We start from the raw sequence: 51,532 nt of genomic DNA, 5'->3' as shown, positions 1-51,532 counted from the left end.
GCTGTTTGATAAGTTCCGCTCGTTATCCCGTAATTTTTCCATTTATGGGCCGTACAGCCACCTGATCGAAAAGATGATCACCCATATGCAAAACGGCAACGGTACGCCTTTCCATGATATGTCACTGGACACAGCTTTAAAGGAGCATATTCTTAATAACAAATCAAAAAATAGCACTCGCCCAAGACTGCATGAAGTTATTAAAAAAATATTGATTGGCATAAAAAACATTACCCAGCAAAAGAAAAGGATAGATTAAAAGAAATAATCCTCGGCGGGAAACTCCCTAAATTTGACCGTTTCCAGGATGATTTTAATGGCATGGGTATCACTGCTCATGATACTGGGCAACGCGTATCACCATAAAATAACTGCATATTTATAACGATCACTTTCGCACAGTGGTGCATTACAAAGTGCAGGATCACTTTGGTCTCGACAGTGACGACATACTGAAAACAAAATTTAGCCAGTTCCATTTTTTCGTATCTTGTTCGTGCTCCAGCGATACAACCAGTTTGGCTTTAAGCCATTTATGACCAATATGGAAGCCACAATAGAAATTACGGGAAAACGCAATGAAAGTAAAAAGTAAGAAAACGCTTCGTGCCCTTCTATTGGTTGCTGTAGTAATTTTCTGCTACTGCCTCTGGTTATCGCTACGTACGGTAGAGATTGTCGCGGTACACCACAGAGGGCATGGTTCCAGTGCTGTTTTGGTAAGGAATTTCCCATTTACTGATAAAGGTAAAATAAGCTGGTGGCTGAAGAACAAGAATATGTTGAAAGAAAAATATGACGTTCCCCAACCAGAAAAAGATGGTGATTTTACTGTAGTTTTCTGGCTATTCGGCGATGGCTATAAAGAAACGGATGGCTACGACAGGTTATGCTTTGATGATATGCCGCCGCCACTAAACTGTATCGATAAAAGCAGGGTTTTCTCAGCAAATCACAGCCGAAACAGAGGGATTTCATTCATTGCCAGTGGCGGTATATATCAAATAAAAGAAAACGGACAGATCGTAAGAGACGTGGACAATTAGGTCTGCCTCTCTCGCGTAGAGACAGCAATATAACCATTCGCCCTGCCCGATTTGCACCAGCAAAGCGTAAGTAGCAAATACTCAGGAGGCTATCCAGACGGAGAAAAGCGGCAATGCCTTGCCGCCTGCCTCACTGATATCGCGCCTTTCCCCGACATGAACGCCCTGCTTTGCTATGCGCCGGGTATGATTGCATTCTCTACCATGACGACAGCCTTGAATGCCCTGTTAAATCCAGCGCCAGTAAAACCCGACAGTTTCGCTGATTCGGTCCGCCATTAAAAAAGCACGCGAAAAGGGCTTTGCGCTTATCCATCAGCCAGCTACGCTAAGGCCCGAATTACACCAGGCCTACTTTCAGCAGCGCATTCTGGCAGGATCCATTCGCCGGTAACCTACTCCAGCTGGCTGGCAATCAGGCGCAGCTGTTCGGCAAGCTGCTTTAAATTTTGCTGCTTTTGATCGGCCGCACCGGTAGAGCTGCGCACCACCAGCTTCGCCGGCAGGATTGATGACGAGCGTTGCCGATCTAGATCGCTGGCCAACAGAATACGCGCTACCGCCTCTTTTCCCTGTAGGTCAAGATCCAACGAAACCGTGGTCAGGGCCGGGTGGAAAAACGCGCTTTCATAAGTGTCATCGTAGCCAATAACGGAAATCTGTCCGGGTACCGCCATGCCGCGCTGATGGAGCGCGCTTAACACGCCGAGCGCCATCTGATCGTTGCCCACCAGCAGCGCGCTGAAGTCAGGCGCTTCGCGCAGCAGCTGCAGAATACCGTTATAGCCGCTCTGTGCGTCCCAGTTACCGTGGCGGATGCTGACCGGCTCCAGTCCGTAGCTGGCCAATGTATCCAGCCAGCTTTTCAGACGCAGCCTGGCGGAAACCGACTGTTCGGGCCCGGCCAGCAGCGCAAAATCGCGGTGCCCCTGCTCATAGAGATATTTGACGCTGGCACGGGTGCCGTCCGCCGGGTTAAACGAAACGTTAAATACCGACGTGTAGGGATCGACATCCAGAAACAGGCACAGGATATCTTCGTTCTCCAGCACGATCCGCTCGGCATCTTCGCTCTCCAGCGGCACGTTGATAATGACCTTATCGACCCGCTGCGACTTCAGCTCGTTGATACAATCCTGCAAGCTTTGATTGACGTTCTCATCAATCATGGCGATCAGCACCTGATAGTCAGCGGCATTGGCGTAGCGTTTTACCGCCGCGGCCACCTGTGAAGGCGCGTGTAGCGCCAGTGAGGTGGTTACCAGTCCCAGCGTCGTGCTTTGCTTACCGACCAGCTGCTGCGCCAGTCTGTTGGGCACGTAGCGCAGGGTTTCAATGGCGGCCTCTACCTTGTGCCGCGTTGCTTCCGAGACGTTTGCCGACTTATTCAAAACCCGCGAAACCGTCTGATACGACACGCCAGCATGGCGGGCAACATCCTCTAAGGTGGCATTTTTTGATTTCATAACTCGCATCCCTGTTAACCAATGGCGGAATAGTATCATAACGTAATCTCAGGTCAGGTTACCCTTATCACACTGCTATAAAACAACCAAAAAGTTATACCTTCACACACTCGATTAAGTGATCTGTTTCACCAATCGTTACAAAATGCGCCCTTTTGTTTGCAGTGTGTCACATCTTATTGCGATTTGAATTGTCACTCGCCAGGGGAAAGGCGTTTACTGCCGCCATATGTGAACGTATTACAATTGAAAAGAGGGTAACATGAATACCAGGCTTCGCACTGCTGCTGTGGCGCTCACTGCAGTCCTGACCTCCCCTACACTTTATGCGGCAATCGACAACATTGATTTCCATGGCTACCTGCGCGGCGGCGTAGGCGTGTCTCAGGATGGCGGCATGGAAGAGTGGCAAAAGAATAAGATTGGCCGTCTGGGCAACGAAGCGGATACCTATGGCGAGGTTGAGCTGGGCAGCGAAGTGTATAAACAGGATGACGTCAGCTTCTACGTTGACACCATGGTCAGCATGTTTTCCGACGGCTCCAACGACAACGAAACCACTTTCGGCGACGATGCGCAGTTTGGCCTGCGTCAGCTTAATTTACAGATCAAAGGGCTGGTGCCTGGCGACAAAAATGCGGTGATCTGGGGCGGTAAACGCTATTACCAGCGCCACGATTTACACATCATCGATACCAAATACTGGAATATTTCCGGTTCCGGCGCCGGTATTGAAAACTATACGCTCGGCCCCGGCGCCATCTCCTTCGCCTGGATCCGCGGCGACGCCAATGACGTGGACTACCGCGTGGATGACGATAACGACGTAAATATTAACTACCTCGATCTTCGTTATGCCGGCTGGAAACCCTGGAGCGGCGCGTGGACAGAGTTTGGTATTGATTACGCCATTCCTAACACCACCAAAAAGCAGGAAGAGTATGGCGGCCTGTACGACGCTGAAAACGGCGTGATGGTAACGGGCGAAATCAGTCAGGATCTCTGGGGCGGCTATCAGAAACTGGTGCTGCAATATGCGGATAAGGGACTGGCGCAAAACATGATTTCCCAGGGCGGCGGCTGGTATGACATGTGGAACGACACCAGCAACGCCAAAGGCTACCGCGTGATCAACACCGGCCTGCTGCCGATCACCGATAAGTTTTCGCTGAATCAGGTCTTCACCTGGGGAGCGGCCGATGACGTTACCGCCCTGACCAATAAAAGTACGCTGCTGTCGCTGGTGGGCCGTGGTCAGTACCAGTTTACGCAGTATGTGCGCGGCATCGGGGAAGTGGGCAGCTTCTGGCAGAAAGATGAGAACAAAGTCGGCGGCGACTACAAACAGGCCGGACAGAAATACACCCTGGCTTTGGGCCTGGCTGCCGGCCCGGAGTTTATGTCGCGCCCTGAACTGCGCGTGTTTGCCTCTTACCTGAATGACTCTGAAAACGGCCACAGCTTCCAGGACAACACCAGTAACGATACCTGGAACTTCGGCGTGCAGGTCGAGGCCTGGTGGTAAACGCGCACTATCCTCATTGTCATCATTATTAGCCTCTTGTTCAGAGGCTTATTTTGGATAACCGTCGCCGGTTATCCTTTTTTTATTCCGGCTGAAAGAAGCGCGCCTCCAGCAGCTGACGCAGCCGATCGGACTGCGTACCGAAAATCGCATGGACTTCATGCCCAAGAATAACCACGCCAATCGCTCCCGCCTCCTGTAACCCCGCAGAATCAACCACCGCCAGTGATTTCACCGTTACGCGCAGCCGCGTTAAACAGGCGTCTACCTGCCGGATATTGTCACGCCCGCCAAAGCAGTTCATCAGCCGATCCAGTAGAACGCTGTCGGCCGGGGCCGCCTCAGTCGGCAATGCCTGTCGACTGAAGTAGTGTTTAAACGATTTCAGACTCACCATGCTGCTCTCCTTCAGAGAAAAAAAAGGCGGGCCGCTGCCCGCCGTATCACTGACAACCCTTACCGCTCCCTCAAGCCAGCGGCGCACACAAAACGCGACAGCCCCATGGCGCCAGCGTCAGCGGCCCGGCCAGCGGCGTGCCGTCAATTAAATCCTCAAGCCCCGCCGGTAGCTGTAGATGATGCGTTTGGCCGCTAAAATTCTGCAGAAAGATAAAGGCACGTTCGCCATCGGTGCGCCGCTGAGCAGTAACGCCCGGTGGCAGATCGATCGCCAGCGCGCGCGGCAGCGCCAGCTGTTTAATCAGCGCGCCGTAAAAATCACGATGGAATGCCAGGTCGTTACGCGATGCGATATACCAGGCTTTGCCCTGACCAACGCGGTTAACGGTGACAGCAGGCGTACCGGCGTAGAAGTCGCTTTCATAGCTGGCCAGCGCCGTGGCGCCTTGCAGATGGATATGCTCGCAAAGCTCGCGCGCCTGATAAGGCCCGCTCAGGCCAAGCTCGTTGCCGCGCACGCCGCGCACGCCGTTGAACTCTTCATCCGTCAGGCTATCGATCTCTTCCGCCCAGATACCCAGCAGCGGCCGCAGCGGGCCAGGAAATCCGCCGGGATAGCAGAGATCGCTTTCATTAACGATGCCGCTCCAGTAGCTGGCAACAAAGTGGCCGCCCTGCTCCAGATGCTGCTGCACACGCCCGGCGAAGCCGTCACGCACCATATAGAGCATGGGCGCTATCACCAGCGCATAGCCGCTGAAATCGCTGTCGCCGTTAATCACATCCACCGCCACGCCCTGTTCCCAGAACGCGCGATAATGTTCGTTGACGGTGCGCTCATAGTGCAGGCCCAGATTGCGCGGCCCCTGAGCATTGTCCATTGCCCAGCGGCTTTCCCAGTCAAAGACGATCGCCACTTTGGCTTCAGTCCGGCTGCCGACTACCGGCGTCATCGCCGCCAGCATCCGGCCCAGCTCGCTGACTTCACGACCGGTGCGGGTATCGAGATGGCCGACGTGGTCGATCACCGCGCCATGAAATTTTTCAACCGAACCGCGGCTTTTTCGCCACTGAAAGTACTGCACCGAGTCTGCACCATGCGCCACCGCCTGAAGCGAGGAAAGGATATGCATACCCGGCTTTTTGAGCTTGCTGGTCGGCTGCCAGTTGGTGGCGCTCGGCGTCGACTCCATCAGCACAAAGGGTTTGCCCTGCTTCAGGGTACGCATCAGGTCGTGATACATCGCGGTATAACAGGCGAGCGCGGTTTCATCCTTATCGTTGTGCCACATGGGATAGCTGTCCCATGAGATGAAATCAAGCGCCTGCGCCAGCTTCCAGTAGTCGTAATCGTAAAAATATTCCATAAAGTTGGTGGTTGCCGGCAGCGCCGGGTTCGCCGCCTTCAGCGGTTTGATCTCTTCACGACAGAAGTCGGTGACCCGATCGGTCATAAACCGTCGCCAGTCGAGGTTCAGGCCATGAATCGAGACTTCGCCCTGCGGAGCCGGCGAGACAACCTGCGACCAGTCGCTGTAGGTGTGGCTCCAGAAATCGCTCCACCAGGCGTGATTAAGATTTTCCAGCGTTTCGTAGCGCTGCTGCAGCCAGCCGCGAAAGGCCTGCTGGCAGCGGTCGCAGTGGCATTCGCCGCCGTACTCATTGGAGATGTGCCAGCCGATCACCGCCGGATGATGCGCATAACGCGCGGCCAGCTGTTCATTCATCGCCCGCACTTTCTGGCGGTAAACCGGCGAGGTCATGCAGTGGTTATGTCGACCGCCATGCAGCGCGGGTACGCGATCGCGCCCAACACGCAGCACCTGCGGGTATTTCTGTGACATCCAGGCCGGACGCGCGCCGCTGGGCGTGGCAAGGAACACCGAAATGCCCTGCTGGTGCAGCTTGTCCAGCACGTTGTCCAGCCAGGCGAAATCGTAGCGTCCCTCTTCCGGCTCCAGCTTCGCCCAGCTGAAAATGCCGACAGACATCACATTACAGCGTGCCTGCTTCATCATCGCTATATCATCATCAATGATACCCGGCTGATGAGCCCACTGCTCCGGGTTATAGTCAGCGCCGTGCAGCAGCGCGTTGACCCTGGCGCTGAGCGGGGGAAATTTATTCATACCTGTTCCTTTGAGGTGTCAGAAATATCAGCGATAGCGCCAATGGATTAATGAAAAACCTGTAGCGAAGGCAGCGCCTTGCCATGACAGTCAAACAACGCCTGATTTTCGCGGGCGTTACCCTGTTTCCACTCGTCATGGATATACTTCATCCCGGCTGGCGTCGCCCAGGTATTGCCCGGCGCCGGGATCCAGGCCGGCTCCCAGTACACCACGCCCTTGCCGCGATGATTCGGCACCGCCAGCACCGCTTTGATCAGATCGTGCAGCCAGGCCGCCTGACCAGCCACCGTGCCGGGATAGCCGCCCGCCTGTTCCTCTTTGGCCTGGAAGCTGTTTTCGGCGCTATCGCAGTTTTCCAGCGTGTAGCCATAGGCGGCCTCCACCACCATTACGTCTTTGTTATAGCGCTGGCTGATGTCGTCCATATTGGCTTTCAGCGCGCTAATCGGGCCGTTCCAGTAGGTGTACATCGACAGGCCGATAACATCGAACGGCACCTGCCGCCTGACGATTTCATCAAACCACCAGCGGAATATGTCGTTCTTGGTGCCTTCGGCCAGATGCAGCATGATCTTCACCTGCTGCGGATCGCTGAGGTTTTCACGCAGGCCGCTAATGCCCGCTTTCAGCAGAGCCGCCAGCCGATCGAACTCGCCGCCGTTCTGCCCCCAGCTTTTCCCCTCCGGCCAGAGCATGCCGCCGTTCAGCTCGTTGCCGATCTGCACGATATCCGGCATTACGCCTTCCGCCTTAAAGCGGGCGATGGCGTCGCGCGTATAGTCATGCACTGCGGTTTCCAGCTGCGGGAACGGCAACGACTGCCAGGCTTTTGGCTTGAACTGTTTGCCGGGATCGGTCCAGAAATCGCTGTAATGAATGTCGAGCAGCAGCTTCAGGCCCGCGGCTTTTACGCGTTTCGCCAGCGCCAGTGTCGTCGGCAGATCGTTCCCGCCGCCGCCGTAGGTATGGCCGCTGCCGTCGCGGGGATCGATCCACAGCCTTAGACGAACGGTATTGATGCCGTTGGCTTTCAGGATGGCAATGGCATCCTGTTGCTGACTGGCGGCGTTATAAAACTTCGCGCCCTGCTGCTCCAGTTCTGCCAGCGAAGAGATATCCGCGCCCTTCACAAAATCCGCCGGCCACGGCCCGGCGGAGGCAACAGGTACCGAATCGGCGGCAAGCAGCGGTGTCGCCCAGGCCAGCGCCAGGGCGAGAAGTAAGGTTTTGGGTGTCATGATTTATCCTTTGGTGCCGCCTGAGGTCAGGCCAGAGACGAAGTATTTCTGCAGTGCCAGATAAAAGACGGCGACCGGCAGCGCAATCAGCACCGCGCCTGCCGCATAGGTGGTGTAGCTGGCGCCCATCTTTTGTGACACCAGGTTATAAAGACCGATCGGCAGCGTAAATTGCTCGGGGGTACGCAGGATGGTGCTGGACAGAATAAAATCGCCCAGCGGCCCGGTGAAGGAGAACAGCGCCACCACCGCCAGGATCGGCTTTGACAGCGGCATAATAATCTCCACAAAAATACGGAAGTTGCCCGCGCCGTCCATGCGTGCTGATTCATCCAGATCTTTAGGAATAGAGTCGAGATAGCCCTTCATCAGATAAGTGTTCATCGGGATCATGCCGCCAACGTAAATCAGCACCAGCGCAATATGGCTGTTAATCAGCCCCAGCAGCTGCGACAGCACGAAAATAGCGATCAGCGCGGAAAACTGCGGGATCATCTGCAGCAGCAGAAACAGCATCAGCCCGTTCTGCCGCCCTTTGAAGCGAAAGCGCGAAAAGGCATAGGCCGTACAGCTGACGCTGAGCAGGGTCAGCGCCATGGTCAGGAAGCTGATTTTCATCGAGTTCCAGTACCAGGTCAGGTAAGGCACGGTGCCGTTAAACAGGTTGCGATAGTGCTGCAACGAGGCGTTTTCCGGGATGATCGAGCTGCTGAGCAGGCTATTGCCGGCATTCAGCGACGCGCCTACCGTCCAGATCAGCGGATAAATAATAATGGTCGAGACCGCTAACACCACCAGCCAGGTCAACGACAGGCGCACCCATTTTTCGCGTTTAATACTGACGGACTTCGCCATAATTGCTTCCTTACGCCATCTCATCTTGTTTAAACGATCGGGTTGCGCGGAACTGCCACAGCGCAAGACCCACCACGAAAATCGACAGCAAAATAGTAATGGTGGCGGCGATAGCGTACTGCGACGACGACATGGTGAGCTTGTAGATCCATGACACCAGGATATCGGTGCCGCCGGCGTTCGATCCCGCTACCGCCGGCCCGCCATTGTTAAACAGGTAGATAATGTTGAAATTATTAAAGTTGAAGGTGTACTGGGTAATGATGATCGGCGCAATGGCGTAGAGCACCAGCGGCAGCGTGATGGTTTTCAGCCGCGTCCACGCGCTGGCGCCGTCCATGATCGCCGCCTCATAGAGATCGTCGGGGATCGCCTGCAATACGCCGGTGGTCATGGCGAAGACAAACGGAAAGCCGAGCCAGGTCTGCATCAGGATCAGCGCGGTTTTACTCCAGAAGGGATCGGTCATCCATGCCTTAGGCGTAATCCCAAAGAAATGGAGAATGGCATTGTTAATCACGCCAAAGCTGTCGTTGAACATGCCGGCGAACACTAAAATAGTGACAAAACCCGGCACTGCCCACGGCAGGATAAAAATGGTGCGGATAAGCGGCTTAAAACGCAGGTCTTTCTGGTTGACCAGGATCGCCAGCATAACGCCGACGCTGCACTGTAGCGTGGTGGCCAGCAGCGTCCACACCACCGTCCACTGCAGCACGTCCAGGAAAGTGGAGCGCCAGATCGACAGGGTAAAAATATTAACGAAGTTTTTGAAGCCGACCCAGTCCACCAGCTTCGCCGGCGGCGTGTGATAGAGGTTATAGTTGGTGAAGGCAATGGCGAAACCAAACAGGATCGGAAACACCACCACAAATACCAGCAGGATAAAGCCGGGCGAAATCATCAGGTAAGGAAAGCCGTCACGCAGCAGCAGCTGATACTGCTGGCGCACGCTGTTCAGCGGCTGATGGTTATCGCGCTTCGCGCCGTTAAGCCAGGCATCGCGCACCGACAGCGCCCAAATCGCCACCCCAAAGGCAACGATAAGCACGCTGATAATGCCCTCTGCCAGCAGAAAGATCGAGTTATCGCGCGGTACCTCTTCGCCCAGCGTATAAAGCCCCCACAGCCCTTCACGGAGAAAATCGTGGAAGACGCCGGTAAAGCTGCACAGCAAAACCAGAAAGCAGAGCCCTTTGGCCCACTGGCGGTGGTAAAACTGGCCGCAGCCAGGCAGCAGCGCCAGCAGCGCGCCGGCCGTCGCATGGCGACGCGGACGCTTAAGCGTCGCCAGCTTTTCATCGGAAGAAATAGTCACACCCGGATCCTTATCCTGTGCGGGTTGCCCCGCGAACCTTTATTACTGGTTACTGGCCTGCATCGCTTCGATCTGCATTGAAATTTGCTTTACGGCGTTATCCAGCGCGGCCTTCGGTTCCTGCTTGCCGGAAACGCTCAGCTCCAGCGCGGCATTGGCCGGGCCCCACACTTCCTGCATCTCCGGCACGCCCGGCATGGCGGAGGCGCGGGTCGCCTGCACCGCTACCGCATTCGCTTTCTCATCGTTTTTGATGATCGGATCGTTCATCAGCGCGGTCACCGGCGGGATCTCCTGCGTCTTCTGATAGCGTTCTTTCGCATACTGCGGCTGGTTGATAAAAGTGATGAACTTTTGCGCCAGCGCCCGATCTTTGCTCCAGGTCGACACCACATAGCCTTTTACGCCCAGGAACGAGCTCATCGGCTTGCCGTCAGGCAGCAGCGGCAGCGGCGTGACGCCATAGTTGATGCCCGCCGCCTGATAGGGCTGGAAGGCCCACGGCCCGTTGATAACCGCCGCGGCTTTTTTCTCGGTAAACAGTGAGTCGATAGCATTCAGGCCGTTGTCGCCCATAATGCCGCTCGGCAACAGCCCTTCGCTGAAGAAGCGCCTGAGGTAAGTAACCGCTTCAACGCTGCCTGTCGTGTTTAACCCGACATCCTGGGTCGCGAGCGCGCCCTTGCCGTCTTTGCCAAAGATGTAAGCGCCCATTGGCGACATCACGCCCCAGCTGTAGTAAAGCTGGTCGAACTTCGCCAGCAGGCCGTACTGCTGCGCTGTGCGCTGCTTTTGAGAGAAAGCGCGATATTCATCCAGCGATTTCAGCGGTGACGGCAGCAAATCCTTGTTGTAAATCAGCACCAGCGTTTCCACCGCCTTCGGGATGCCGTAAACCACCTTATCGTGCACAAATGCCGCCATGGCCGATGGCGTGTAGGCCGCCTGCTCTGCCGCCGCGACGTTCAGCGGCGCCAGCAGCCCCTGCACCACCGCGCTGCCAAGCTGATCGTTAGGGATCACCAGCACGTCCGGGCCGATGCCGGCCGGGCCATCAAGCCGTAATTTTTCGATCTGCTGGGCGAACGGCATTTCCTGCACCTTCACCTCAACGTTAAATTGCTTTTGAAAATCGACGATCGCCGTTTTGATGCCGTCCGATTTTTTAATATCTTCCCAGACGGTGAGCTGTGGTGCGGCCCAGGCCGCCTGATTCAGCATCAAAGCTGACAGAAGAAGCGTAACGCCGGTTTTGATTCTCATTGAAGACCCCATGTGAAGGTATGACATTTCAAGCCAAGGTATGCTGAAATTATATGCAAATCTCGCGGTATCCCTCAGCTTTCATAGCCTGCAAGGCAGGAACGACGTATCGCATTGTGGGCTTAAGCTACGCGTAACTTGCGCCGTGCTCCAGCCCCTTCACATCAATGTGTGATCGTTATTACAGAAATCAACAACAGCGATAGGGCGAGCTTCCGGGCGGCGTTATAGTCCAGGCAGGCACCATCAGGGCTGACGGGAAATTACTGTATTTGTTATACGTAATACACACTTCCACAGCCAAACCTTTTTGCCATGAGGATCCGCATGTCCAGCATCAGACTGAGAAACGTCACCAAACGCTTTGGAAAAACAGAAACGCTGAAAAATATCGCGCTTGATATTGAGGCGGGCGAGTTTGCCGTTTTTGTCGGCCCTTCCGGCTGCGGTAAATCCACCCTGCTGCGGCTGATTGCCGGACTGGAGGAGGTCAGCGACGGCGAGATTTTAATTGGCGATAAGTTAATGAATGACGTCGCGCCCGCTCATCGCGGCGTGGCAATGGTATTTCAGTCCTATGCGCTCTATCCACATATGACGGTGGCGGAGAATATCGGCTACGGCCTGAAGGTTAACGGCATGCCGAAAGTGCAGGTTCAGCATCAGGTCGAAATGGTGTCAAAAACGCTGCAGCTTGCCCACCTTCTCGACCGTAAACCGAAGCAGCTCTCCGGCGGCCAGCGCCAGCGCGTCGCTATCGGTCGCGCTATCGTGCGCAACCCACGCGTCTTTATGTTCGATGAGCCGCTCTCAAACCTGGACGCGGAACTGCGCGTCGATATGCGGCTGCACATTGCCAAACTGCATCAGGAGCTGAAAACCACCATGGTCTATGTCACCCATGACCAGATAGAGGCGATGACGCTGGCGGATAAGATCGTGGTGATGAACTACGGTAAGGTGGAACAGGTCGGATCGCCGATGGCGCTCTATTACAATCCTGTAAACCGCTTTGTAGCGGGCTTTATCGGCTCGCCGAAAATGAATTTTCTGCCGGCGCGCGTGCAGCAGTGCGGCCCCGGCGGACTAACTGCCAGTATCAATGAGGGCGAGCATACGCTACAGCTGCCGCCGCCGGTGCGCCAGCTGCAGCCGGGCGACGCCATTACGCTGGGCATTCGTCCGGAGCAGCTGCAGATTGGCGGCGACGCGCCGCTGCATCTCAATTTCCATTGCGAAGTGGTTGAACGGCTTGGCAACAATACCTGTCTGTTTGGTCAGAGCCACGGCCACGACGGCTTCAAGATGCTGCTGCCGGGCGACGTGCATTTTCGCCCTTATCAACATCTACAGCCCACCTTTTATCCCCATCACTGCATGGTGTTTGATACCGAGGGGACCCGTATCAGCGCCGATATCGCTATGCCCCAGGTACGTGCCGCCTGATTGATACGAACATCGCCCTTTTTCCGTTCGGCCCTGCCGGACGGATATTTTTTTCCGTCATTCCACCGGTAAAGCAGCAAAATCGCCCGATTCCGCTATGCTCAAATACAGGTTATTCCTAAGGCGGGGCGTTATCAGCCGTGCCATGCTTAACTACACAACGGATCAATGTTTGGTGAGGAAATCATGAAAAAAACGATTATTGCACTTTCTGCCCTTCTGCTGGCTTCTCCTGTTTTTGCCGCCACACACGCAACGGATGACACCGTAGCCGCCGCTAACGAAGGCGCCAATACGGCAAAAGAGAAGCTGCATCAGACCCAGAATGAAGGCAAAGAGCTGAAGCTGAAGTCTGAACATGCGGCGGAAGGCAAAAGCCACGACACCACCAGCAAAATCAGCGAAGGCACGCAGAAAACCTGGCATAAAACCAAAGAAGGCACTGAAAAAGGATGGGATGCTACTAAAGAAGGCACCCAGAAAGGCTGGAATAAAACCAAAGAAGGCGCCAGCGATCTGAAAAAGAAAGTCACTGAGTAATCGCTCATCGTGATGAAGTTGAAGGCCGCTTATGCGGCCTTTTCTTTTATGGTTCTACAGGGTTTCACAGGCCGATGGCGCGCGAGCGCTAGCGGCTGATACTGGCATTAAGCGCATCGATTGACGTTTCCAGCCCGGCCTCAACGCTCATGGTCAGATCTTCCATTTCCAGCGCGACATAGTCGTCATAGCCCGTCATGCGCAACACGGAGAAAAACTCCTTCCACCACAGCAAATCTTTGCCACAGCCAACCGCTACATAGTTCCAGGTTCTGGATTTCGTTTCCGTTACCGGCTGCGTTTCCATCAGTCCATCAATATCCGCCAGACCGCGCTCAATGCGCGCATCTTTGCCGTGCACGTGGAATATCGCGCCTTCCAGCTTTCTGGCGGCGGCGATCGGATCGGCACCCATGGCGATCAGATGCGAAGGATCAAGGTTGATCCCTATCATCTCATCCACCGCACTACGTAGCTTAAGCAGCGTCGACGCGTTGTAAACCAGCTGGCTCGGAAAGGCTTCTATAGCAATTTTCTCTATACCGTGCTGACGCGCATGCTGCACAAATTTTTTCCACCACGGCACGGCAATCTCTTCCCACTGCCACGCCAGCACGCCAGGCATATAGTCCGGCCACGACACGGTTGAAGCGATCCAGTTTGGGATTTTATCCTCCGGGCCGCCGCCCGGCAGGCCGCTCATCATCACTATCTTTTTCACGCCCAGCCTGGCCGCCAGCTCAACGGTTTTGTAGCTGCTGCGCGTATGCTTTTCGCCCAGCTCGCCCGGCGCAAGCGGATTGCCCGAGCAGTTCAGCGCCACAATCTCCATATCGCGCTTTTCCAGCTCCTGACGAAAAGCGGCCAGTTTCTCCGTTGAGGCCAGCAGCTCATCGGTATTCACATGCGGACAGGGCGACCAGCCGCCGGCCGTCATCTCCACGCCGTAAATCCCGTAGCTTTTTACCCGATCCAGCATTTCGCCAAATGACAGATTTGCCAGAACGTCCGTACAAAGTGCAAGTTTCATTGGTGATCCTTAATTCATCAGGTCTGGATTGCGCTGTCGGCCTGTTTAAAATTCCGGCTTTACAAACAGCGTAATAAAATCGTTTTTGCTGGTTGTCTGCGCCAGCAGCGTACTTTTCCATTCGTTGCTAAACAGGTCAGCGATATCGGCGATAACCTGGATATGCTCGTTTTGCTTCGCCGCTACCGCTACCACGATAAAGGCGATCTTGCCCTTCCCCCAGTTCACGCCCTGTGGAAACTGAAAAACCTGAAAACCGGTTTTAATCACCAGATCGATGCGCTCTTTAGCGCAGTGTGGCAGAGCAATCCCCGCGCCCAGATAAGTGGATACGCTGCTTTCCCGCGCCAGCATGGCATCAAAGAAGCCATGCTTTACGTAGCCGCCCTGCTCCAGCGCTGCGGCTGCCTGACGGATTGCCTCTGTTTTTGACGAGGCCCGGCAGTCGAGAAAAAGGTCGTCCTGCGAAAGTGCCAGCATAGTCGGCTCCTGTTAATGATTAGCGGTAGAGCGCCGGACGCGGCGGCACGGTGACTTCGTGTTTCAGGCCATCCTGCAACGAAGCGAGTCCCGCATCGCACACCAGCGCAACGACGTAGCCGTCCCAGCAGGATGGCCCGCTCATCTCTCTGCCGCTGCTGATATTGTCGATAAAGTTCTGCACCTCCCGATCGTAGGCAGTGGCAAAGCGTTCCATACAGGTTTTGGCGATAGGGTAGCCGGCGCCGCTGACGGATCGCTTCACGGTTAGCGCCTGTTCTGTCAGGCTGGCGATAGCATTTTCTCCGATAACTTCACACTGGATGTCGTAACCGTAGTTGCAGTTAACAAACAGTTCGTCATCGATGCGCACGCCCGATTCCGTTTCAAAAATCACCATCAGCGGATCCTGCAAATGCGGCAGCGCGCGGCTGGTTTTTTTACGCGGTATATCAACGCGTACCGAAACAATGTTTTCGTTAAGCAGGTAGCGGATAATGTCGATTTCATGGGTGGCTGAATCGTTAATCGCCATTTCCAGCGTATAGCTCTCCGGTACGGAAGGATTGCGGTGCGCACAGTGCATCAGCAGGATATCGCCCAGCTCGCCGGCATCGATGCTCTTTTTCAGTTCGATATAGCCGGGATCGAAGCGGCGCATAAAGCCCAGCTGTAGCAATCGTTTACCGTATGCCGTTTCCGCGTCGATAATGGCTTTCGATTCTGCGGCGGTCGGCGTCAGCGGCTTTTCGCAAAATACTGGCTTGCCGACTTTGATGGCGGCGAGGATCTGCTCCTTGTGCACGGGGCCGATAGAGCAGATAAAAATAGCGTCCACGCTCTCTGAATGGATCATTTCAATAGCGTCATAATAAGCGGTGGCCTGGTACTGCTTCGCCAGCGTATCCGCTACGCCGCTATTGATATCGCACACCGCCGTGACTCTGGCGTTATTAATTACCGTACTGAAGCGTTGCAGATGGTCGCGGCCAATCATGCCCAGGCCAATGAGTCCGATATTTACTGGCATTGCGTTTACCTCACTTTTAAAAGCGGAATTTATTTTCAATCTGTTCTAAGGTCAGCCCGCGCGTTTCGGGCAGAAATTTAACCAGCAGGATCAGCATCACGACATTGGTCGCCGCGAAGAAGCCAAAGGTCATGCCGCCGCCATAGCGATGCAGCAGCAGCGGGAAGATGGACTGGATAATAAAGTCGAAGATCCACAGGCCGAACACGGCGATGCCCATGCCAAGGCCGCGCATCCGCAGCGGATAGATTTCCGCCAGCATCAGCCAGAAAACCGGCGCTATCCAGCCCTGCATAAAGACCAGAAACAGCAGCATCAGACCCAGGATGATGTAGCTTGCGCCCGCAAAATCAGCGTGCAGACTCTCCACGCCGTTGTGGATTTCGGTATGGAAGAAAAGCTTAAAGGCGAGGCCGATCAGCACCAGGCAGAGGGTGACACCAGCCTGCCCGGTGAAAAAGATTTTTCTGCGCGAGTGTTTACCAATCAGCACCATGCCCAGCAGCGTTGCGAGGATGGAGACCACGCCGTTGGCCACCGCGCCGGTGACCGCCGCCGCATCGCCCAGACCAGTGGCTTTCAATACTGTCGGCGCGTAATACATGATGGTATTGACGCCCGTTACGCGGGTGGCCAGCACGATCATCAGGCCAATCAGGATCAGCTGAATAACCCAGGGTTTTTTCAGCTCGGCAAAGATATTCAGCCGTACCGTATCAATCTGGAGAACGCGCTGTATCTCTTTGACCTCACGATCGACCTCTTGCGGCAGACGGATGGTTTTCAGCACCTTTATGGCTTTATCGGTTTCGCCGCGGCGCAGAAGAAAGCGCGGTGATTCCGGCATCATCAGCATCCCGATCCACAGCAGCGCGCCGGGAATAGCCGGGATCGCCAGCATGATGCGCCAGTTATGCGACATATCGGGATAAAAATTAACGATACCGGCGTTCATCGAATAGGCGAGGAACTGGCCGGTGACGATCATCAGCTCGTTGACCGTAACCAGCCGCTCGCGCCGGGCTGGCCGCGCCAGTTCAGTGATGTAAACAGGCACGGTTACCGAAGCGCAGCCGACGGCCAGGCCAAGGACAAAGCGGGCGACGATCATGGAAGGGACATTCCAGGCGAAAGCCGTGCCCAGCGCGCCAATAATAAATATCGCCGCAACCCACAGCAGGTTTTTCCGTCTCCCCTGCTTATCGGATAAATAACCGCCGAACAGCGATCCCAACGCCGCGCCGAACAGCAAAAAGGAAGTAATAAAACCTTCCTGCACCGGCGTTAAATTAAAATCATATTTCATAAAAATTAATGCGCCGGAAATTACGCCGGTATCATAGCCGAAACATAATCCGCCGATAGTAGAGACCAGCGTAATAAAGCGCATTCGGTCGGGATTTTGCAGGTGACTTTTATTATACATAGGGTTTTCCGTCTGGTTTTAAGGAACGCCTTGCATCATTTTTTATAAAACGTTAATGGCTGTTGCCGCCGTTTAAAAACAATTCCAGGCTACAGCGGACAGAGAAAAGGGTATACCGAAGTGAAAGAAAAAGGCCATATAGAAAGATAACGAAACATTCATACCGTGCTGGAGATCAATATTCCGCTTAAATTTTCTGATGGCGGGTGACAGCAATCACAAACTGATTTTAACGCGTTGACTTAGCAAGAATGAAGAGTTTATTTCTACGCTGCCTTTTATTAAAAATGGAAAGGAAGATAATATCTTACGGCATTAATTATGCTTGCGGCTGAGGCGGCAGTCAGGCTTTTATTCTGCCGTTTTGATGATTTTTGTTCTGTCGGTCAACATTAAAAAGCCATACCGAAAAAGGGGATTTACCTTTTCGCCGACGGGATGACGGCTGAACCTTTTATTTCAAAATATGCTCAAAAAAGACTCATCCGGTGCAACGGCAGCCGTTTTTGCTGGTTGATTGCGGCGGCATAAAGCAAAAACAGAGATTTTCTGGCCGACTATTTTTCGATATCCATTATCAATCAGTACGTTATAGAAAGACAAAAACTAATTTTGATGATTACAGCCTGCGACTATTGATGTAAGAATAGCGATGAACGCCACCGGAGATCCCATGCTGACATTTTGCCTGAACGACCATTCCGCTGAAGGCGGCTTTGCACAAGATAGCCGCCCGCGTCTGCTGTTTATGTGCCGGGCCGACGGTACAGGCGCCGCCACGCCGCGCGTGATGCACCGCCACGAAGAGCGGTTTGAGCTGATGTTTATTATGCAGGGCAGCGGCACTTATCATATCGACGGGCGTCAGTATCAGGCGAAACAGGGCGATCTGCTGCTGTTTAATGCGGGCGTGCTGCATGACGAATGCCCGCACGCCACGGACGACCTGATGTTATTCAGCTGCGGCGTAGAACAGCTCAGTATTCACGGGCTGCCGCTAAATCATTTAACGCCGCGCGGTCAGACGGCAATGATGCCGAGCGGCGTTTATTACGACGAAATCCGCCAGCTCTTTTTACAGATGTGGCAACATATCAACAGTAAAAAGCCCTACGCCAGCGAAACAGGCCACAGCCTGTTGCAGGCGCTGCTGTTAATTTGTCGGACAATCTGGTCAGAAAGAAACGAGGTTAACGATCCCGGCACGCTGTCACCGGGCCAGCGCATTAAAGATTTTATCGACGAACATTATAAAGACAATCTTGATTTCCGTTTAATTACGGCCGAACTGCAAATGAATCGTTTTTATCTGGCGCATCTCTTTAAAGCTTTTTCAGGTTATTCGCCTAAACAGTATCAGACCCGACGCAGGATCGGCGAAGCGCAGTCTTTATTACTGAGCACCGAACTGGGCGTAACGGAAGTGGCAAACGCGGTAGGCTATGACAACGTCAATAACTTTCATCGCATTTTTCATAATCTGGTAGGCATTCCGCCCGCTCGCTATAAAAAGTTCTGGCTAACTGGCGAGCTGAAAAATGCGCCGACGCAGGCGCCAGGTCAGCAAGCGCATAGCGCGCCGGACGCGATTTCTTAAGATCCTTAAGGTTTTCCTAATCTTTCACTGGCAGGCTGAGCCTCTCTTTTCCTGCTCCGGATTGCTGGTATGTCACTGATGCAGCTTAAAAGCGTGTCGCTGAGCCGACACCTTTTCCCGATCCTCTTTTCCGCCTATATTGCTTTGTTTCTGAATCTTGCTTTTTACCATCAGGTGCTGGCGGCCATGCCGCTCACCACGTTGCGCTGTACGCTGGTTTTTCTTTCTATGCCGCTGGTGGCGTTCAGCGTCATTAATATCGTGCTGACGCTGGCCTCGTTTCTGTGGCTGGACAGGCTGCTTAGCGCCCTGTTTATCCTGGTTTCCGCCGCGGCGCAGTACTTTATCTGGAACTACAATATCGTTCTCGACCGCTCGATGATCGTTAATATGCTGGATACCACCGCGTCGGAATCCTTTGCGCTGATGACGCCGCAGTTTGTTATCAGCCTGCTGCTTTCCGGCGTGCTGGCCGCCGCGCTGGCGTTCTGGATACGCTTTAAAACGCCGTCGGGCCTGTTAAACAGCGTGGTGCCGCGCGTCCTCAGCCTGGCTGCCTCCGCCGTTTTAATCCTGCTCATCGCCCTGCTCTTCTATAAAGATTACGCCTCGCTGTTTCGCAATCATAAAGAGCTGGTGAAGTCGCTTAGCCCTTCCAACAGTATTGCCGCAACGCTCTCCTGGTACAGGCACAACCAGCTGACGCACCTGCCGCTGGTCAGGCTGGGAGAAGATGCGCATCAAAGCCCGCAACTGCTCAACAGCACAAAAAAAAGCCTGACCATTATTGTGTTAGGCGAGACCTCGCGCGCGGCGGATTTTTCGCTTTCCGGCTATCTGCACCAGACTAATCCCCTGCTGGCGAAAGATAACGTTATCTATTTCCCACGCACCATATCCTGCGGCACGTCTACGGCGGTGTCGGTGCCCTGCATGTTTTCCGGGATGCCGCGCGCGCGCTATGATGATGTGCTTGCCAGCCACCGTGAAGGCCTGCTGGATATCGTGCAGCGCGCGGGCCTTAGCGTGCTGTGGAATGAGAATGACGGCGGCTGTAAAGGCGCCTGCGACAGGGTGCCGCATCAGGATATGACGCGTCTGGATCTGCCTGGCGAGTGCATCAACGGCGAATGCTACGACGACGTGCTGTTCCACGGCCTGGATGACTATATCAACCAGCTGAAGGGCAACGGCATTATCGTGCTGCATACTATCGGCAGCCACGGCCCAACCTATTATCATCGCTATCCGGCGCAGTTCCGCCGTTTTGTGCCGACCTGCGACACCAATCAAATCCAGGACTGTTCCAGGGAGCAGCTGGTCAACACCTACGACAATACCCTGCTCTATGTGGATTACATCGTCGATAAAGCCATTAACGTATTAAAATCACATCAGGATCGCTTTACCACCAGCCTGGTCTATCTTTCCGATCACGGGGAATCGTTGGGCGAAAACGGGGTCTATCTGCATGGTATGCCCTACGCGATAGCGCCGGAAGAGCAGAAGCACGTGCCGATGCTGATTTGGCTGTCGCCCGACTATCAGCAGCGCCACGCGGTGGCTATGGACTGTATGAACAAACTGACGAACAATAACTGGTCGCAGGATAATCTCTTCTCTACGGTACTGGGGCTGACCGGCACGGTGACGCGTGAGTATGTGCCTGGCGACGATATCCTGACGGCCTGTCGGAGCACAAAGCGGTGAAAATTTTGGTGGTGGAAGACGATGCCCTGCTGCTACAGGGGTTGCTCATGGCGCTGGAAGGCGAAGGCTACGTTTGCGACGGCGTGAGCACCAGCCGCGACGCGCAGGCCGCGCTTGCCAGCGGCCTCTATAGCCTGCTGATCCTCGATTTGGGATTGCCGGACGAGGACGGCCTGCGCCTTTTGCTACGTCTGCGTCGCCAGAAGAAAAAGTATCCTGTGCTGATCCTCACCGCGCGCGATACGGTCGGCGACCGCATCACCGGGCTGGACGCGGGCGCGGACGATTATCTGATTAAGCCCTTTGCGTTGGAGGAGCTGCTGGCGCGCATCCGGGCGCTGATCCGCCGCGATGTTAATCAGGGTGACAGCATGCTGTCGTTTGGCCAGCTGGCGCTGGATATGACGCATCGCCAGATCCATCTTGCCGACAGGCTGCTGGAGCTGACGCCGAAAGAGTACGCTATTCTGTCGCGGCTGATGCTTAAGGCCGGGCAGCCGGTGCATCGCGAAATCCTCTACAACGATATCTACAACTGGGAAACCGAGCCGTCCACCAACACGCTGGAGGTGCATATCCACAACCTGCGTGAAAAAATCGGCCGCTCGGCGATCCGCACCGTGCGCGGCTTTGGCTATGCCCTGATCAAGGCCGATACGAATGAGTAAATTTTTCTTTCAACGTCAAGGCAACACGATGCGCTTTCGCCTGCTGATGGCGGTTGGCCTGATTTTGCTGTTCTGCCAGGTGATTAGCGTGGCGTGGCTGTGGCACGAAAGCAAAGAGCAGATCCAGCTGCTGGTGGACGCGGCGCTGCATAATCATGACCAGCACAAGCACGTGGAAAAAGAGATCCATGAGGCCGTCGCCAGCCTGGCCGTGCCGAGCCTGATTATGATTACGCTCGCCCTGCTGCTCTGTTTCCAGGTGGTGAAATGGATCACGCGGCCGCTGTCTGAACTGCAAAAGCAGCTGGAAAACCGCAGCGAGGACGATCTCGATCCCATCAGCTGTGCCCGTTCGGTGCGGGAAGTGGATGCCGTTACCCAGGCTGTTAATCAGCTGATTACGCGTCTGACCACCAGTCTGGAGCGCGAACGCCTGTTTACCGCCGATGTCGCCCACGAGCTGCGCACGCCGCTGGCCGGACTACGGCTGCATCTGGAGCTGATAGAGAAAAAGCACGCCGTTAACGTGCGCCCTTTGCTCGAGCGTCTGGATCAGATGACCAACAGCGTCTCTCAGCTGCTCCAACTGGCGCGCGTCGGGCAATCCTTTACCGCCGGCAACTATCAGCAGGTTTCGCTGATTCGGGATGTGATCGCGCCGATGAGCCTGGAAATGCAGGCGATGCTGCAACAGCGTGGACAAACGCTGGAAGTGGCGGCAACGGAGGATGCCACGGTGCGCGGCGACGCCACGCTGCTGAGCGTTCTGCTGAGGAACCTGCTGGAAAATGCCCATCGCTACAGCCCAAAAGGCACCGTTGTGACCATTCGCATTGAAAACGTTTCCGGCGCGGTGCTGGCGGTGGAGGATTGCGGGCCGGGCATTGACGAAAGCAAAAGCGGCGAGCTGAGCCGCGCCTTTGTACGGATGGACAGCCGTTACGGCGGCATCGGGCTGGGACTGAGCATCGTCAGCCGCATTGCCCAGCTGCATAAGGCGCAGTTTTTCCTCGAAAATCGGCCGAAACCCGGCGGCTGTCGCGCCTCGGTAAAATTTTCCTGAGGACGATTCAGGCAGCGAACCATGCCCGCAGAAAAGCCAGGATCACAAGGCCGCTGAAAATCACGGCGGTATATTCACTTATCGGACGGCTGCGCGGCTGTTTCATGGTGTTCTCCTCAGGTTGGTGAGAAGAGTTTCCCGCAGGAATATTAAGGCAACATTAAGGGCGCGCTAAACGGCGAAAAAATGTCAGATTGCGGGTCGTCGCCAGGCCAGGCCTGACGAAAGCCGTTAATCTGCCGCGACCGCCAGGAAAGTCAAAGCGGAGAGTATTAACCGCTGCGGTACTGTCAGTCAAAATGGCGTGCAACAGAGGCGCCCATAACCTGCGGCCTTGCAGCCCCACTCTCTTTTGGTGACTAAAAAACGCGCAAAAACTTGCCCTTTATATAAGATTATCTTATAACACAACCTCATAACATTTACCCCGCACCGCTTTCTTTTTCTCAGAATTCCCCCTTACTTCAACAGGCAAACGTTTACCTGGCGACAAACAGGCTTTTTCGGCGCAGACAAGCAACAGCCCGCTTAAGTTCCGTCCTTTGCGTGATCTACATCACACTTTAATTAAAGTGAAATGAAACAGAGTTTGACAACTGTGAGCGATATCTATTTCCTTAAGCGCGGATGACGGCACACTTTTCCGGCATTTATACGGGCGCTTTCGGCACTGAAACCGCCTTCCTGTTCCGTTCCGGATAACGACAGATAAGACCATCGCGCGGGCTGCAGAAAATGGTCGATAAGCATGTGGTAATATAATGAAATATAAATCTCTGATGGCTGGCGCAGTGATGGCGCTTTCATACAGCACCGCTTCTTTTGCTGCCCCCGAGCAGCCGCAGTACGTTTCCGACTGGTGGCACCAGAGCGTTAACGTGGTAGGCAGCTATCACACCCGGTTCGGGCCGCAGTTTAACAACGACGTTTATCTGGAATATGAAGCCTTCGCCAAAAAAGACTGGTTTGATTTTTACGGCTACCTGGATCTGACCAACTTCTTCGGTGCCGGTAACGCCAACGCCAACGGCATTTTCGACCACGGCTCGCCGATGTTTATGGAGATCGAACCGCGCTTCTCCATCGACAAACTGACCAATACCGATCTGAGCATCGGGCCGGTGAAAGAGTGGTATTTCGCCAACAACTATATCTACGATATGGGCCGTAACAGCGACAACCGTCAGAACACCTGGTACATGGGCCTGGGCACCGATATCGATACCCACACGCCGGTCAACCTGTCGCTGAACGTGTACGCTAAATACCAGTGGGAGAACTACGGTGCCGCTAACGAAAACAGCTGGGACGGCTATCGCTTTAAGGTGAAATACTTTGTGCCGCTGACTTCGCTGTGGGGCGGTAACCTGAGCTATATCGGCTTTACCAACTTTGACTGGGGTTCCGATCTGCGCGACAAGAGCGATGCTTCACGCACCAGCAACTCCATCGCTTCCAGCCACGTGCTGTCGCTGGTTTACGACCACTGGCACTACTCCGTGGTGGCGCGTTATTTCCACAACGGCGGCCAGTGGGCAGATGGCCAGGAGCTGAACTTCGGCACGGGTAATTTTGAAGTGAAATCCACCGGCTGGGGCTACTATCTGGTGGCCGGCTACAACTTCTGATCCGCAACGCTTCCTCAACCGCCAGCCCGTTGCGCGCTGGCGGTGCTGTTTTCCCGCTTTTTCCCGTCCGCTGCACGCCCTATACTGCTTGCCCTGGTGACTCAGTAAAAAAGGATGATGTATGCCTGCTTTATCGGCCGAGCAATCGGTAAAATTACGTCCGCTGGAACGCGAAGATCTGCATTTTGTCCACCAGCTGGATAACAATGCCAGCGTAATGCGCTACTGGTTTGAAGAACCTTATGAGGCGTTTGTCGAGCTGTCCGATCTCTATGACAAGCACATTCACGATCAGAGCGAACGGCGTTTTGTGGTGGAATATGCAGAAGATAAAGTGGGCCTGGTGGAGCTGGTCGAAATTAACCATATTCACCGTCGCGCAGAGTTTCAGATTATTATCGCGCCCGGCCATCAGGGCAAAGGCCTTGCCAGCAAGGCCGCGCTGCTGGCAATGGAGTATGGTTTCTCCGTTCTCAATCTCTACAAGCTTTATTTAATCGTCGATAAAGAGAATAAAAAGGCTATCCATATCTACACCAAGCCGGGATTTGAAATCGAAGGCGAGCTGATCCACGAGTTTTTTATCAACGGCGAGTACCGCAATACCATCCGCATGTGCATCTTCCAGCATCAGTATCTGGCTAAGCACCGCCCGCCGCATACGATGGTTAAGCCCACAGCGCAGTAGCTCCGGCTATCCGGCCCGCCAGCAGCGCGGGCCACCACGTTTTCCGTCAGCCGCGCGCACCGACAGGATTCATAATGATCCGGGCTGGCGGTTCTTCGATGTGGTACATGCCGCCGTTAAATGGATCGACCAGCAGCCAGCCGGGGAAGCCGCCAAGCGGGATATTACCCAGCAGATACCAGAGGTTGGCCTTCTCGTTCAGCGGAATGGTTTGCGGCACGAAGCCCGGCTGCTCCAGCATCAGCAAAAATTTCTTTTTGCCAAAGTAGCTGCCGTCCGATTTTGCCAGCGTCACGGTCTTTGGCGTATAGCCTTCCGCCACCGCCCGGCCGGTTTCATCCTGCACTACAAATTTTGCCCCTTGCGGCCAGCTCTGAATGCTCACATCCTGGGTTTTGTCGCCCACGATAGTGGCGCATCCGCCAAGCAGCCACGCTGCAAACAGCACCGGTAAAATACGTTTCATAAGCTTTCCTGCCAGGTTAAATAGTGAGAATAGTTGGGCACAGCGAATAACGCCCGGCGGCTGCGGGCGTTATGGTGCAAAGCTTTGAAGGTATTATCGGCAGCGTTGGGCGATAGCTTTAATATCGGCGGGCGTGGTGCGGCAGCAGCCGCCAATCAGCCTGGCGCCGGCGGCCTGCCATTCGGCAAGATTATCCGCCAGCGTGCAGGTCGAAGCATCGCTGTGCCAGCTTTTACTGACGGCATCGTACTGCTCGCCGGAATTGGGATAGACCACCAGCGGCTTCGCGCTCAGCGCGGAGAAAACTTTCAGCGCGGCCGTGACCTTATCCAGCGCGATACAGTTGATCCCCAACGCCACCGCCTGCGGCTGCGCATCCAAAAAGGCGATGACTTCAGCTAACGGCGTACCGTCGCTGAGATGTTCGCTGTCGCGCAGCGTAAATGAAAACCAGGCTGGCGTGGCGGGAAACTCCGCCAGCAGCGCGATCAGCGCCTTGATCTCCGCGAAGGAAGGCAGCGTTTCGCAGGCCAGAATATCCGCCCCCGCCGCGATCAGCGCCCGCACGCGCGGCCGGTGGAAAGCCATCATCTCCGCCTGCGGCAGCGCATAGTCGCCGCGATACTCGGAACCGTCGGCCAGAAACGCGCCGTAAGGCCCTACGGAGCCGGCAACCAGCAGCGGCCCGGCCTGCGGCGCGACGGCCAGGTAGTCCTCGCGGGCCTTCACGGCCAGCGCCACGCTGCGGGCAATCAGCGCCAGCGCAGCCGTTTCATCCAGCCCGCGCTGCGCAAAACCCTGCGGCGTTGCCTGATAGCTGGCGGTGATCGCCACCTGCGCGCCCGCTTTAAAGTAGTCGTAATGCACCTGATAAATCAGTTCAGGATTTTCAATCAGCACTTTCGCAGACCAGAGCGCGTCGCTCAGGTCGCAGCCGCGCGCTTCCAGCTCGGTAGCCATCGCGCCATCCAGCACCAGCCCTGCGGCTACCTGCTGTTTAACCGCCTCAATCGACAACATGCGGAGTCTCCTTTGCCTGCTCACGTTTTTGCAGCAGCTGAGTAAAGTAGTAAGCGCCGTAACAGACGGCGATAAAAGGCAGCCCGCAGTAGAGCGCGATGCGCTGCCCGGGATCGAAAGCCAGCCCGACGCAGGCCAGCAGGCAGAGCACAAAACCTAAAATCGGCGTCAGCGGATACCACGGCGCACGATATTTCAGTGCGGCAAGCGGTTTACCCGCGCGCAGATGCGCCCGGCGGAAGAAAAAGTGCGCGGCGCAGATGCTCAGCCACACGGCCACCACGGCAAAGCCAGAGATAGCGGAAAGAGCGACGAACACCGTATCCGGCGCGATCACGCTGGAGAACAGCGCCAGCAGGCCGCCCAGCATACTGACGGAAATCGCGGTCAGCGGAATGCCGCGACGAGTCAGGCGGGCAAAGCAGCGCGGCAGCGTGTTCTGATTGGAGAGCGACCAGAGCATCCGGCCAGAGGCGTACAGGCCGGAGTTAGCGGCTGACAGAATCGCGGTCAGGATAACGAAGTTAAAGATATCGGCCGCGTAAGGGATACCGATCTTCTCAAATACCAGCACAAACGGGCTTTTCACAATGCCGGCCTGATCCATCGGGATCAGCGCAGCCAGGATCAGCACGGTGCCGATAAAGAAAATAATCAGTCGCGCTACCGTGGTGCGTATCGCCAGCGGCAGCACCTTATGCGGATTCTCCGTCTCGCCAGCGGCAATGCCAATCAGCTCGGTACCGGAGAAGGCGAAGTTTACCGCCACCATCGTCATCAAAATTGGCAGCACGCCGTGCGGCAGCCAGCCGTGCGCGGTCAGGTTGTGGAAGAACGGCGCGCTGCTGCCGTCTTTTAGCGGAATAAAGCCAAACATCGCGCCTGCGCCAAGCACGATAAATGCCAGAATGGTGATGACCTTGATCAGCGAAAACCAGAACTCCCCTTCAGCGAAGAAGCGGGAAGAGATAACGTTGAGCAGGAAAATGAGCGCGCAGAACAGCAGGCACCAGAGCCAGACCGGCGACTGGGGGAACCAGTACTGCATACAGAAACCGGCGGCCGTCAGGCTTGAGCCCAGCGCCACGGTCCAGGTCAGCCAGTAAAGCCATGCCACGGTATAGCCGGTCGCCGGGCTGAGATAGCGCGCGGCATAGACGTGAAACGCGCCGGTTTCCGGCATCGCGACGGAAAGTTCACCCAGGCTGAGCATCACCAGATAGACCACCAGCGCGCCAATCAGATAGGCCAGCAGCGTCCCCGCCGCACCGGTAGTGGAAATAATGTAGCCGGTATTAAAAAACAGGCCGGTGCCGATCACGCCGCCAAGCGAAAGCATTACCAGATGGCGCGCCTTCATGCTGCGTTTAAATTGTTGCGTATTGTCCTGCTGAGTCTGCTGCATCCTGTTATCCGTATAGACGTCTAAACTTCTACATAGGCCAGGTGTTATACCTGGTCTGTGACGGTAATGCAACGTCAGGAAACATAAAGCAGCGTTTCAACCTGCCGGGCGATTAGTCGAATACGGATTCCAGATAGCGCTCCAGCGCGGCGCGCGAGCTGAAGCCGTGCGGAATGCCGTAGTGATCCCGGCTGTCGCCGACCAGGTACATGGGAAACTGCACGTAGTGCTCACAGGTTTTGATTTCGTTCGCGGGTTCCGCAAAGCTGTGGCTTTTTTCCTTCAGCGTAGGATGGATAACCAGCGCGGTGCGTCCCAGACGCGCTTCGCGATTTACGTACACATAGCTGTCGCCTCGGCGATAGCCGTAAGCTTTTGCGGTGACCGCGTCCATTTCAAATCCCGCTTTTTCCAGTACGCGAGCGACCTCATCAGGGCGTAGATACATGCTTAATCCTCTAATACTTGCCAACTCCGTCACCTTACCTTAGCGCCAGGGCGCAGGGCTTTCGGAATTGTCCAGAAACAGGGTGCGCGGCAGCCCGACGCACGAAATATCTCTCTGATAGTCTATAGTAAATAGTCCGTATCATTTCCAGGAGAGCGCTAAATGTTTAACCGGACGACAAAGAACGAAGATATTGATATCAACCAGGACGTCACTCTGCTGGCTGATACCCTTGATGGCCTGCTGAAATCCTACGGCAGCAAATCGAAAGAAGAAGTTGACGATGCGCGCAGCAAAGCGCAGGCGCTGCTGAAAGAAACCCGCGCTAAGCTTAACGGCGGCGGCAACCGCGTGTCTCAGGTCGCTAAAGACGCAGGCGAGCATGTGGATACCTTTGTGCGGGATAACCCGTGGCACGGCGTCGGCATCGGCGCGGCGATCGGCGTTTTCCTTGGCGCGCTGATTGCGACCAGCACTTCCCGCGATTAATTTTACGCCTGTATGCTCTGATCAGTCCCCGCTTATGCGGGGATTGTTATTTCTGCGGGACGGCGAATTCTGCCGGATAAGAGTGCAGAAGTGGCTGCGGCCGGCAAGTTCTGCTGCCACAGTTACACGACATCTTGTTTATGTGGTTTACCGCCCTGCTTTAGCAGCTATATCCAATACCTGCTGTTTTATGACAGCCTTCCCAATAACCTCTTACTGGATATTTCTCGCCCCGCCTCTGCTGGCCATCAGCATCCGGCCTTCGTCATGAATTTATTGCGCCGTACCGCTTGTTTTTTAGCCACGCCGTTTGCCGAATCCCCTTTCAGTTCTGCCATGCAAAAAGCCTGAAATTTTTTTGCCGCGCTAAATCCAGGTGCGGCAAGGCTTTGCCCCGCTTAGCGCTGATAAGCGCACAAGCTATGAGGTTGCAATCGATAAACGCTACATCTAGTATTTAATACAGCAACCAACACACAATATATGGTTATGCGGCGTTTCTGCCCGGAAGCTTGCTCAACAGTCTGTCAGCCTTATCCGTGCCGGATATCCGCCTACAAAGGGAAATACGAATCATGCGCATTATTATTTACACTAAAGATAACTGTGTCCAGTGCGGCGCGACGAAAAGCGCGATGGATAAGCAGGGCATTGCGTATCAGCTGATCAACCTCGATCGGGATCCCACCGAGCTGGAGACGCTGAAAGCGCTGGGCTATCGCCAGGTTCCCGTGGTGATGGCGGAAGGCGAACACTGGAGCGGCTTCCGCCCCGATAAGATCGCCGCGCTGGGCCGTGCCGTCGCGCAGGGCTGACGCCATGCTGGTCTATTTTTCCAGCCAGTCGGAAAACACGCACCGCTTTGTGCTGCGTACCGGCCTGCCCTGTCGCCGTATCCCGATCGGCGGCCAGCCGCTGCGCGTGGCTGAGCCCTATATCCTGGTGGTGCCCAGCTACGGCGGCGGCACCGCCAAAGGTGCCGTGCCGAAGCAGGTCATTCAGTTTCTTAACGATGTCGATAACCGCCAGGGCATTCGCGGCGTAATCGCCGCCGGCAACCGCAATTTTGGCGAAGCTTACTGCCTGGCGGGCAGCATTATTGCGCAGAAATGCCGCGTCCCGTGCCTCTACCGTTTCGAGCTGCTGGGCACTGAAGAAGACATCGCCAACGTATCCAGGGGAGTAACCCAATTTTGGCAACAACAGAAAGCACACCCATAGCGCCAGCCACGGCCGACTACCATTCCCTGAACGCAATGCTCAACCTTTACGATGCAGACGGCCATATTCAGTTTGAGAAAGATCGTGAGGCGACGCGCCGCTATTTCTTACAGCACGTGCTGCCAAATACGGTAACGTTCAACTCTGTTAGTGAGCGCTTACAATATTTGGTAGCGGAAGGCTATTACGAAGCTGGAGTGCTGAACGCCTATTCTTTTGATTTTATCAACGCGCTGTTTGAGCAGGCTTACCAGTATCGTTTCCGCTTTCAGACTTTCCTGGGCGCGTGGAAGTTTTACACCAGCTACACGCTGAAAACCTTCGACGGTAAACGCTATCTTGAAGGCTTTACCGAGCGCGTCTGCATGGTGGCGCTGACGCTGGCCAAAGGTGACCAGGCGCTGGCGACGGCGCTGGTGGAAGAGATGCTGTCCGGCCGTTTTCAGCCTGCCACGCCAACATTTCTGAACTGCGGCAAGCAGCAGCGCGGCGAGCTGGTTTCCTGTTTTCTGCTGCGTATTGAAGACAATATGGAGTCGATCGGCCGTTCGGTGAACTCCGCGCTCCAGCTGTCCAAACGCGGCGGCGGCGTGGCGTTTCTGCTTTCTAACCTGCGCGAGGCCGGTGCACCGATCAAGCGTATTGAAAACCAGTCTTCCGGCGTGATCCCGGTGATGAAGATGCTGGAGGATGCTTTCTCCTACGCCAATCAGCTGGGCGCGCGTCAGGGCGCGGGCGCGGTATATTTGCACGCGCACCATCCCGATATCCTGCGCTTTCTGGATACCAAACGGGAAAATGCCGACGAGAAAATCCGTATCAAAACGCTGTCGCTGGGCGTGGTGATACCGGACGTGACCTTCCAGCTGGCGAAGGCCAATCAGCCGATGGCGCTCTTTTCGCCTTACGACGTCGAGCGTATTTACGGCCTGCCCTTTGCCGATATCAGCATCAGCGAGAAATATGAGGAGATGCTGGCCGACGAGCGTATCCGCCGCACCTTTATTAATCCACGCGAGTTCTTCCAGACGCTGGCGGAAATCCAGTTCGAGTCCGGCTATCCCTATATTATGTTTGAGGATACGGTTAACCGCGCCAACCCGATCAAGGGAAGGATTAATATGAGCAACCTTTGCTCGGAGATCCTGCAGGTAAATACGCCGACCGAATACCATGAGGATTTAAGCTATCGTCATATCGGCAAGGATATCTCCTGCAACCTCGGGTCGCTGAATATTGCGCATACCATGGATTCGCCTGACTTTGCCCGCACGGTGGAGATCGCAGTGCGCGGCCTGACGGCCGTTTCCGACCAGAGTCATATCCGCTCCGTGCCTTCCATTGAAAACGGCAACGCGCAGTCGCACGCTATCGGCCTGGGCCAGATGAATCTGCACGGCTATTTAGCGCGTGAAGGCATTCACTACGGTTCACCGGCGGCGCTGGACTTTACCAATCTTTACTTCTATGCCGTCACCTATCACGCGCTGCGCACTTCCAACCTGATTGCCAGGGAGCGCGGCGAGCGGTTTGCCGGTTTTGCGGCCTCTCACTACGCCAGCGGTGAATACTTTGACCAGTATGTTAATCAGCCCTGGCAGCCGCGCACGCCGGAAGCCGCCGCGCTGTTTGCCAAAGCGGGTATCACGCTGCCTTCGCAAGAGGACTGGCGGCAGCTGCGCGATATGGTTACGCACTACGGCATCTATAATCAGAATTTGCAGGCGATCCCGCCGACCGGCTCGATCTCCTATATCAATCACGCCACGTCGAGTATCCACCCTATCGTCTCGCGTATTGAGATCCGTAAGGAAGGGAAAACGGGCCGCGTCTACTATCCCGCGCCGTTTATGACCAACGATAACCAGGCGTTTTACCGTGACGCCTACGATATCGGGCCGGAAGCGATTATCGATACCTATGCCGAAGCGACGCGCCATGTCGATCAGGGACTGTCATTGACGCTTTTCTTCCGCGATACCGCCACCACGCGCGATATCAATAAGGCGCAGATTTACGCCTGGAAGAAAGGTATCAAGACCCTGTATTACATTCGCCTGCGTCAGATGGCCCTGCTCGGCACTGAAGTCGAAGGCTGTGTTTCCTGCTCGCTCTAATCTGACTATAAGGGAGCGAAGGCATTCGCTAAAAATATGATGAAACTACAACGCGTACACGCTATTAACTGGAACCAGATCGAGGACGAAAAGGATCTGGAAGTCTGGAACCGTTTGACCTCGAACTTCTGGCTGCCGGAGAAAATTCCGCTTTCTAACGATATTCCGGCCTGGAACGGGTTAAGCCCACAGGAGCAGCAGCTCACCATCCGCGTGTATACCGGACTGACGCTGCTGGACACCATTCAGAACACCGTTGGCGCCCCGGCGCTGATGGTGGATGCGCTGACGCCGCATGAAGAAGCGGTGATGTCGAATATCAGCTTTATGGAAGCGGTACATGCGCGATCCTACAGCTCTATCTTCTCCACGCTGTGCCATACCAGCGATGTTGATGCGGCCTACGAATGGAGCGAAAACAATATCTTTTTGCAGCGAAAAGCCGACATCGTGCTGGAACACTATCATTACAGCGATCCGTTAAAAAAGAAAATCGCCAGTGTTTTTCTGGAGTCCTTTCTGTTCTATTCCGGCTTTTATTTGCCGATGTACTGGTCAAGCCGCGGCAAACTGACCAATACCGCCGATCTGATCCGTCTGATTATCAAAGACGAGGCGGTACACGGCTATTATATCGGCTACAAATACCAGAAGGCGCTGCAAAAAGAGAGCAAGGCCAGACGCAAGGAGCTGCATCAGTTCGCTATGGAGCTGCTGCTGGCGCTGTATGAAAACGAGCTGGCCTATACCACGGATCTGTATGAAAGCCCGGACTGGTGCGAAGAGGTGAATAAGTTTTTGCACTATAACGCCAACAAGGCGCTGATGAACCTGGGTTACGAGGCGCTGTTCCCGCCAGAGCTGACCGGGGTAGACCCCGCTATTTTAGCCGCGCTGTCGCCCAATGCCGACGAGAATCATGATTTCTTCTCCGGCTCCGGTTCTTCCTATGTGATGGGAAAAGCCGTGGATACCGAAGATGAGGACTGGAATTTTTGAATAAATGCGGGCGGCTTGTTGGCTGGCCGTCCGCTGGCATTATTTTTTATTGATCGAATGTTCAATATAAATTCACTGAAAAGCTATTCTCTTTTTCTTGTGTTTTTTTATTCCGCCCACAAGCGAATTCCCTCACAGAAATACCTCCTCCAGGATGTCTTTTCACAATAAATATCGCACTATTTTCCCGGTGTGAAATTCCTCCTCATCCCTTACCCTTACTGCCATTGCCGGAGATGCACGTCTCATGATCAATTTAGCCAGGCCGCGCAAAGGGTTGCCTCAGTCTGAGAGTGTGTTAGGGTATAGACCGTTCATATTTTACCAGGATCGATTGAAATATAAGAAAATTAACTATTTGTCAGGAATAAAATAATTACATGGCTATTAAACTTGAAGTTAAAAACCTTTATAAGGTTTTTGGAGAAAACCCCGATCGCGCTTTTAAGTATATCGATAAAGGCATGGGCAAAGAAGCACTGCTGGAAAAAACCGGCCTCTCGCTTGGCGTAAAGAATGCCAGTCTGGCCATTGAAGAAGGCGAGATATTTGTGATCATGGGCCTTTCCGGCTCCGGCAAGTCCACCATGGTTCGCCTTCTCAATCGTCTGATAGAACCCACCCGTGGTCAGGTCATTATTGACGGTGTCGATATAGCAAAAATATCTGAAAGCGAATTACGTCAGGTGCGCCGAAATAAAATCAGCATGGTATTCCAGTCATTTGCGCTGATGCCCCATCTTACGGTATTAAATAATGCGGCTTTCGGCATGGAATTAGCTGGCGTCCCGCTCCAGCAAAGGCAGGAAAAAGCGCTGGAGGCGTTGCGTCAGGTTGGCCTGGATAATTACGCCCACGCCTGGCCGGACGAATTATCCGGCGGAATGCGTCAGCGTGTTGGATTAGCGCGCGCGCTGGCCATCAACCCGGATATATTATTGATGGATGAAGCCTTCTCCGCACTCGATCCTTTAATCCGTACCGAGATGCAGGATGAGCTGGTAAAACTGCAATCCCGCCACCAGCGCACCATCGTCTTTATTTCTCACGATCTGGATGAGGCCATGCGCATTGGCGACCGTATTGCGATTATGCAGGGCGGGGAAGTGATTCAGGTCGGCACGCCGGATGAAATTCTGAATAATCCCGCTAACGACTACGTGCGCACTTTCTTTCGCGGCGTGGATATCAGCCACGTCTTCAGCGCCAAAGATATCGCCCGCCGCAGCGCCAGCGTGCTGATGCGTAAAGCGCCGGGCTTTGGCCCGCGTTCGGCCATCAAGCTGTTACAGGATGAAGACCGCGAATATGGCTACGTGCTGGAAAAGCAGAAGTTTGTGGGCGTGGTGTCTACCGATTCGCTTAAGGCTGCGCTCGCCGCAGGCAACGGGTTGGATCAGGCTATTTTGCCCGCGCCTGTCGCCATGCCCGGCGATACGTCGCTTAACGACCTGCTGTCGCATGTTGCACAGGCCCCCTGCGCGGTGCCCATCATTGGCGAAGATAATCACTATATCGGCATCATTTCCAAAGGCATGTTGTTACAGGCATTAGATCGTGAAGGGAGCCAGCCATGAGCACACCAGCAACCGACCCGTGGCAGAGCGCATCCGCCGCCTCTTCTGATGTTACGCCAGCCGCGCACGCTGGCGCCGCACCGTCCGCCGCCGCAGGCGATCCCTGGTCCACCGGCGCAGCCCCGGCCCAGAGCGCGGACGCCGCTTCAGCGAGCGGCGCTGATGCCTGGGGAACGCCAGGCGGTCACGACGCGGCGGCCGGCAGCAGCGACTGGTTAAGCAGCACGCCAGCCCCGGCGCCGGAGCATTTCAATCTGCTCGATCCTTTTCACAAAACGCTGATCCCGCTTGATAGCTGGGTAACCAGCGGGATCGACTGGATCGTCAGCCATTTTCGTCCGCTGTTCCAGGGCATCCGCGTACCGGTTGATTATATCCTCAGTGCTTTTCAGCACTTCCTGCTGGGGATGCCGTCCCCCGTCGCTATCGTCCTGTTTGCGCTGCTCGCATGGCAGATCTCCAGCTTCGGTATGGGCGTCGCCACGCTGATTTCGCTGATTATTATTGGCGCTATAGGCGCCTGGTCGCAGGCGATGGTAACGCTGGCGCTGGTGCTGACCGCCCTGCTGTTCTGCATGGTCATCGGATTGCCGCTGGGGATCTGGCTGGCGCGCAGCGATAAGGCCGCCAAATTTATCCGGCCCTTGCTGGATGCCATGCAGACGACGCCGGCGTTCGTCTATCTGGTGCCGATTGTGATGCTGTTTGGCATCGGTAACGTGCCCGGTGTGGTGGTAACCATTATCTTCGCCCTGCCACCGATTGTGCGCCTGACCATCCTGGGCATTAAACAGGTTCCGGCTGATTTAACCGAAGCCGCCGAATCCTTCGGCGCCAGCCCAGGCCAGATGCTGTTTAAGGTTCAGCTGCCGCTGGCGATGCCGACCATTATGGCGGGCGTTAACCAGACCCTGATGCTGGCGCTGTCGATGGTGGTGATCGCCTCGATGATCGCCGTTGGCGGCCTGGGTCAGATGGTGCTGCGCGGCATCGGCCGTCTTGATATGGGGCTGGCCACCGTCGGCGGCGTGGGCATTGTTATCCTCGCCATCATCCTTGACCGTCTGACGCAGTCCGTTGGCCGCGACAGCCGCAGCCGCGGAGCCCGTCGCTGGTACGCCAGCGGCCCGTTAGGCCTGATCACTCGTCCGTTTATCCACTAATCCTGCCTGCTGGCGGCGTTACGTCGTCGCCAGCTTCTGCTTTTTGAATAACAAGGATCTTCTATGCGTAAGACAGCACTGTTAGCCGCCGCATTCTCCACGCTGGCCCTTCCGGCTTTTGCCGCCGATTTGCCTGGTAAAGGCATTACCGTTAAACCCATTCAAAGCACTATTTCGGAGGAAACCTTCCAGACACTGCTGGTCAGCCGCGCGCTGGAAAAGCTGGGTTATACCGTCGACGAACCGGGCGAGGTGGATTACAACGTTGGCTATACCTCGCTGGCCGCCGGCGACGCCACCTTTACCGCCGTCAACTGGCAGCCGCTGCATGATGATATGTATAAAGCGGCAGGCGGAGACGCGAAGTTCTCTCGTCAGGGCACCTATGTGCAGGGCGCGGCGCAGGGCTATCTGATTGATAAGAAAACCGCCGAAAAATATCATATTACCCGAATCGACCAGCTCAAAGATCCTGAGCTGGCGAAGCTTTTCGACAGCAACAACGACGGCAAAGCGGATCTGACCGGCTGTACGCCAGGCTGGGGCTGCGAAGCGGTTATCAACCATCAGATCAAAGCCTACGGCCTGAGCAATACGGTTGAACACAATCAGGGCAACTATTCGGCAATGATTGCCGATACGATTTCCCGTTTTAAAGAAGGCAAGCCGATCCTTTACTACACCTGGACGCCTTACTGGGTCAGCGACAAGCTGGTGCCCGGCCGGGATGTCGTCTGGCTACAGGTGCCGTTTTCCGCCATGCCTGGCGAGCAAAAGGCTCTGGATACGAAATTGCCGAACGGCGCTAATTACGGCTTCCCGGTCAACAGTATGCATATCGTAGCGAACAAAGCCTGGGCAGAGAAAAACCCGGCAGCCGCTAAACTGTTTGCCGAAATGAAACTGCCGCTGGCGGATATCAATGCGCAGAATGCGCGTATGCAGCAGGGTCAGTCGAGCGAAGCGGATATCAATGCACAGGTCAACGGCTGGATCAAAGCGCATCAGGCGCAGTTTGACGGCTGGATCAACGATGCGCTTGCCGCCGCTAAATAAAAACCCGCCTGATACAGGGAAAGTGCACGGCCGGGTAATCACAATATAGCTATGTGGAAGAACGCGGCCGGTTAGCCACGATATAGTTACGTGGAAGCACACGGCCCGTTCGCCACGATAGAGTTACGTGGAAGCACACGGCCCGTTCGCCACGATATAGTTACGTGGAAGCACACGGCCCGTTCGCCACGATAGAGTTACGTGGAAGCACACGGCCCGTTCGCCACAATATAGCTCTGTGAAAGAAGATAACCGGTTTGCCATTATACAGCCTGTCCCGCGTCGTTTCCGGCGCGGAACACGTGCCCTCTTATCTCATTTCCCTGGCTACAGGGTTGCGGCAAAACTCCCCTTTCCGCTGTCGGCAGCAATCCGCGCCAATTGTAAATAATTCTATAAATAAAATAGTTTTTCAGGTTACTATCAAGCTATTCTTCTCTTTAAATTTCTGATTATCACCATGAAATCCCCTCAGCACGGTCTCAGCTCTGCTCTTGTTGCCCTGATGTCGATCGCCACCGGCCTTTCCGTTGCCAGCAACTATTATGTGCAGCCGCTACTGGAAACCATCGCGCGCGCTTTTTCTCTTTCCGTTAACGAAGCGGGGTTTATCGTCACCACCGCACAGCTTGGCTACGCCGTCGGCTTACTGCTGCTGGTACCGCTGGGCGATATGCTGGAGCGCCGGGCGCTGATTGTGGTGATGAGCCTGCTGGCAGCGGGCGGCATGGTGATAACCGCGCTCTCCACCAATATTGTCTTTATGCTGCTGGGCACGGCGCTGACCGGGCTGTTTTCGGTGGTGGCGCAGATCCTGGTGCCGCTGGCGGCCACGCTGGCCGCGCCGGAGAAGCGAGGTAAAGTCGTTGGTACCGTAATGAGCGGCCTGCTGCTGGGTATACTGCTGGCGCGCACCGTTGCAGGCGGCCTGGCACAGCTGGGCGGCTGGCGCACCGTGTACTGGGTCGCCAGCGTGCTGATGGTGCTGATGGCGCTGGCGTTATGGCGCTATCTGCCGCGTTATAAGCAGTCGGTGTCGCTTAACTATCCGCAGCTGCTGCGCTCAATCTTCACGCTCTATTTTACCACGCCGGTCTTAAGAACCCGCGCGGTTATCGGCTGCCTGGCATTCGCCAATTTCAGTATGCTGTGGACCTCAATGGCTTTCCTGCTGGCTTCGCCGCCTTACGGTTTCTCGGAAGGCGAAATCGGCCTGCTCGGGCTGGTGGGCGCTGCGGGCGCGCTGGCGGCTCGTCAGGCGGGTTCGCTGGCGGATAAAGGCAAGGCTCGGCTGACCACTACCCTTGGCCTGCTGATCCTGCTGGCCTCATGGGCAATCACCGCGATGGGCGGTCACTCGCTGACTGCGCTGGTTATTGGCATTATCCTGCTCGATTTGGCCGTACAGGGCGTACATATTACCAATCAGAGCGTGATATATCGCGCTATGCCAGAGGCGCGCAACCGTCTTACCGCCGGTTATATGACCAGCTATTTTATCGGCGGTGCCGCCGGTTCGCTGCTCTCGGCCGCCGCCTATCAGTACGCTGGCTGGCACGGCGTCTGCGCGGCGGGCGCTTTCATCACCTTGCTTAACCTGTTGAGCTGGTGGCGAGGCTCCCGTTACGAGCTGGTAACGGATTAACCGGTTGATAACGTATTGCAACACTTTCAGCGCCGCCGCCCTGTTAAGCGTTTACACAGTCTGGTATGGTTAGCCTGACACTTATTCAGGCTGGTTACTTTTTCGATTGAAACTATTAAATTCTTAACGGTACAGCATCCCTTGTTACGCAGGCGCTATGCGGAATTTTTTCGGTTATAGCGTAGCAATAATTGGTAACCGGCCCCGCGCTGATTGCCCCGGCCTGCTGGCAGGCGATTGGGTTTGACGTTTTTTGGCAGCCCACTCCCGCCGGTTTGCCGTTTTCGCCCGGCCTCCGGGTTCGGGCATGACAGGTAGAACCTGTAGCAGCGCCCCGTTCCGGCGCTGCGTAACGCCCTGGGTTATGGAGTGACCTGGACATTAGAGATGGCGTTGGCTGGCCATACCAGCCGACAGACACGACATTATATCGCCGTCGTTACAATACCAGTTGCAACTTATGAGGTTCCCCCAGATGGAAAGTTCGTTTGCCCCCATTGAACAGATGCTGAATTTCCGCGCTAACCGTCAGAAAGATTTCCCTTTACAGGAAATTATGTTGACGCGCCTCTGTATGCATATGCAGAGCAAGCTGCTGGAAAATCGCAACAAAATGCTCAAGGCACAGGGGATTAACGAGACGCTGTTTATGGCGCTGATCACGCTCGACGCGCAGGAAAACCACAGTATTCAGCCTTCAGAACTCAGCTCCGCGCTGGGCTCGTCCCGTACTAACGCCACCCGTATCGCCGATGAGCTGGAAAAGCGCGGCTGGATCGAACGCCGTGAGAGCGATAACGATCGCCGCTGCCTGCATCTGCATTTAACCGAGAAAGGCCATGATTTTCTGCGTCAGCTGCTGCCGCCGCAGCATCAGTCCCTGCAGCTGCTATGGTCTGCGCTCAGTCCGGCAGAAAAAGGCCAGCTGGAAGGAATAACGCGTAAGCTACTGACTCGTCTGGACAAAATGGACGAAGACGAGACGATCGCCGCCCTTTCTCGCTAAGCTGTCCCGCGATAGCATATTGTGCGACACAACCGCCGCCGCTTATCGCTATTTTAGCCGCAACCCAACTGATGCCAGCGCTTTTGCGCTGGCATTTTCGGATCCGGAACCGGCCTCCGAAGCCTGCCAGGATGAACGTGGAGAACCTTATGAGTGCAGAAGCACAGCAGCAACCCAATCATAATAAAAAGAAAAAGCGCAAAGGCGCATTAATCGTGCTGGCGATGATTTTCGTCATCGCCGGGCTGGCGTGGCTGGCGTGGTGGTTTATCGTGCTGCGCCATTTTCAGGAAACCGATGACGCTTATGTCGCGGGCAATCAGGTGCAGGTCATGGCGCAGGTATCGGGCAGCGTCAACAAGGTCTGGTTTGACGATACCGATCGCGTCCATAAAGGCGACGTGCTGGTAACGCTGGATAAAACGGACGCGGAGCAGGCTTTCGAGAAGGCGCAGACCGCGCTGGCGACCAGCGTGCGTCAGACCCACCAGCTGATTATCAACGGCAAGCAGTATCAGGCGACGATTGAACTGCAAAAAACCGCGCTGGCGCAGGCGCAGGCCGATCTCAAGCGCCGCGAACCGCTGGGCGCCGCAAACCTGATCGGACGCGAAGATTTGCAGCACGCGCGTGATGCCGTCGCCACGGCGCAGGCGCAGCTTGAAGTGGCGATCGAGCAGTATAACGCCAACCAGGCGGCAATCCTGAATACCTCCCTGGAGAATCAGCCGGCGGTAAAACAGAGCGCGGCCGAACTGCGTGATGCGTGGCTGGCTTTGCAGCGTACCGGGATCGTCAGTCCGATTGACGGCTTCGTCTCCCGGCGCAGCGTGCAGGTTGGCTCGCAGATCTCAACCACTACGCCACTGCTGGCCGTGGTGCCGGAGAAAAATCTCTGGGTGGACGCCAACTATAAAGAAACGCAGCTGGCCGATGTGCGTATCGGTCAGCCTGCCACGGTGGTCAGCGATATTTACGGCGACGACGTGGTTTATCACGGCAAAGTCGTAGGGCTGGATATGGGTACCGGCAGCGCGTTTTCGCTGCTGCCCGCGCAGAACGCAACGGGCAACTGGATCAAAGTGGTGCAGCGTTTGCCGGTGCGTATTGAGCTAAACCCTGACGAGGTCGCGCGTCATCCGCTGCGCATCGGTCTGTCGACGCTGGTTAAAATCGATACCAGCAATAAAGACGGCAGCGTACTTGCTACCAGCATGCGCCAGAAACCCGCTTATGAAAGCAACGCGCTGGCATTGGATCTGGCTCCGGTCAACCAGCTGATTGCCGATATCATTCACGCAAATGCGGGCTGAGCGCGCGAGAGGCTGTTATGGCACAAAAACCGCTTGAAGGCACCCAGCTGGTTCTGATGACCATCGCGCTGTCGCTGGCGACGTTTATGCAGGTGCTGGATTCCACTATCGCCAACGTCGCTATTCCGACTATCGCCGGTAATCTGGGCGCCTCTAACTCGCAGGGCACCTGGGTGGTGACCTCGTTCGGCGTCGCCAACGCGATTTCTATCCCTATCACCGGCTGGCTGGCGAAGCGCGTGGGTGAAGTAAAGCTCTTTGTCTGGGCAACCGCCGCTTTCGCCGTTGCCTCCTGGCTATGCGGCATGTCCAATAGCCTGGGCATGTTGATTTTCTTTCGCGTTCTGCAGGGCGTGGTGGCCGGGCCATTAATCCCGCTGTCGCAGAGCCTGCTGCTCAGCAACTATCCGCCCGCAAAGCGCAGCATCGCCCTGTCGCTCTGGGCGATGACGGTGATCGTCGCGCCTATTTGCGGCCCGATCCTGGGCGGCTGGATCAGCGATAACTATCACTGGGGCTGGATCTTCTTTATCAACGTGCCTATCGGCGTGGTGGTAGTGATCCTGACGCTGCAAACATTGCGCAATCGGGAAACGGCTACCGCCATCCGGCCTATCGATACGGTGGGACTGGTGTTGCTGATCGTCGGGATTGGCTCGCTGCAAATGATGCTTGACCGCGGCAAGGAACTGGACTGGTTCAGCTCGCCGGAGATTATCACGCTAACCATTGTCGCGGTGATAGCGCTGGCGGTGCTGCTGGTCTGGGAGCTGACGGACGACCATCCGATCATCGACCTGTCGCTGTTTAAGTCGCGGAATTTCACCATCGGCTGTCTCTGTATCAGCCTGGCCTATATGCTCTATTTCGGGTCGATAGTGCTGTTGCCGCAGCTGCTGCAGGAGGTCTACGGCTATACGGCCACCTGGGCCGGGCTGGCTTCCGCGCCCGTCGGCATCCTGCCGGTGATCCTGTCGCCCATCATCGGCCGCTTTGCCCATCGGCTGGATATGCGCAAGTTGGTCACCTTCAGCTTTATTATGTATGCGGTTTGCTTTTACTGGCGAGCCTATACGTTTGAACCCGGCATGGATTTCGGCGCATCGGCCTGGCCGCAGTTTATTCAGGGCTTTGCCGTGGCCTGCTTCTTTATGCCGCTGACCACCATCACGCTGTCCGGACTGCCGCCGGAGCGGCTGGCGGCCGCGTCCAGCCTGTCGAACTTTACGCGCACGCTGGCCGGGTCGATCGGCACCTCGATAACTACCACAATGTGGACCGACCGCGAGGCGATGCACCACAGCCAGCTTACGGAGTCAGTGAACGCTTACAACTTCAATTCGCAGGAGATGTACGGCAAGCTGAATCAGCTGGGGATGTCGCACGATCAGGCTTCGGGCTGGATTGCGCAGCAGATCACTAATCAGGGGCTGATTATCTCCGCCAACGAGATTTTCTGGGCTTCCGCTGGCGTCTTTCTGTTTCTGCTGGTGCTGGTCTGGTTTGCCCGGCCGCCGTTTGGCTCCGGCAGCGGCGGCGGCGGCGCGCACTGAGTCGATATAAAAAAAACGGGCCGCAATGGCCCGTTTTTAATGGCTTAACCGTCAGCTTTCATGAACCTTAACGGCCCGCTTCGCCTCAGGCGTTCTGACGCCACCATTCCGCCAGCAGAATGCCGGTCGCTACGGAAACGTTCAGGCTTTCCACGTTGCCGGTGCCGCCGATAGAAACGCTCAGGTCGCCCTGCTCCAGCGTGGTGTCGGACAGACCGTCGCTCTCCTGACCCAATACCAGCACCATCTTAGCAGGCAGCGCAGCCTGCGCCAGCGGTTCGCCCTGATGGCTGGACGTGGTTACGATAGCGTAACCGGCACGGCGAAACGCATCCAGACCTTCAGCAAAGCTTTCACCGCTGATAGCCTGCACGTGTTCCGCGCCGCCTTCCGCCGTGCGTACCGCCGCGCCGGATTCCAGTAGCGAAGCATCCTGCACCAGCAGCCCTTTCACACCGAAGTGCGCGCAGCTGCGCATGATGCCGCCCAGGTTATGCGGGTTGCCGATATCTTCCAGCGCCAGCACGCAATCTTTCTCTGGCGCCTTAGCCAGCCACTCGCGAACCTGAATGCCGGGACGCTTTTTGATCAGGAAGCAGACGCCGCCGTGATGTTCGGTGCCGGACGCCTTCGCCAGCTCCGCATCGTCCACCACATGGTAGGCTTTACGGTTGGCGGCCATCCACTTCAGCGCATCGCGAAAACGCGGCGTCACGCTCTGGACGAACCAGGCGCGCACGATGCAGTCGGGACGGCTCTGGAACAGCGCCTGACAGGCATTTTCGCCATAGACGCGCGTTTCTTCATTACGCTGACGACGGATCTGCTCCGGGTCGATCCCGCTTTTACCGCCGATGCCGCCGTGATCGGGCTTATCATCTACCGCTGACGGCGCGCGTGAAACCGTACGCCATGGCGAACCGCCTGCTACGTCGCGATCGCGCCCGCCACGCGGCTTTTCTGTATTACGTGAAGAACGGCGGTCGCCGTCCGGACGAGGCGCGCCTTTACCGGTACGGGGATTTCCCGCCCGGCTGCTGCTCTCATCATCGCCGCGGACATACATCACTTTGACTTTACCGCTTTTACCTTTAAATTCGTCGTTCATTTTCCCTCCACCTGGCTGAGCGCGAAGCGCGCAGATTACCTGATGTGGCACCGCTTAGCTATTAACTTCCCGCTAAAGGTTCGTTTCCGCGCCGCGCTGGCCTTTACGACAGCATAAATCGCGTGAGTCACGACCTATTGTACCCATTGAACAAATCTCTTTGTTGCCGACGCAAAGCCGAACCATAATTACCGCTACTTAATCATAACAAAGTAAGTGACCACTTACTTATATTACCGAGGTGTATCATGAATACGGTTTGTGCTTCATGCCAGGCGACCAACCGCGTGCCGCCGGAACGTATTGAAGACGGCGCAAAGTGCGGCCGCTGCGGCGACGAGCTTTTCAATGGCGAGGTTATTAACGCCACTACCGCCACGCTGGATAAATATTTACAGGACGATCTGCCGGTTGTCGTGGATTTTTGGGCGCCGTGGTGCGGCCCCTGCGTTAACTTTGCGCCGGTGTATAAAGACGTTGCGCAAGAGCGCGGCGGCCAGGTTCGCTTCCTGAAGGTGAACACCGAAGCGGAGCCGGAGATCAGCGCACGTTTTCGCATCCGCAGCATCCCGACCATTATGATCTTTAAACAGGGTCAGATGGTGGATATGCTCAGCGGCGCGATGCCTAAAGCTCCTTTCAACGAGTGGCTGGACGAAAACCTCTGAATCCTTTGTGGTCAGTTTCGCCTGGCCACTACTGTTTTTACCGCTTTTCTGCCAGAATGGCGTTTTCCCCAGATAAATCCCTATGATCGAAAACGCCGTTCTTCGCCTGCGCGCCGAGCGCCTTGCGCGGGCCACCCGTCCTTTTCTCGCTCGCGGCAATCGTATCCCCCGCTGTCAGCGCTGCCTGCTGCCAAAAAAGAACTGCCTGTGCGAAACCCTACAGCCGGTAGCGGCGCGCAGCCGTTTTTGCCTGGTGATGTTTGACAGCGAACCGATGAAGCCCAGCAACACGGGCCGCCTGATTGCCGATATTCTGCCCGATACGCAGGCTTTCGGCTGGTCGCGCACCGAGCCCGATCCCAGGCTGCTGGCCGCGGTAAAAAATCCCGACGTGCAGGCGCTGGTGGTGTTCCCGGAATCCTATGCCGATGCCGATCGCCCGGTGATAAACCGTCCTCCCGTCAACGGTAAACCCCCGCTGTTTATTATGCTCGACGGCACCTGGACCGAGGCGCGCAAGATGTTCCGCAAAAGCCCGTGGCTGGATGCGCTGCCGCTAATGTCGCTGACGCTCAGCCGCCCGTCTAATTATCAGCTGCGCGAGTCGCACGGCGACGGCCAGCACTGTACGGCCGAAGTCGCGGCGGAGCTGCTGCTTCAGGCGGGCGATACCGCAGCGGGTACGGCACTGTTCCGGCACTTCGATCTGTTTCGCCAGCGCTATCTGGCGGGTAAACCGCATCATCCGTCTCATCAGCAAAGCGCAACCGTGGCATCCGACGATTAAAAAAGGACGGCCTGTGTACTGGCCGCCCTCTCCTGCTTTCCGGGTTTTATTTGTATTTAGCAAAATATTATTTTTGGCTGTCGTTATGTATTCTATCGGCATTTTAATTAGGTGATGCCTTCTCAAAGAATAACCAGCAGCTGAGTATAAATCTGCCGCTTGTCCATTTAAGAAAGGATAACCCTTGCGCAGCCTCATGGTAATCTTGCTCAGCAAAGTCCGGGCTGATACCCGCCGGAAGGTATCCACATAAGGGAAAAGGCGGTGTCCCCGTAAGGGAAAATGAGCCGCCTGCTTCTGTTATCGGCCAAAGGCACTTGTTTATTTCAAAAGTAAAAGCCCTGCCATCACCAACAAAATCAGACGACTCATTTAATTCACAGCCATTAGTGGAAATACTCACCTTAACGGCGGGTAATATTTACTGCTGACATATTATTACCTGCTGCTTACCTCTTGCTCAATCTTAATAATCACTCGCTGAAATGTAATAATTGAAAGAGAGAAAGTCGCTATCAGGCAGCGCCAGTTCGTCAAAATAAAAACGTTCAGCCTTTAAGAATTTAATCTTTTTTAACATCCAGTCGGTTATTACCATATTTTCTCTACGGCACAGGTGAAAAATTCGCGGCGTCCTGCCTCCCTCCGCTATCCGCAAGCCTGTAAACCAGATAAATTTGTGACCTGATACCGAGGATTACGGCTTAGCTACGGCACCAGACGTCGGTTGGCGTTAAACTCACTTTTTCTGCACAGGAGATGGCTATGAGTCAACGAGGGCTGGAAGCGCTGTTACGCCCCAAATCCATCGCGGTTATTGGCGCCTCGCCGCGCCCGGAACGCGCGGGCTATCTGATGATGCGTAATCTGCTGGCAGGAGGGTTTAGCGGTTCCGTTCTGCCTGTCACGCCAAAGTATCAGGCCGTATGCGGCGTGATGGCCTGGCCCGATGTCGCCAGCCTGCCCTTTGCCCCCGACCTGGCGGTAATCTGCACGCACAGCCGCCATAATATCGCCCTGCTCCGGGCGCTGGGCGAGCGCGGCTGCAAAGCCTGCATCATTCTCTCTTCACCGGGCAGCCAGCATGACGAGCTGCGTCAGTGCGCCAGCCGCCTGCAGATCCGCCTGCTCGGGCCAAACAGCCTTGGACTGCTTGCGCCCTGGCAAGGGCTGAACGCCAGCTTTTCCCCGGTGCCTATTTATCAGGGCAGGCTGGCGTTTATTTCGCAGTCCGCCGCCGTCTCCAATACCATTCTGGACTGGGCGCAGCAGCGGCAGCTGGGCTTCTCCTGGTTTATTGCGCTCGGCGACAGTCTGGATATCGACGTGGACGACCTGCTGGATTTTCTGGCGCGCGACGGCAAAACCAGCGCTATTCTGCTCTGCCTGGAGCAGTTAAGCGACGCGCGGCGCTTTGTCTCGGCAGCCCGCAGCGCCGCCCGAAACAAGCCGGTGCTGGTGATTAAAAGCGGGCGCTCGCAGCAGGCGCGTCAGCTGCTGGGCGCGCCCGGCGGCATGGACGGCGCCTGGGATGCTGCGATACAGCGTGCAGGCCTGCTGCGGGTACAGGATATGCACGAGCTCTTTTCCGCGGTGGAAACCCTCAGCTATATGCGGCCGCTGCGCGGTGAGCGACTGATGATTATCAGTAACGGCGCCGCGCCTGCCGCGCTGGCGCTGGATGCGCTGGATGCGCGCGGCGGCAAACTGGCAATACCGGGCAAGGCGTTAACGGCGGCGCTGCAGGGCTGTCTGCCGGACGGCTGCCAGGCCGGTAATCCTTTGGATCTGAAAGATGACGCTACGCCAGAGCGCTATCAGCAGGTGGTATCGCTGCTGCTCGACAGCCACGATATCGATGCGCTGCTGGTGATTTACGCGCCCAGCGCCGTTGCGCCCGCTACCCTGACCGCGCAACGATTAATAGAGGTGACGGCAAAGCATCCGCGGGCGAAACAGATAGCCCTGCTGACCAACTGGTGCGGCGAGTTCTCTGCGCCTGAAGCGCGCCGCCACTTCAGCGAGGCCGGTATTCCCACCTATCGTACGCCAGAAGGCGCGGTCACCGCGTTTATGCATATGGTGGAATACCGTCGTAATCAGAAGCAGCTGCGCGAAACGCCCGCCCTTCCGACCGATCTGGCGATCGATACGGCAGAAGCCCACCAGCTAATCCGCCAGGCGCTGAAAGAGGGCGTAACCACACTGGATACGCACGAAGTCCAGGGCATTTTGCAGGCCTATGGCTTAACGACGTTGCCAACCTGGATCGCCAGCGACAGCGTGGAAGCGGTACAGATAGCCAGTCAGGCAGGCTATCCGGTAGCGCTTAAGCTGCGCTCGCCCGATATCCCGCATAAATCGGAAGTCCAGGGCGTGATGCTCTATCTGCGCTCGGCTGGCGAAGTGCAGCAGGCGGCGGAAGCCATTATCGACCGGGTCAAACTCGCCTGGCCGCAGGCGCGTATCGACGGGCTGCTGGTGCAGAGCATGGCCAACCGCGCCGGCGCTCATGAGCTGCGCATCGTGATGGAGCAGGATCCCGTATTCGGACCGGTGATTATGCTGGGCGAAGGCGGCATTGAGTGGCAGGCAGAGCGGCAGGCCGCCGTAGCTTTGCCGCCGCTGAATATGGCGCTCGCCCGCTATCTGATTATTCAGGCCATTAAAAATGGCAAAATACGCGGGCGCAGCGCGCTTTCTCCGCTGGATATTTCGGGCCTTAGCCGGGTTTTGGTGCAGGTGTCCAACCTGATCGTGGACTGTCCGGAAATCAGGCGGCTTGATATCCATCCTTTGCTGGCGGCAGGTGAAACCTTCTCGTTACTGGATGTCACCATGCAGCTGGCGCCTTTCGACGGCGATCCCGAAGCGCGCCTGGCTATCCGTCCGTATCCGCACCAGCTGGAAGAACAGGCGCAGCTGAAAAACGGCGAACCGCTGCTGTTTCGGCCCATCCTGCCGGAGGATGAGCCGCTGCTACAGCGGTTTATTGCTCAGGTGACGAAAGAAGATCTTTATTATCGCTACTTTAGCGAGATCAATGAGTTCACCCATGATGATTTGGCTAACATGACGCAGATCGACTACGATCGGGAGATGGCGATCGTTGCGGTGCGTCAGCATGAGATCGTCGGCGTAACGCGTGCTGTCTCTGACGCCGACAACGTGGACGCCGAGTTTTCGGTGCTGGTGCGTTCCGATTTAAAGGGGCTGGGCCTGGGGCGTCAGCTGCTGGAAAAAATGATCGACTATACCCGTCAACATGGTCTGCTGAAGCTCAACGGCATTACTATGCCGAATAATCGCGGCATGATAGCGCTGGCGCGCAAGCTGGGTTTTACCGTGGATATCCAGCTGGAGGACGGTATTGTCGCGCTCTCCCTGACGCTACAGGAAAACGGTTAATGTCTGGAAACGTAAAACTGCCCACATCCCGCCTGACTGATGGTAACATTAGCGGTTATGGCGATGATTTTAAGGCAAAAGGCTATTCCATGAACAGAGAAGAAACGCACTGTGATGCTGTCTAAATTCAAACGTAACAAGCACCAACAGCACCTTGCGCAACTGCCAAAACTGTCTCAGTCGGTTGCCGATTTTACCACGCTGTATACGCCTGCCGACTTCCGCCAAACGCTGCTGGAAAAAATAGCATCGGCAACAACACGTATCTGCCTTGTGGCGCTCTATCTGGAAAACGATGACGGCGGACGAGCTATCCTTTCCGCGCTGTACGAGGCAAAGCGCCTTCGGCCCGGGCTGGATGTCCGCATCCTGGTTGACTGGCATCGTGCGCAACGCGGCCGTATCGGCGCTTCTCGCGGCGCAACCAATGCGGACTGGTATTGCGAGATGGCCGAGCAGAATGCCGATATCGCTATTCCTGTATACGGCGTGCCGGTAAATACTCGTGAAGCGCTGGGCGTTCTGCACCTGAAAGGCTCGGTCATTGACGATACGCTGCTCTATACCGGCGCGAGTCTGAACGACGTCTATCTGCATCAGCACGAGCGTTATCGTTACGATCGCTACCAGCTGATTACCAATCCCACGCTGGCCGATACGCTGTTGAACTGGATTGACACCAATCTTATTCAGGCCGAAGCCGTTCACCGGCTCGATCAGCGCGAGCGCCCGAAAAGTCCCGAGATAAAAAACGAAACGCGGCAGTTTCGTCAGGAGCTGCGTGGCTTCGATTATGATTTCGAAGGCGACGCCAACAACGAGCAGCTGGCGGTCACGCCGCTGGTCGGGCTGGGTAAACGCAGCCTGTTGAATAAAACCATTTATCATCTGATGCCCTGTGCCGAGCAGAAGCTGACGCTGTGTACCCCCTATTTCAACCTGCCCGCGATCCTGGTCCGTAATATTATCTGGCTGCTGCGCCGGGGCAAAGACGTTGAAATCATCGTCGGTGACAAAACCGCAAATGATTTCTATATCCCGCAGGATCAGCCTTTTAAAATTATCGGCGCGTTGCCCTATCTGTATGAGATTAACCTGCGCCGCTTCCTCAGCCGCCTGCAATATTATGTCACCAGCGGTCAGCTGACCGTGCGGCTGTGGAAAGATGGCGAGAACAGCTACCATCTGAAAGGCATGTGGGTGGACGAAGAGTGGATGCTGATCACCGGCAACAATCTGAATCCGCGCGCGTGGCGGCTCGATCTGGAAAACGCCGTGCTGATCCATGACCCGCTTCAGGAACTGGCCGCGCAGCGCGAAAAAGAGCTGGCGCTGATCCGCCAACATACCACGGTTGTGCAGCACTATCGGGATTTGGAAAGCATTGCGGACTATCCGGTCAAGGTCAGAAAGCTGATCCGTCGCCTGCGGCGTATCCGTATCGACAGGCTAATCAGCCGTATTCTGTAAGCCAGCTATACTAAGCCCTGTCGGTCATACAGGGCTTTTTTATGCGCTTGCTTCCTCTTATTCTGCTTTGCTGTTCCGGCTGTAGCCATATGGCACAGGACAGCTGGACAGGTAAAGATAAAGCGGAACACTTCTTTTCTTCCGCGTTTCTTTCGGCGGCGGGCGCCGCTTACGGCGAACGTCAGAACTGGCATGAAAGCCACAGCGGCAGTTTCGGCCTGCTGTTCTCCATCAGCCTGGGCACGGGCAAAGAGTTTTATGACAGTCGCGAAGCGGGTTCAGGCTGGAGCTGGAAAGATTTCAGCTGGGATATAGCCGGCGCTGCCACCGGCTATGCTCTCTGGAATACGGCTCGTTAAAGCTTCATCCCCTTCCCTTTCTTATGCAGCAGCAGCGATACCAGAAAGGCAACCGCGCCCATAGCGGAAACATACCAGAAAAAGCTATTCTCGTTTCCCGCCGCCTTAAGCGACAGAGCCACATATTCCGCCGAGCCGCCAAATAAAGCGTTGGCCACCGCATAGGAAAGCCCTACGCCTAGCGCACGCACCTCTGGCGGGAACATCTCCGCCTTCAGGATACCGCTGATTGAGGTATAAAAGCTGGTAATCAGCAGGGCAAGCATGACCAGCGCAAAGGCGACCCAACTGCTTTGGACGTTTTGTAATATCGTCAGGATCGGCACGGTGCAGATCGCCGCCATGCCACCAAAGATCAGCATCGATCCTTTACGGCCGATCTTATCGGAAAGCGCACCGATCAAAGGCTGGATCAGCATAAAGATAAAAAGTGCCGCCGTCATTAATGCGCTGGCGCTGCGCGTATCCATCCCTGAGGTATTCACCAGATACTTCTGCATATAGGTGGTAAAAGTATAAAAACTTAACGAACCGCCAGCGGTAAATCCTAATACCATTATAAATGCACGACGGTGTTTCCATAGCCCTTTCAACGATCCGGCATCCTGATGCGTGCGGCTTTTTTTGTCAGAGGTTTCATTTAAAGAGCGCCGTAAATAAAGCGCCACAACGGCAAGCAGCGCGCCCAGCGCGAAAGGAATGCGCCAGCCCCATGCGCGTAAATCTTCATCGGACAACAGCTGTTGCAGGACGACCACCGTCAGCAAAGCCAGCAGCTGACCGCCGATTAGCGTGACGTATTGAAATGAAGCATAGAAGCCCTTTTTACCTTCAATCGCGACTTCACTCATATAGGTCGCGCTGGTGCCATACTCTCCTCCTACTGATAATCCCTGAAACAAACGAGCCAGTAGCAGCAGTGCGGGCGCCCAAACGCCAATCGCGGCGTAGCCTGGCAGACAAGCGATAACCAGCGAGCCAAAACACATCATGCAAACAGAGATCAGCATGGAAGTTTTGCGCCCGTGTTTGTCGCCAATATAGCCGAACAGCCAACCGCCGACCGGCCGCATTAAAAAACCGGCGGCGAATACGCCTGCTGTTTGCAGCAGCTGCGTGGTGGCATTACCTGAAGGAAAAAAGATATGGGCGAAATAAAGGGAGCAGAAGGAATAAACGTAAAAATCGAACCATTCAACCAGATTACCTGAAGAAGCGCCTACGATGGCCCAAATCCGTTGACGGGTAGTGATGACAGAAGTGCTGGCGGCGTCTGTCTTAGACGATGCGGCATCGAACATAATTCCTCCTCGCATTTTTCCTTGCTAATAGTTAGCGTCAAAAGTGAAACAGCAGCAAGCAGTAAACCGCACCCGCGTAACGTTAAGAATATGTTTTTTCAGAGACGAGTAGATTTGTGACGCAGATCCGTTTTAGCGCTGTTTTGCCGTGAGGAGAACGTGCTTCTGCCGACAGAGAGGAACTGGATGAGGAGATAAATGCTTTATGAAAGCCGTACCATAAAAGAGATCGGAGCGTTTCCGGCGCACAAACGCAAAAAACCCCGACCGTGAGGTCGGGGTTATCGCAATCTGATGCCTGGCAGTTCCCTACTCTCGCATGGGGAGGCCCCACACTACCATCGGCGCTACGGCGTTTCACTTCTGAGTTCGGCATGGGGTCAGGTGGGACCACCGCGCTAAAGC

At 55.6% G+C, this 51,532-nt stretch carries 44 protein-coding genes, 1 rRNA gene and 2 pseudogenes; 29 read left to right on the top strand and 18 right to left on the bottom strand.

Annotated elements, in window-relative coordinates:
• The first annotated feature begins 73 nt into the window (after positions 1–73).
• The 3 genes and pseudogenes from EGK14_RS21875 (at position 74) to EGK14_RS12415 (ending at position 1,046) form a co-directional block, all read left to right on the top strand.
• Positions 74–366: pseudogene (locus EGK14_RS21875) on the top strand (DUF3289 family protein).
• A 35-nt stretch (positions 367–401) separates the two neighbouring features.
• Positions 402–595, top strand: a pseudogene (locus EGK14_RS21870) (DUF3289 family protein).
• The gene (locus EGK14_RS12415; protein WP_125289426.1) at positions 579–1,046 is read left to right on the top strand and encodes a DUF943 family protein; all 468 of its coding nucleotides are present in this window, start codon (positions 579–581) and stop codon (positions 1,044–1,046) included. The pseudogene EGK14_RS21870 and the gene EGK14_RS12415 overlap by 17 nt, the downstream one beginning before the upstream one ends.
• 395 nt (positions 1,047–1,441) lie before the next feature.
• Here the strand turns inward: EGK14_RS12415 and EGK14_RS12410 are convergent, their stop codons facing one another.
• On the bottom strand, positions 1,442–2,512 hold the full coding sequence (locus EGK14_RS12410; RefSeq protein ID WP_125289425.1) for a LacI family DNA-binding transcriptional regulator: 1,071 nt from the start codon (positions 2,510–2,512) through the stop codon (positions 1,442–1,444).
• Positions 2,513–2,774: 262 nt separating this feature from the next.
• Here EGK14_RS12410 and EGK14_RS12405 point away from each other — a divergent pair, with 262 nt between their 5' ends.
• The gene (locus EGK14_RS12405; RefSeq protein ID WP_125289424.1) at positions 2,775–4,037 is read left to right on the top strand and encodes a maltoporin; all 1,263 of its coding nucleotides are present in this window, start codon (positions 2,775–2,777) and stop codon (positions 4,035–4,037) included.
• 82 nt (positions 4,038–4,119) lie between these two features.
• On the opposite strand, the gene EGK14_RS12400 is transcribed toward EGK14_RS12405, so the two are convergent.
• The 6 genes from EGK14_RS12400 to EGK14_RS12375 form a co-directional block, all read right to left on the bottom strand.
• The gene (locus tag EGK14_RS12400; RefSeq protein ID WP_125289423.1) at positions 4,120–4,434 is read right to left on the bottom strand and encodes a glucose PTS transporter subunit EIIB; all 315 of its coding nucleotides are present in this window, start codon (positions 4,432–4,434) and stop codon (positions 4,120–4,122) included.
• A 70-nt stretch (positions 4,435–4,504) separates the two neighbouring features.
• The gene (locus EGK14_RS12395; protein ID WP_125289422.1) at positions 4,505–6,565 is read right to left on the bottom strand and encodes a beta-galactosidase; all 2,061 of its coding nucleotides are present in this window, start codon (positions 6,563–6,565) and stop codon (positions 4,505–4,507) included.
• 47 nt (positions 6,566–6,612) lie between these two features.
• Positions 6,613–7,806: a glycosyl hydrolase 53 family protein gene (locus tag EGK14_RS12390; RefSeq protein ID WP_125289420.1), complete on the bottom strand. Its 1,194-nt coding sequence runs from the start codon at positions 7,804–7,806 to the stop codon at positions 6,613–6,615.
• 3 nt (positions 7,807–7,809) lie between these two features.
• Entirely contained in the window at positions 7,810–8,661 is an 852-nt protein-coding gene (locus tag EGK14_RS12385) for a sugar ABC transporter permease (RefSeq protein ID WP_125289418.1), read from the bottom strand.
• A gap of 10 nt (positions 8,662–8,671) precedes the next feature.
• Entirely contained in the window at positions 8,672–9,979 is a 1,308-nt protein-coding gene (locus tag EGK14_RS12380; RefSeq protein ID WP_125289417.1) for a carbohydrate ABC transporter permease, read from the bottom strand.
• Between the two features lie 42 nt (positions 9,980–10,021).
• Positions 10,022–11,242: an extracellular solute-binding protein gene (locus tag EGK14_RS12375; RefSeq protein ID WP_125289415.1), complete on the bottom strand. Its 1,221-nt coding sequence runs from the start codon at positions 11,240–11,242 to the stop codon at positions 10,022–10,024.
• Positions 11,243–11,569: 327 nt separating this feature from the next.
• Here EGK14_RS12375 and EGK14_RS12370 point away from each other — a divergent pair, with 327 nt between their 5' ends.
• The gene (locus EGK14_RS12370; RefSeq protein ID WP_125289413.1) at positions 11,570–12,688 is read left to right on the top strand and encodes an ABC transporter ATP-binding protein; all 1,119 of its coding nucleotides are present in this window, start codon (positions 11,570–11,572) and stop codon (positions 12,686–12,688) included.
• 186 nt (positions 12,689–12,874) lie between these two features.
• Positions 12,875–13,228, top strand: coding sequence for a hypothetical protein (locus tag EGK14_RS12365; RefSeq protein WP_125289412.1), 354 nt, complete (start codon positions 12,875–12,877; stop codon positions 13,226–13,228).
• An 88-nt stretch (positions 13,229–13,316) separates the two neighbouring features.
• Here the strand turns inward: EGK14_RS12365 and EGK14_RS12360 are convergent, their stop codons facing one another.
• The 4 genes from EGK14_RS12360 to EGK14_RS12345 are packed head-to-tail and all read right to left on the bottom strand — an operon-like array spanning position 13,317 to position 17,194.
• Complete coding sequence (locus EGK14_RS12360) at positions 13,317–14,258, bottom strand: sugar phosphate isomerase/epimerase (protein ID WP_125289411.1); 942 nt, start codon at positions 14,256–14,258, stop codon at positions 13,317–13,319.
• A 45-nt stretch (positions 14,259–14,303) separates the two neighbouring features.
• Positions 14,304–14,738, bottom strand: coding sequence for a PTS sugar transporter subunit IIA (locus EGK14_RS12355; RefSeq protein ID WP_125289410.1), 435 nt, complete (start codon positions 14,736–14,738; stop codon positions 14,304–14,306).
• 19 nt (positions 14,739–14,757) lie between these two features.
• The gene (locus EGK14_RS12350; protein ID WP_125289408.1) at positions 14,758–15,768 is read right to left on the bottom strand and encodes a Gfo/Idh/MocA family protein; all 1,011 of its coding nucleotides are present in this window, start codon (positions 15,766–15,768) and stop codon (positions 14,758–14,760) included.
• A gap of 16 nt (positions 15,769–15,784) precedes the next feature.
• The gene (locus tag EGK14_RS12345) at positions 15,785–17,194 is read right to left on the bottom strand and encodes a sugar porter family MFS transporter (protein ID WP_125289407.1); all 1,410 of its coding nucleotides are present in this window, start codon (positions 17,192–17,194) and stop codon (positions 15,785–15,787) included.
• Between the two features lie 673 nt (positions 17,195–17,867).
• Between EGK14_RS12345 and EGK14_RS12340 the strand changes: the two genes are divergently transcribed.
• The 6 genes from EGK14_RS12340 (at position 17,868) to speG (ending at position 24,548) form a co-directional block, all read left to right on the top strand.
• A complete protein-coding gene (locus tag EGK14_RS12340; RefSeq protein WP_125289406.1) occupies positions 17,868–18,791 on the top strand; it encodes an AraC family transcriptional regulator in 924 nt (307 codons plus the stop codon).
• Positions 18,792–18,860: 69 nt separating this feature from the next.
• On the top strand, positions 18,861–20,501 hold the full coding sequence (eptA, locus tag EGK14_RS12335) for a phosphoethanolamine transferase EptA (protein WP_125289405.1): 1,641 nt from the start codon (positions 18,861–18,863) through the stop codon (positions 20,499–20,501).
• On the top strand, positions 20,498–21,169 hold the full coding sequence (gene pmrA / locus EGK14_RS12330; protein ID WP_125289403.1) for a two-component system response regulator PmrA: 672 nt from the start codon (positions 20,498–20,500) through the stop codon (positions 21,167–21,169). The genes eptA and pmrA overlap by 4 nt, the downstream gene beginning before the upstream one ends.
• Positions 21,162–22,232: a two-component system sensor histidine kinase PmrB gene (pmrB, locus tag EGK14_RS12325; RefSeq protein ID WP_125289402.1), complete on the top strand. Its 1,071-nt coding sequence runs from the start codon at positions 21,162–21,164 to the stop codon at positions 22,230–22,232. The genes pmrA and pmrB overlap by 8 nt, the downstream gene beginning before the upstream one ends.
• A gap of 761 nt (positions 22,233–22,993) precedes the next feature.
• Entirely contained in the window at positions 22,994–23,860 is an 867-nt protein-coding gene (locus tag EGK14_RS12320) for a nucleoside-specific channel-forming protein Tsx (RefSeq protein ID WP_125289400.1), read from the top strand.
• A gap of 121 nt (positions 23,861–23,981) precedes the next feature.
• Positions 23,982–24,548, top strand: coding sequence for a spermidine N1-acetyltransferase (gene speG / locus EGK14_RS12315; RefSeq protein ID WP_125289399.1), 567 nt, complete (start codon positions 23,982–23,984; stop codon positions 24,546–24,548).
• Between the two features lie 46 nt (positions 24,549–24,594).
• Here the strand turns inward: speG and EGK14_RS12310 are convergent, their stop codons facing one another.
• The 4 genes from EGK14_RS12310 to EGK14_RS12295 all read right to left on the bottom strand — a co-directional run bounded on the left by EGK14_RS12310 (position 24,595) and on the right by EGK14_RS12295 (position 27,887).
• Entirely contained in the window at positions 24,595–25,014 is a 420-nt protein-coding gene (locus EGK14_RS12310) for a hypothetical protein (RefSeq protein WP_125289397.1), read from the bottom strand.
• 93 nt (positions 25,015–25,107) lie between these two features.
• Entirely contained in the window at positions 25,108–26,034 is a 927-nt protein-coding gene (gene mmuM, locus EGK14_RS12305; RefSeq protein WP_125289395.1) for a homocysteine S-methyltransferase, read from the bottom strand.
• Positions 26,021–27,439: an S-methylmethionine permease gene (gene mmuP / locus EGK14_RS12300; protein WP_125289394.1), complete on the bottom strand. Its 1,419-nt coding sequence runs from the start codon at positions 27,437–27,439 to the stop codon at positions 26,021–26,023. The genes mmuM and mmuP overlap by 14 nt, the downstream gene beginning before the upstream one ends.
• A 112-nt stretch (positions 27,440–27,551) precedes the next feature.
• Entirely contained in the window at positions 27,552–27,887 is a 336-nt protein-coding gene (locus tag EGK14_RS12295) for a DUF2002 family protein (RefSeq protein ID WP_125289393.1), read from the bottom strand.
• A 162-nt stretch (positions 27,888–28,049) separates the two neighbouring features.
• Here EGK14_RS12295 and EGK14_RS12290 point away from each other — a divergent pair, with 162 nt between their 5' ends.
• The 12 genes from EGK14_RS12290 (at position 28,050) to emrB (ending at position 42,026) form a co-directional block, all read left to right on the top strand.
• Positions 28,050–28,376: a DUF883 family protein gene (locus EGK14_RS12290; RefSeq protein WP_125289392.1), complete on the top strand. Its 327-nt coding sequence runs from the start codon at positions 28,050–28,052 to the stop codon at positions 28,374–28,376.
• A gap of 575 nt (positions 28,377–28,951) precedes the next feature.
• Positions 28,952–29,191: a glutaredoxin-like protein NrdH gene (gene nrdH, locus EGK14_RS12285; protein WP_125289391.1), complete on the top strand. Its 240-nt coding sequence runs from the start codon at positions 28,952–28,954 to the stop codon at positions 29,189–29,191.
• 4 nt (positions 29,192–29,195) lie between these two features.
• The gene (gene nrdI / locus EGK14_RS12280) at positions 29,196–29,597 is read left to right on the top strand and encodes a class Ib ribonucleoside-diphosphate reductase assembly flavoprotein NrdI (protein ID WP_125289390.1); all 402 of its coding nucleotides are present in this window, start codon (positions 29,196–29,198) and stop codon (positions 29,595–29,597) included.
• Positions 29,570–31,714: a class 1b ribonucleoside-diphosphate reductase subunit alpha gene (gene nrdE, locus EGK14_RS12275; RefSeq protein ID WP_125289389.1), complete on the top strand. Its 2,145-nt coding sequence runs from the start codon at positions 29,570–29,572 to the stop codon at positions 31,712–31,714. The genes nrdI and nrdE overlap by 28 nt, the downstream gene beginning before the upstream one ends.
• Positions 31,715–31,753: 39 nt before the next feature.
• On the top strand, positions 31,754–32,713 hold the full coding sequence (gene nrdF, locus EGK14_RS12270; protein ID WP_125289614.1) for a class 1b ribonucleoside-diphosphate reductase subunit beta: 960 nt from the start codon (positions 31,754–31,756) through the stop codon (positions 32,711–32,713).
• A 380-nt stretch (positions 32,714–33,093) separates the two neighbouring features.
• A complete protein-coding gene (proV, locus tag EGK14_RS12265) occupies positions 33,094–34,290 on the top strand; it encodes a glycine betaine/L-proline ABC transporter ATP-binding protein ProV (protein ID WP_125289388.1) in 1,197 nt (398 codons plus the stop codon).
• Positions 34,287–35,453 (top strand): glycine betaine/L-proline ABC transporter permease ProW, encoded by a 1,167-nt coding sequence (proW, locus tag EGK14_RS12260; protein WP_125289387.1) that lies wholly within the window; start codon positions 34,287–34,289, stop codon positions 35,451–35,453. Before proV ends, proW begins: the two co-directional genes overlap by 4 nt.
• A gap of 63 nt (positions 35,454–35,516) precedes the next feature.
• Complete coding sequence (gene proX, locus EGK14_RS12255) at positions 35,517–36,509, top strand: glycine betaine/L-proline ABC transporter substrate-binding protein ProX (protein WP_125289386.1); 993 nt, start codon at positions 35,517–35,519, stop codon at positions 36,507–36,509.
• A gap of 460 nt (positions 36,510–36,969) precedes the next feature.
• A complete protein-coding gene (locus EGK14_RS12250) occupies positions 36,970–38,154 on the top strand; it encodes an MFS transporter (RefSeq protein WP_125289385.1) in 1,185 nt (394 codons plus the stop codon).
• 475 nt (positions 38,155–38,629) lie between these two features.
• A complete protein-coding gene (gene mprA, locus EGK14_RS12245; RefSeq protein WP_125289384.1) occupies positions 38,630–39,160 on the top strand; it encodes a transcriptional repressor MprA in 531 nt (176 codons plus the stop codon).
• A gap of 149 nt (positions 39,161–39,309) precedes the next feature.
• Positions 39,310–40,473 carry a multidrug efflux MFS transporter periplasmic adaptor subunit EmrA gene (emrA, locus tag EGK14_RS12240; protein ID WP_125289383.1) on the top strand — a complete coding sequence of 388 codons (1,164 nt, stop codon included), beginning with the start codon at positions 39,310–39,312 and terminating at the stop codon, positions 40,471–40,473.
• A 17-nt stretch (positions 40,474–40,490) separates the two neighbouring features.
• Positions 40,491–42,026, top strand: a complete 1,536-nt coding sequence (emrB, locus tag EGK14_RS12235; protein ID WP_125289382.1) for a multidrug efflux MFS transporter permease subunit EmrB — start codon at positions 40,491–40,493, stop codon at positions 42,024–42,026.
• A gap of 85 nt (positions 42,027–42,111) precedes the next feature.
• Here the strand turns inward: emrB and EGK14_RS12230 are convergent, their stop codons facing one another.
• On the bottom strand, positions 42,112–43,134 hold the full coding sequence (locus tag EGK14_RS12230) for a tRNA/rRNA methyltransferase (RefSeq protein ID WP_125289381.1): 1,023 nt from the start codon (positions 43,132–43,134) through the stop codon (positions 42,112–42,114).
• A gap of 248 nt (positions 43,135–43,382) precedes the next feature.
• Here EGK14_RS12230 and trxC point away from each other — a divergent pair, with 248 nt between their 5' ends.
• From trxC to EGK14_RS12205, 5 genes are all read left to right on the top strand, one after another.
• A complete protein-coding gene (gene trxC / locus EGK14_RS12225) occupies positions 43,383–43,802 on the top strand; it encodes a thioredoxin TrxC (RefSeq protein ID WP_125289380.1) in 420 nt (139 codons plus the stop codon).
• 82 nt (positions 43,803–43,884) lie between these two features.
• Positions 43,885–44,589: a tRNA-uridine aminocarboxypropyltransferase gene (locus EGK14_RS12220; protein ID WP_125289379.1), complete on the top strand. Its 705-nt coding sequence runs from the start codon at positions 43,885–43,887 to the stop codon at positions 44,587–44,589.
• A 765-nt stretch (positions 44,590–45,354) separates the two neighbouring features.
• Positions 45,355–47,997, top strand: coding sequence for a bifunctional acetate--CoA ligase family protein/GNAT family N-acetyltransferase (locus EGK14_RS12215; RefSeq protein WP_125289378.1), 2,643 nt, complete (start codon positions 45,355–45,357; stop codon positions 47,995–47,997).
• Between the two features lie 114 nt (positions 47,998–48,111).
• Complete coding sequence (pssA, locus tag EGK14_RS12210; protein ID WP_125289613.1) at positions 48,112–49,467, top strand: CDP-diacylglycerol--serine O-phosphatidyltransferase; 1,356 nt, start codon at positions 48,112–48,114, stop codon at positions 49,465–49,467.
• A gap of 41 nt (positions 49,468–49,508) precedes the next feature.
• Positions 49,509–49,826, top strand: a complete 318-nt coding sequence (locus EGK14_RS12205) for a YfiM family lipoprotein (RefSeq protein WP_125289377.1) — start codon at positions 49,509–49,511, stop codon at positions 49,824–49,826.
• On the opposite strand, the gene EGK14_RS12200 is transcribed toward EGK14_RS12205, so the two are convergent.
• Complete coding sequence (locus tag EGK14_RS12200) at positions 49,823–51,127, bottom strand: MFS family transporter (protein ID WP_125289376.1); 1,305 nt, start codon at positions 51,125–51,127, stop codon at positions 49,823–49,825. The genes EGK14_RS12205 and EGK14_RS12200 overlap by 4 nt on opposite strands.
• A gap of 296 nt (positions 51,128–51,423) precedes the next feature.
• Positions 51,424–51,532, bottom strand: a 5S ribosomal RNA gene (rrf, locus tag EGK14_RS12195); the annotation flags it as partial.

The sequence above is a fragment of the Erwinia sp. 198 genome (assembly GCF_003937915.1).
Taxonomy (GTDB): Bacteria; Pseudomonadota; Gammaproteobacteria; order Enterobacterales; family Enterobacteriaceae; genus Erwinia; species Erwinia aeris.
The sequence above is the reverse complement of the archived record's forward strand: the minus strand, read 5'-3'. Positions and strand labels throughout refer to the sequence as shown.

What these genes read in the sequence shown, in the direction of transcription:
- EGK14_RS12415 (WP_125289426.1), top strand. Translation starts at nt 579, where the DNA reads ATGAAAGTAAAAAGTAAGAAAACGCTTCGTGCCCTTCTATTGGTTGCT.
- EGK14_RS12410 (WP_125289425.1), bottom strand. Translation starts at nt 2,512, where the DNA reads ATGAAATCAAAAAATGCCACCTTAGAGGATGTTGCCCGCCATGCTGGC.
- EGK14_RS12405 (WP_125289424.1), top strand. Translation starts at nt 2,775, where the DNA reads ATGAATACCAGGCTTCGCACTGCTGCTGTGGCGCTCACTGCAGTCCTG.
- EGK14_RS12400 (WP_125289423.1), bottom strand. Translation starts at nt 4,434, where the DNA reads ATGGTGAGTCTGAAATCGTTTAAACACTACTTCAGTCGACAGGCATTG.
- EGK14_RS12395 (WP_125289422.1), bottom strand. Translation starts at nt 6,565, where the DNA reads ATGAATAAATTTCCCCCGCTCAGCGCCAGGGTCAACGCGCTGCTGCAC.
- EGK14_RS12390 (WP_125289420.1), bottom strand. Translation starts at nt 7,806, where the DNA reads ATGACACCCAAAACCTTACTTCTCGCCCTGGCGCTGGCCTGGGCGACA.
- EGK14_RS12385 (WP_125289418.1), bottom strand. Translation starts at nt 8,661, where the DNA reads ATGGCGAAGTCCGTCAGTATTAAACGCGAAAAATGGGTGCGCCTGTCG.
- EGK14_RS12375 (WP_125289415.1), bottom strand. Translation starts at nt 11,242, where the DNA reads ATGAGAATCAAAACCGGCGTTACGCTTCTTCTGTCAGCTTTGATGCTG.
- EGK14_RS12370 (WP_125289413.1), top strand. Translation starts at nt 11,570, where the DNA reads ATGTCCAGCATCAGACTGAGAAACGTCACCAAACGCTTTGGAAAAACA.
- EGK14_RS12365 (WP_125289412.1), top strand. Translation starts at nt 12,875, where the DNA reads ATGAAAAAAACGATTATTGCACTTTCTGCCCTTCTGCTGGCTTCTCCT.
- EGK14_RS12360 (WP_125289411.1), bottom strand. Translation starts at nt 14,258, where the DNA reads ATGAAACTTGCACTTTGTACGGACGTTCTGGCAAATCTGTCATTTGGC.
- EGK14_RS12355 (WP_125289410.1), bottom strand. Translation starts at nt 14,738, where the DNA reads ATGCTGGCACTTTCGCAGGACGACCTTTTTCTCGACTGCCGGGCCTCG.
- EGK14_RS12350 (WP_125289408.1), bottom strand. Translation starts at nt 15,768, where the DNA reads ATGCCAGTAAATATCGGACTCATTGGCCTGGGCATGATTGGCCGCGAC.
- EGK14_RS12345 (WP_125289407.1), bottom strand. Translation starts at nt 17,194, where the DNA reads ATGTATAATAAAAGTCACCTGCAAAATCCCGACCGAATGCGCTTTATT.
- EGK14_RS12340 (WP_125289406.1), top strand. Translation starts at nt 17,868, where the DNA reads ATGCTGACATTTTGCCTGAACGACCATTCCGCTGAAGGCGGCTTTGCA.
- eptA (WP_125289405.1), top strand. Translation starts at nt 18,861, where the DNA reads ATGTCACTGATGCAGCTTAAAAGCGTGTCGCTGAGCCGACACCTTTTC.
- pmrB (WP_125289402.1), top strand. Translation starts at nt 21,162, where the DNA reads ATGAGTAAATTTTTCTTTCAACGTCAAGGCAACACGATGCGCTTTCGC.
- EGK14_RS12320 (WP_125289400.1), top strand. Translation starts at nt 22,994, where the DNA reads ATGAAATATAAATCTCTGATGGCTGGCGCAGTGATGGCGCTTTCATAC.
- speG (WP_125289399.1), top strand. Translation starts at nt 23,982, where the DNA reads ATGCCTGCTTTATCGGCCGAGCAATCGGTAAAATTACGTCCGCTGGAA.
- EGK14_RS12310 (WP_125289397.1), bottom strand. Translation starts at nt 25,014, where the DNA reads ATGAAACGTATTTTACCGGTGCTGTTTGCAGCGTGGCTGCTTGGCGGA.
- mmuM (WP_125289395.1), bottom strand. Translation starts at nt 26,034, where the DNA reads ATGTTGTCGATTGAGGCGGTTAAACAGCAGGTAGCCGCAGGGCTGGTG.
- mmuP (WP_125289394.1), bottom strand. Translation starts at nt 27,439, where the DNA reads ATGCAGCAGACTCAGCAGGACAATACGCAACAATTTAAACGCAGCATG.
- EGK14_RS12295 (WP_125289393.1), bottom strand. Translation starts at nt 27,887, where the DNA reads ATGTATCTACGCCCTGATGAGGTCGCTCGCGTACTGGAAAAAGCGGGA.
- EGK14_RS12290 (WP_125289392.1), top strand. Translation starts at nt 28,050, where the DNA reads ATGTTTAACCGGACGACAAAGAACGAAGATATTGATATCAACCAGGAC.
- nrdH (WP_125289391.1), top strand. Translation starts at nt 28,952, where the DNA reads ATGCGCATTATTATTTACACTAAAGATAACTGTGTCCAGTGCGGCGCG.
- nrdI (WP_125289390.1), top strand. Translation starts at nt 29,196, where the DNA reads ATGCTGGTCTATTTTTCCAGCCAGTCGGAAAACACGCACCGCTTTGTG.
- nrdF (WP_125289614.1), top strand. Translation starts at nt 31,754, where the DNA reads ATGAAACTACAACGCGTACACGCTATTAACTGGAACCAGATCGAGGAC.
- proV (WP_125289388.1), top strand. Translation starts at nt 33,094, where the DNA reads ATGGCTATTAAACTTGAAGTTAAAAACCTTTATAAGGTTTTTGGAGAA.
- proW (WP_125289387.1), top strand. Translation starts at nt 34,287, where the DNA reads ATGAGCACACCAGCAACCGACCCGTGGCAGAGCGCATCCGCCGCCTCT.
- proX (WP_125289386.1), top strand. Translation starts at nt 35,517, where the DNA reads ATGCGTAAGACAGCACTGTTAGCCGCCGCATTCTCCACGCTGGCCCTT.
- EGK14_RS12250 (WP_125289385.1), top strand. Translation starts at nt 36,970, where the DNA reads ATGAAATCCCCTCAGCACGGTCTCAGCTCTGCTCTTGTTGCCCTGATG.
- mprA (WP_125289384.1), top strand. Translation starts at nt 38,630, where the DNA reads ATGGAAAGTTCGTTTGCCCCCATTGAACAGATGCTGAATTTCCGCGCT.
- emrA (WP_125289383.1), top strand. Translation starts at nt 39,310, where the DNA reads ATGAGTGCAGAAGCACAGCAGCAACCCAATCATAATAAAAAGAAAAAG.
- emrB (WP_125289382.1), top strand. Translation starts at nt 40,491, where the DNA reads ATGGCACAAAAACCGCTTGAAGGCACCCAGCTGGTTCTGATGACCATC.
- EGK14_RS12230 (WP_125289381.1), bottom strand. Translation starts at nt 43,134, where the DNA reads ATGAACGACGAATTTAAAGGTAAAAGCGGTAAAGTCAAAGTGATGTAT.
- trxC (WP_125289380.1), top strand. Translation starts at nt 43,383, where the DNA reads ATGAATACGGTTTGTGCTTCATGCCAGGCGACCAACCGCGTGCCGCCG.
- EGK14_RS12220 (WP_125289379.1), top strand. Translation starts at nt 43,885, where the DNA reads ATGATCGAAAACGCCGTTCTTCGCCTGCGCGCCGAGCGCCTTGCGCGG.
- EGK14_RS12215 (WP_125289378.1), top strand. Translation starts at nt 45,355, where the DNA reads ATGAGTCAACGAGGGCTGGAAGCGCTGTTACGCCCCAAATCCATCGCG.
- pssA (WP_125289613.1), top strand. Translation starts at nt 48,112, where the DNA reads ATGCTGTCTAAATTCAAACGTAACAAGCACCAACAGCACCTTGCGCAA.
- EGK14_RS12205 (WP_125289377.1), top strand. Translation starts at nt 49,509, where the DNA reads ATGCGCTTGCTTCCTCTTATTCTGCTTTGCTGTTCCGGCTGTAGCCAT.
- EGK14_RS12200 (WP_125289376.1), bottom strand. Translation starts at nt 51,127, where the DNA reads ATGTTCGATGCCGCATCGTCTAAGACAGACGCCGCCAGCACTTCTGTC.